This window comes from Chryseobacterium sp. c4a (assembly GCF_009900745.1).
Lineage (GTDB): Bacteria > Bacteroidota > Bacteroidia > Flavobacteriales > Weeksellaceae > Chryseobacterium.
Genome location: NZ_WXVU01000027.1, coordinates 1 through 48,349, shown reverse-complemented (window position 1 = coordinate 48,349; position 48,349 = coordinate 1). Strand labels below are relative to the sequence as shown.

Genomic DNA, 48,349 nt, shown 5'->3' with positions numbered 1-48,349 from the left:
AAACCTGCCCAAAATGCATATATTGAACGCTTAAACCGTACATTCAGAGAAGACGTTTTGGATGCATACCTATTCGGGTCTATAATGGAGGTAAATGCAATGGCTTATGAGTGGCAAATCGATTACAACAGTAATCATCCGCACACATCTTTAAATGGACTTAGTCCTTGGCTATATGCTAAAGAATCTTTAGTCAATTAGAAGGGATTTTATATTTATTAACTGTTTGAAAAAAGGTAAGTCTTCAACCCCAGTATATCTATCTATTACACCTAGCAAAAAAATTATAATTAATCTAAATAAAATAATATTATTTTATCATTTATAAAAAAACAGCCAATACCTGTAATTTTTGATTAATTATGACTCCATTAATAAATAAAGCACAAACAATGTATTTACTGATACTTACGATAAAAAAAACATAAATTCATTAGACATAATAAATATCACCATATAGAGATTTAGATAAAATATTATTAAAACTTGTTAATGAAAATATTTTTAAATACTATTTTTATATATTTTTGTAAAAACATTTAAAAAAATAAATATGAAAAAATACATTTCTATTTTTCTGTTTGCTGCTGCGACTCTAAGCGCACAAGTTGGTATTAACACCTCAACTCCCAACAGTACCCTAGCCGTTAATGGTTCTTTAAGAGCCGGTTATAAAGAAGTCACAGCCACTAGCTATGCTGTTCTTGCTAATGATCACTATATCACTTATAATGGAACAGGTAATACAACATTTACCCTACCGGTTATCGGAACCGGAACAACAAGTTATACGGGAAGGATTTATAAAATCAAGAATATTTCCTCTTCTAACATTACTCTCCAGGCTTCAAGCGGAAATACCCTTCGAATAGATAATACTCCGGTTGCCTCTTTTGTTATTCCTTTAGGAGCTTATGCTGAAGTAGTAAACAATAGTAACACTACAGGCGGAACATGGGATTTGTCTTTCACCGTTCTTCCTAAACCTAGTAATGTGGAGATTTATGGAGCACAACTTACGATCCCACCTCACAGTGGAGCAAGTGCACCGATTGCAGACTGGACAAACCATGCCAACGCCTCTTTTGATACGGGAACAGGTACCGATGCCTGGTGGATCATTAGTAAATCATCTTTTAGCAGTGCATTTGGTAGAACGAATGATACTACAGGTTATACCAACAGTAGTAGAATGACTCTTGTCTATGAATATCAAGGGACAGCATTCAACGTAAGTAATATGTACCCTATTCTTACTGCAGGAAATAATTCAAGTTACCCTGATGTATTTACATCTTCCTTTGTAAGTCTTGCGAATGTGGGTGGAAAAACGAGGCTTACAGTATCTGTTGCCCGTGTAGATTTTATGGGAACTAACGCTGGTAATAGCAGCAACTGGGCCGGTACATTCCTTTTGAACGTCCTTCTTGCTAGAAAATATTAAATAAACGGTAAAGACAATCTTGTAAAATCAATAGATTATCTTCCGCAATCTCTACTCCTTCAATGTGACTATTGAAGGAGTTTCTTTTTTGGATCATTATTTTTTCGTGAATCGACTTATGCTATGCCTCAGATTGTAAAGTATTTTTATACCTTTATTTATCATTTAATCACCATTCAAAAATGTCTATGAAAAAAAATACATTGACCAAAGATAACCTCTGGATGAAAGAACCTGAGGATCATGATTTCCCTGCTGCATTAGACTATCTGGAGCTTCTTTTTACGCCTGATGAAGCACAAAAGATTGTTGAAAATTTAAAAGGGGCAAAAACAATTACCAAAAAATCTAAGGATATTCTTCGTGCCAGCAAACTTGCTCTTCTTCCGGAAACCAATATTCACGTTAAGGAAAACTTGAAAAAGGTAGAAAAGAATAAAAAGCTCTCTCCTATTCTTCTGGTAAGAGGGCAGCATGAGCTTATCATTGCTGATGGTTACCACCGTTTGTGTTGCAGCTACTACCTCACTGAGGATCTAGAAGTTCCTTGCAGGCTGGTATAAATGTCAAGAGTAATTATTCTTTTAGCAGTTTAACAATAGCCTCATCAAATGTTGGATAGAAAAATTTAAATCCTTCTTTAATTAGTTTTCCCGGATATACATTACGGCTTTTCAATAAAAGTTCGGTTTCTGTTTTCATAAAGATAGAAGCAAGTTCTAATTGCCAAACAGAAGCATTCAATCCAACTGGAGATTTGAGTTGCTTTCTTAATGTTCCCATCATGGCTCCATTGGATAATGGAACCGGAGCCGTTATATTGATAGCACCTTCTATATCATCATGTTGAATAATCCATTCTATGGCTCTGCAGAAATCCTCAATATGAATCCAGCTTACCATTTGATTTCCTCTTCCCTGCTTTCCGCCCAATCCTAACTTTGTAATCATTTTCAGCTTGGGAAAAGCTCCACCGTTATTCCCCAGTACAATAGAAGTACGAAGTGCCACTTTTCTTATTCCTTTATCTCTTGTTTTAAAAAACTCTTCTTCCCAACTTTTACATATATTCATTGAAAAATCATCACCAATCACTCCGTTTTCTTCTGTATTCAAATGTTTTTCAGAATGCACATAAATAGTTGCAGAGCTTGCGTTCAACCATATTTTCGGCCGAATAGTACAACCATCAACAGCTTCCTGCAATGCTTTTGTACTGTCAATTCTTGAAGTATAAATTTCTGCTTTGTTCTTTTCGTTATAACGACAATCAACTGATTTTCCTGTAAGATTGATGAGAACATCTGCCTGCTCAAGAATATTTTTCCATTCACCTATGGTTTTAGCATCCCAATAGATTTCATTGTTACGTTTAGGACTACGAGTCAGAATATAAACCTGATCTCCTTTTTCTGTAAAGAATTTTTCTAAGTTTTGGCCGAGAAATCCGGTTCCGGCAGCGATGATTATTTTCATTTTTTTGGTTTTTGGGGTGAGGATGAGATACGAGGTGCGGGATGTGGGTTACGGCGTTTAGAGGGATATGAAGTACAGCTTATTAACTATTCTTTATTTTAAATAATTTTCTGCTTAAAAATATGCTCAAGCCTCCTGCTACAAGATTTTCAATTCCTAAAATAAGAATCAAATACTCAAATTCATTTGTATTGATCTTTTTTTGAAAGTAAAAAATAGGATTATAAAGACCTAATTTAAAAATAGACTGTAAACTACGTTTACCTTATTCTGATGATCAAAAGTTATCTTCTATTCAAATAGAGACAAAAATTGATATGGCATTGATTTTCAAAAAATGTATTTCTTTGTTTTCACTTCTATTTCCGAACCTTCGGCTAGCATGACTGAGATAGGTTTCTGATGATCAAGACCCTCAAAATCTTTACCGTAGATTTTCTGAAAATTGATTTCCAATTGATAATCTTTTACCTGGTAGTAGTCCCATTTTGGATGGCAGACTTCATATTCTGAGGTTTTATTTTCTTTTTTGGTAAAGCCATAATAATGTTCTGTAATGAATTCAAATTCAGAATCAGCTTCCATAGGTTGTGACTTACTCCCTGCTGTAATATGAATGGAATGCCAGCTTTTATCTTTCCATGAATATTGGATCAACAATTCATCTTCTTTATGATGAATCAGATTTTTCATCGGTAAAGTATGATAGTTTTCTTTATAAACAGAGTTTGCAACAAAACTTAAAGCAGGCTTAGGAACAATTTCCTTGATAAAAACCACTCCTCGCTTCCATTCTCCATTTTCATTTTTCTTTACATAAAATCTAAGATTCACTTCTTCAAAATCACGATGAAAAGGAATAGGTAACCCTAATAATCTTGTATTTAAAAACATAAAACCAACTAAGCTTACATAACATTTGCCTTTATAGAAATCCAGCTCTGTACCTTCCGGTAGATATTTTAACAGTATTTCAGGATTGATTTCGTAATTGATGATGGCTAATTTTCGCCATTCTGCTTTTAAAAAATTCATGATGTGTTTTTTTATGGATTATAATTGATTGATATGGATGTACATTGTTGGATTGTTGTGGTATTGGAATTGATATAATTTTATCCTAGGTTAAATCACCACTTCGTTGTTGGAGTTGAGATTTTGATTGTGATGATGGGTTTGTTGATTCTGCGGTTGTTTTAATTAATTTGTTTCTTTCCAAAAGGAATTTTGTGAGATAATTTTTAAGGTATAGTGTATTGAATATTTTTCCTATTATGCCTAATGGAGATTCAAAATCAAAAATATCGATCATCAGTGTTTTACCTTCTATCGTTTTAAAAATATGCTGATGATGCAATGATTTGAAGGCTCCTTTCTGCATTTCGTCTGTAAATTGACCGGGCTTTTTCATACTGATAATTTTTGTGGTAAGGTTTTGATATACACCCAAATGTTTTGCTCTCCAGGTTACGGTTTCATTTTCTTCAATCAAACCGGATGTACGTCCGGCAATTGCTTTTTCATGAGTTTGTGAGGTTGACTGCTGATGCAGATCTATATTTCTTGCTAAATCAAAAACGATTTGAATATCGGCGTTGATCAAGGTTTCTAAATAAATTCTGGACATTTCAATATTTTTTTAATGTAATCCAATAAATGTTTTTACTGATTCTCTTCATTATTTTTACATGGTTGCCACAATAATGATAATTAGAGCTGTTAATCTGAACAGTATCCATGAAATACTGGGAAAATAATTCAGATTTAATAGACTGCATCTTCTCAAATGCTCAAGAAACATAATAAGAACAACAATTCCGAAATAGATGAGATAGAAAATCGGAGCTAAGCTGATCCATAAAAGAGGTATTAAAAGCAAAGTTCCTATTAGTGAAACGGTCATCATATTTCCGAGATAATCCCAAATTTTATCTTTAAGATAGCTTTTTAAAAAGAGAGTCTGCCAAACGATCTGACCAAGACAAACAGCGAATTCCCTCAGAAAATTTTGTTCTAAATTAAAATCCAGCTTCAAGGAAAATTGACTTAAGATATATGCTGAAAAAATAACAACAAAACTGATGTATGCCACTCTGTATTTCAGATTAAAATCCGGAACACATGATTGTTCTGTATAGTCTTTTGAGGAAGGAATAATCTGTTTTCTATTGTAAGAAACAAAGGAATACAGTTTTTGAAAAAACCAATACAGAGGTTTTGTCCGAGCAATTTTTGCCAACAATGGAAAAGAGTTTCCAATGATAAGGAGGAGACTGTCTAATCCGTAAACGACTTCATTTTTGTTGTGATCTACCAAAGCAATTTCATTTTTTGCACGTTTGAAGTCTATCAGTATTTTATTTTTCACTGAAAGTTCTGTAAAAGCTTCTCTTCCATCTTCATCCAGCATTCCGTATTTAGTAAAACCTTTGGAATAGAGATTACACATCGGACATTCATTGTCGTAGATTAATGTGTGGTTTTTGAGCGTTTTCATAATTGTGATTTTAAAGGTTTAAAAAGTCTCCTCTAGTCCTCTTTTTCTGTATTTTAAAAGTAAAATACATCCAGATTCTAAAGATTAATGTTTTCATTACTTGCCATTTTTTCTTTGTTCAATGCGTGTTTACGTCCTTTCAGGAATAGCAACAGATTCAAAAGCATCATTATTCCTAAATAAATTGAAAACCCTCCAATCTTTTTACTCAACGCTACCACCAGCCTTTCTACCGTTTCAATTTGAAAAAACTCAATGATACACAGAGCAAAACCAATGTTCAGAAGATAAAAACCAATCTTAAAAAGGGAATTTGTTGCCATTGCAATGTCTTTTTTCTGGTGGAAAATATCAATCATAAATGCTTTTGAATTTTTGAACAGAAACTGAGATACCAAGACTGTAAGGGTAATTACAATAGGTAAATAGATCATGTAAGCAGAAAAATTATACGTGGTGGTTAAAACTGTAAGTGCCATAATAGTATTATTTAAAGGTTAGCTTTTTTCTCAAAAAATAAAGGGTAAAAATGTTCATATAATGCAACCCACATAATATCAGCGTGATATAACCAATACGCACTGTTGTTATCTTTATCATTTCTTCTATACTGTCTATCTTCCCCCAAGTAGTAAGGCTTATTGCGATATATCCCAGATTCAATAGATAGTAACACCCAAGAAGAATCCTATTGATCGTAAGGCAGAGATTTTCGTCGTGCAACAAATATTTCAAATATGCTTTTCCCGCCTGGTAGCATCTTCTTCCCACGTCAATGGTAATGTAAGAGCAGATGCTGAGAAAGAACAGGTATGAAACAATATTAAACATTTTAAAAATATTATATTTTCAGTAATTTATGAAAGTTTAATTGAAATAAAAAAGGATTCTCATCCCTTTTCATTCTATTTCAGCAGGTTGGTAATTTTTCCTACCAGCCAGTGATCATCACTTTTTATCGCCAGATCCATAATGTTGTTGATCTTCCCGGTGACAGAACTAAAATCATCCATTAATTTGATAAATTCTTTGGCTTCTTCCGAATCGTTATCTTCAATATTCCTTAGTTCTTCAAGAAAGGAAATGACAGGTTCAATCTCTCTTTTTCTGCGTTCTTTGGTAATTTGTTTGAAAAGGTACCACACATCTTTTTCTGCAACAAAGTATTCTTTACGATCTCCTTTTATAAATTCTTTTCTTACAATACCCCAGTCAATTAAAGCACGGAGATTCATATTGGCATTTCCTCTTGAAATTTCCAGTTGTTCCATCACCTCATCTGTTGACAATGGTTTGCCACTCGCTAAAAGTAATGCATGTACCTGCGCCATGGTACGGTTTATTCCCCAATTGGTCGCAAAGGTTCCCCAGGTTTGAATGTATTTTTCTTTAGCTTCTGAAAGTTGCATTTTGTTTATACTTTAAATTTCTGATACAAATGTAATTATAATTTTTGAATTTTCAATAATTTTTGAAAATAAAATTACAAATTCTCACAATATCATACAAGCAATTGATTTATAATATTTTACTAATTAGAAAACACATCCTAATACAAGAAATAAAAAGCCGTTTCAAATGTATGAAACGGCTTTAAGAGGTTAATGGACAAGAATATCAGCCACAAAGATCCTATGGATTAGCTGCTTTATAACTCTCAACAAGTCTTATAAATTCAGCTCTATACCCTTCTGCATCTGTATTCTTTCCATCTTTTGCCAAATTCTCTATATTTTTCAGATCTTTACTTTTTATGAGTTTAGAATCTCTTAAAACGAGCCCAAACCATGCTACAGAGGAGGCAAATTTAAAATCCGGGCTCACTTTTGATTCTGATAAGGCTTCTTTTTTAATCACTTCAGTTATTTCCTTGCTGGTCTCTTCACCTGGCTTCTTATAGCGGAATTTAATCGTTGCCAACTCATTCCCAAAGTTTTTTGTACTAAAAGAGGATGAATACTTCAGATTGGTATCTTTAGGGAGAAACTCAGATTTTACATCTGCTGGAATAATCTCATATAAAGCAGTAACCGTATGCCCACTTCCTAATTCTCCAGCATCTATTTTATCATCGATAAAATCTTCATTTCTTAACTTTCTGTTTTCGTATCCGATTAAACGGTAAGATTGTACAAATTCCGGATTAAATTCAATCTGAATCTTTACATCTTTGGCTATGGTATACATACTTCCTGCAAATTCTCGCCCCAGAAATTTATTAGCTTCCTGCATATTATCAATATAAGCATAGTTTCCATTGCCTTTATCTGCCAGGGTTTCCATTTTATTATCTTTAAAATTTCCCATTCCATATCCCAAACAGGTAAGGAAAATTCCGGTTTTTCTTTTTTCTTCTATTAACTTTTCAAGACCTCCTGTAGAAGAAACTCCTACATTAAAATCTCCATCTGTTGCCAGCACTACCCTATTATTTCCTCCTTTTATAAAGTTTTCCCGTGCTACTTTATAGGCTAGCTCAATTCCTTCTCCGCCTGCTGTACTTCCCCCTGCCTGCAAATCATCTAAAGCTTTAATAATTTTGGCTTTCTCACCTGCAGAAGTGGATGGTAAAACAACGCCTGCACTCCCTGCATATACAACGATTCCTACCTTATCTTTAGGACGAAGCTGGCTTAATAAAATTTTAAGAGAAGATATTAATAATGGCAGTTTATTTTCTGCATTCATAGATCCTGAAACATCAATCAGGAAAACAATATTGGAAGCTGGCGCATTATCCATCGGAATATTTTTCCCCTGCAATCCGATCTTAAGTAATTTGTGTTTCGGATTCCATGATGCGTCTCCATATTCAGTATTAATAGAAAAGGGTTGATTATTTTTAGGTTGTGGATAATCATATTTAAAATAATTAAGCATTTCTTCCACTCTCACGGCATCTTTATCTACTTTACTTCCATAATTAATCATTCTTCTGATATTGGAATAGGAAGCATTGTCTACATCAATAGAAAATGTGGATAAGGGTTGTTTTTTGGTTAATTCAAACGGATTTTCAACCAATGCAGTATATTCTTCACTATCATAATCAATAGTTTTTTGAATCTTTTTAGTAGTCTTTTTGCTTTCCTTATTTACTCCAATCCGAGTATTATAGATCTTTCCGGGAGCAATGTATGATCTCTCATCATATGAAACTTCCATTGCGACCACCGATTTCGGTTTTGGACAGCCATTATACTCTGGTAACCCCGGAACTGTAGGGCAGGCATCGTCTTTATCCAGTACTCCATCACCATCTGTATCTGGCCATGGACAGCCATTATTATCTATAGGCCCGGCTACTGTAGGACAGGCATCATCTTTATCAATCACACCATCTCCGTCTGTATCAGGCCATGGGCAGCCATTATTCTCTATAGGCCCGGCCACCTCGGGGCACTGATCTTCTTTATTGGGGGTTCCGTCCTGATCTTTATCTTTTCTGATACTGTATGTTTTGGTTTCTTTTGATGATTCTGAAGCTTGTTGAGTTTTACAGCTTACCAATAAAGCAAGCCCTAACATCGTGATAATAGTTTTTTTCATGCGTTATAAATTTCGGAGGGAAATTATTAAAATTTATTCAAATGGATTTGAAAGTTTAAAGGGTGAGAAATTGGAGGCTGGAAGAAGGAAGTTGATTATTGGTTGATCGCCCCTGAGTCTCATAACTCCAGCCTCTGGCTTCCATCTTTCTCCTCTTTTCTATGGTTGAATTTCAGTTTTTATACCTTGGTTCCAATATTTAGCTTTGGGCATATAATAAAGATAAACACTGCTTGATTTTCCTGTATAAGACCCTGCAAACTCTACTTTCAGATCAAGATTGATGGTTTTTGTTTCTTCGGCACCAAAATGCTCCCAATACAACACCAGATAATTATCAAAGATCTCATAGTAAGAAATTTGTTTTTTATCTATTAAATCTTTCAATAAAGCGTTTTGTAGCGTTAATCCTGCTGGAATACCAATTTTAGCAACAGTCATTGGTAATTGATTGTTTATTTTGTTTTTAATAGTGACTGTCATTCGGTTGGTTTCGCCTACTTTAGCATTTTCAGACTTTAATGCTGTATTCATTATCAAAGGAATATCAGCACTTGCCGGAGCTTGTAAAGTATAATATTGGTATTCTAATTTATAAAGAAGCCCTTTTTCTGACGGATAACTTATATTGATTTTATTACTCCCTGTTTTATAAGCTGATGCAATGCTTATACCGGATAATACTGAAGCATTATTTACTTTAATCGCTGGTCTATCCGTTTTATATAATTTTTCATTTTTTATAAAGAACTGAGATAGCGCCTGTAAAGACAGACCTGTTGCCTGGGTAGAGCCAAAGCCGTAATTACCGTTGCAATCCATAAGTTGATCTGCCACTTGTGCAATAGTCTGCTGATTGAGGCTTTCATCTTTCTGAAGAGCCATCATATACAATGAAAGCATTTCTGCTTTTGCAGAATTTCCTCCTGATCCGGTAAAAGTAGTCTCGGTCTTAAATTTCTGATCATCAAACTGTTTATTTAAAGCCAACATCAGATTATCATAGTCTTTATGTTTTCCAAGATTAGCAGAAGCGTTAGCCAATAAAGCCAACTGATAAGAATCTTTTTTCAACAGAGCTCTTTTCAGCATTATCTGGTAAGAATCTTCAATTTCATTTGTAAAGCCCAGTTGCGACAACGCATAAAGAACATACATATTTCTGGCCCAATAATATTCGGAATAAACTTCTGTTTTAGATTCGTAATACTTTCGCACTTCGAAGAGTCCGTTCCCACTTTTCTTTGAGAAAATAAATGAAGATAATCCTTGAATTAACTTCGGATCAACAACTATATGTTTCTTCAAGTCTGTAAATTCAAGTAAGGCAAATGCCGACAGAGATACATCTGATTCAGTGCTGTTGAAGTACCCTACTCCACCATCTTTGTTTTTATAGCTCATCATTTTCTGGAAGCCTTTTTTCAGGTTTCTAACCACAAGACTTTCCGTAGAACTGTCAATCTTTTTGCTTAGCTTCAGGTAATCCAGAATAAAAATATTAGGATAAATGGTTGAGGATAATTGTTCGAAACATCCATGAGGTTCTTTCTTTAGCTTTTCAATATCTTCAAACATTTTCATGGCAGCATTTTCAAAGACATAGTACGAAGAATACAAGCTTCCATTGATATACTCCGGAATAGTAACCTGAATTTCTCTTGTCTTATTATCTATTACTGAAAACTGGTGCAGAAACCCTTTCTCTTCAACCTTAAACGGAAGGATCATCGTTTCTCTGAAGTCTCCTGATCTTATGATGAACTGAATATTTGAGTCTACCACTTCATCGGTTTGTATTTTAACAAATAGTCTTCCTGCTTCAAGAGGATTTAAAGTAATCAGACTGTCTGATGATATCAGTTTTACATGGTTGGGAACAACAACATCCATTGTCATTTTTCTGATCTCCTTTGAATTGTTTTTAATGACTACAGGAATAAGCATTTCATCTGTTCGGGTCAGATACTGCGGAATCTTAGCATCCATGAAAATCAGGCTTTGCGCTGCATAAGTGGTTTCATCTCGTCCTATAAGTCCGGATGCTGATATTCCTTCTGTCATCACTCTGAATGTGGAATTGGCATCAGAATTATAAAATTCAACTTTTGCCTTTCCGTTTTTATCTGTTTCTACGACAGGATTCCAATAAAGGGCATCTCTATAGTCGAATCTATAGGAAGTATTGGTTGTTTTATATTCCGGATAAGCGAATTTCTTACTTTCTAAATAATTGGTAAGAGCACTCCATGGAATCGTCATTGCAGCAAAATAAGAGGTGGGAGTAATATCTACCTTATTCTGTGATCTGTTATTAGAAAAAGAATTAATAATCACAACACCATTGGCGGCTCTGCTTCCGTAAATAGTCGTTGCTGCAGCATCTTTCAGTACAGTAACGCTATTAATATCATTGGGATTAATGGTGGTATTAAAGTTTTCTACGGGAACTCCGTCTACCACAAATAATGGACTTTTATTAGGTATTGATGCAGCTCCTCGGATCACCACATTTCCTTTCTGACGTTCTCCTGCAGGAGTAATAACCAGCCCAGCGACTTTTCCCTGTAATACTGATTCATAATTGGAATCCTTAATTTCAGAATTTCCCGTAATGCTTACTGAGGAAGTAAGGTTCTTATTCTGCGCAGATCCATATCCTACAAAAACAACTTCTTCAATCTGCTGGCCGGAAGAAGTGATTGTATCCTTAGCTTTTACAGAAGGGCTTACAGGTCGTTTTATTATTTCTTTGGGGGTTTCTTTAATTTCAGCTTCTTTTATAATCTCTTCTGCATCAATATTAGCTAGTTTTTGCTTGACAAGTGGATTAATCTCAAGTTTATATGACAGAATTCTGATGTTTACTTTATAACGAGGTTTCAATGACTTAGCGATTAGCTTATAAGAATTCCTGAATCCCATCCCCGAAAAATAAAACTGACCGTTTTCTGTAGTTGTTTGTTTAAGAATCTGACCTTTGTTAGTCTCTACAAGAAAGACATTGGCTTTTACGGGCTTTTTATTTTCATCTTCAACGACTCCATACACTGTCCCTTTTTTTTCCGGAAGATATTTGTATTTACCTGTTTTAACAATCTCAGGAATAGGTTCAAAATATCTATATCCGTTCGTCAACATGACAAGATCCAGACTTTTATCTGCTTTTTCTTCTTTTTTATCGAAATAAAACTGAGGTTTTTCAATCTTTCCTTTCAATTCAGAATCCATCAATAGCCACGAAATAATATGATTTTGTTTATCATCTGCATACGTCCAAAGTTTATCATCTACAACGCTTATGGCCATATTTGCAGGAATAGGTTTATTGTTTTTGTCTGTGGTTTCAACATCAAGGATCACCTTTTCCCTTGGCTGGTAATACTCTTTTACAGGCTTTACCTTTATATTCATCTGCTGATCTTTATTGGTAAAAACAATACGTTCTGCCAAAGGAATATTATTTTCAAACACCGTAAATCGGCAAATCCCTACAGAGAAATCTTTTTCCAGTAATTCAAATAAGTTGATCCCTTTTTTCAAAGACATTTCTTTGCTGTACATTTCTTTTTCACGGAAAAATCCTTTTAAAACAATATTCCTGTTCTGTGTAGAAACTGTTTTAAATAAAAGCATCCCGTTTTCTTTTTTGATATTCAAAATCAAACCTTCGGTTTTAGCTACAGGAAGTTGATAAACCTGGTTTATATTTTCAGGTTTTACCACTTTTGCATAATACGTTTCTCCCATTTTGGGTGTAAATAAAAAGCTGCCCATCCCGAAATTATATGTGAAAATCTCGGACATTTTTTCATGCTTCTGATTATAAATTCCTAAAACTGCGTCTACAGGTTTTTCGAATTCATCCAGTATTTTAAAAGCTATATTCTGTTCTATATCATTAATAAAAGTTCCTCCTTCAGGTAAAAATTTCACATCCAGATTGTTCAATACAATAGGGATATTTCTTGAGATAGATTCTGTAAATCCGTCAAAATTAACTTTGATATTCAAAAGAGCATCAGAGGATTTCAATACCTGCGGAAGCTTGAATTGCAAAAGCTTTTTTCCTTCTTTATCTGTAATAAGTTTACCTTCTGTAATCGTTTCTCCATTATGGGTTACCACATAGTCTGCTTCATAAAAAGGGATTGGTAAATTACTCAAGCTTCTCATTGAAAAATCTGCGGTTACCAGATCTCCGGGGCCATATCCTTTTTTAGGAAAATCAAGCTTCATCAGAACTCTGGGAGACACTACTTTTTGTAAGGTAATTTCTTTTTCAAAAGCATTTTTCCCATCTTCATTTTGCATCCAATTGGTATAGGCTCTTATCTTATAAATCCCACCCTTCATCTCATGACCAAAGGAGAAATATCCTTCAGCATATCCATTATTTATCTCATGTTTTGATTTTTTCAAAACACTTCCGGCGGGATCAATAATTTCAAAATTAACTGCTTTACTATCTTCTGCAGGAAGATTGTTTTTCCCTTGAACTACGTATATTTTAAAGTACATATCTTCACCGGGTTTATAGAAAACATGGTTGGTTTGGATATATGTTTTTTCTTTTTCAAAATCCTGAAATGACTGCTGAGCTTTTAAGCATAAGGATGAAAGCAATAGGCTCAATAATATGATATATGATGTAAATTTGAAATTCATGGGTTAAAATTTGAATGAAACAATGCAACCAAATGCTTTAAAAGACGGAAGATTAAAGAAGTCCAGGCCTCTTCCATTGTCTGTATCATAAAAACTCTGATTAGGATCTACTCCTTTATTCGCCTGCCAAAGCATAATATTGTCTACATATAAAGTAATACTCATAGATCGTTGGCTATTATTCAAAGGAAAATTCTTGGATAAAGAGATATTATTAATCCTTATGTGATCTGCTTTTTGAACATAGTTTTCTGCAACACCGAGATATCCATATCTTGACCATCTGTTTTCGTGAACATTTTGATTGGGATTGTAAAAATCTACTGGAGTCTGATTGCTATTACCATTAGCCAATACTCCCTGAAAAATATAATTCTTACTATTTCGTTCTTCTCCTGACTCATAGGAACGTCCGTAATAATCCAAAACAGCCTGAGTTCCGTTCCAGATCTGGCCCCCTTTTTTCCATTCCCAATTGATATCCAAAGACCATTTTCCATAAGTCAAATTATGGTTGAATTTCATGACAAAATCCGGAGTTGGATCAGCAATAACCTTCGTCCCATTAGCTTTTTTAGGAAAACCAAAATCATCAATGATCAGCTGTCCATCAGCATTTCTTTCAAAATAACTTCCCATTACAGCTCCTAGAACCTGCCCTTCCGTCAGCGTTTTATAAACATCCTGAAATCCAGCAACTGCCCAGTTATTATATCCTGGTATCACGCGATCCACAATATCTTTGTATTTGAAAAATGAAATTTTATTGGTGATAAAAAAATCATGTGCCAGATACAACCTATCATAGGCAAAATTAAATTCATATCCGCTATATGTATGATCTGCCATATTTCTTACTTTCAATTGATTGTTATCAAATACAGGGAAAACATCGCCCATACTTCTTCTGTTAAAATATTCCCCTTCAAGACTAATGTTGTATCCATAATTTATCTTTCCGCCTATTTTCCACTCTTTTGTATTGATATTAGACAAGCCTTTAAAGCTTTCAACCTCCCGCACGGGAAAATATCTGTAATAGTTTTCAGCCTTCAGTAATGTGGTAGCATAAGAGGCATATGATCTTGTTATCTCAGGTTCTGAACTCAACTGACTATACCCTCCTGTGACTTTAAAATCAAACATATTCCAGTCAAAAATATCCTTAAAGAGAAGATAACCTGTGGCTTTGGGAAGCCAATAGGCATTTTTATCTGATGTATTGGAGATATAAAAGGCGTTTCCCAGATTAAAATCCGCCTCAAAATCATTAGATTTTATACCCATATTATAATTGAAAACATAATCCTGAGAAGTTCTTTGATAGATCTGCTTTTGATTAATCAAGCTATTGTAAACATCAGATTTTATATCATTTAGAATAAAATTAAGGCTGAAAATATTTTTAAAATTATAGTTACCCAATTCATACTTCCCTTGTATATTGGAATGGTACAGCCTATTATTTTGTTCCCTTTCATTGATGATCCCGTTGCTAAATCCATAAACAGATGGGTGATATTGATCCTGGTTCCAAAGAAAATTACTTTCATAGGACTGAATAATATTGAGTTTAAAATCGCCAAAGGTTTTATCAATATTGACCCCGAATTGCCTCTGACGGTTTTGATAACGGTACTTTTTATCCTGTACAAAAAGAAATGTAGGATTATCAGCATATTGACTATAGCTTCGTTGTCTTCCATTATCCAAAAAGGTCTGCTGTGCATTCGCAAATGAAATAGGAGTCAATAAGGAATTTTGATATGCTCTATTGAAAAGCCCTATCCTGTTGGTATTGGTTGCTTTATTATCTTCGTAATTAAATGAAAACTTCAGCATATACCCACCCAGATCCATATTCAACTTTGTTTTAATGGAATTGTTTAGATTAAATTGGTCAATAAAATACAGTTGATTTTTCTGTTGTCTCAGATCCAACGATAGGCGAAGAAAATCTTTATACCCTTGTTTTATGGCAGTATTGATATTAAGCTGATTGTTATATCCAACCATGGTTTTAAACAAATCATTATGATAAACTTTTGCCTGTTTGAGACCATCCGCTAACGGAACCAATCTGCCGTTGTGATCATACTGATAGGAAAGTCCATCAAAAGCTAGTGTAGAAATATCTGGCCCAAAGCTAAACATCTCATTGGTTTCAGGGCCATTCCAAATAAGACTTCCGTTATCAGATCTTCCCTGTACATATTTGTTTTGAAGAGCAGGAAGTGCATTATGACTTTTCACTTCCATAGAAGAAGTGAAGCCTCCGTTCAATAATAACGTCCATCTCCTTTGTTCTTTCAGGAGATAAGTACTGTCTTTTTTCTGTTTCAGCTTCCTTACCGTACTAAAAGATCTATCAGATTCTGTGTTTAGAAATGTTGGTGCATTATCAATATTAAATATATCCTTATCTTTTCTTGATACCAGACTGTCATAAGCTTTACTGTAAACCTTTTGTACATATCTTTTCTCTACCTGATTCTCTAAAAGGTTTTTAAGTTCCTTCAGCTGATAAGATTCAACAATCCTGGTACTTTTCCCTTGATTCCATACTAAGGTATCATAAGGTTTAGCTGCAATGATTGCAGTTCCTTCGGTATCTGTCAACTCATAGACACCGCTGCTTTTATTGTAGACTTTTAAAAAATTCTGTGGCTTATTTTTATGATCGAAAAATTTCCCTGAATAATATAAGTTCGAGTTTTGTGCCTGTAATACCGTAATAGTAAACGGCAACAGCAGTAAATAGTTTTTTCTCATCTTCATGGTAATAGGTACTAAAATAAAGAAAAAGAAACTTCCGAGGAAATTTCTTATTTCTTTTTCAAATTAATTTTTAATGACCTTAAAAGTCTCCCAGTTATTATTCATCTGAATGCGAACCAAATAAATACCTTGGGGATATGAAGTCATGTCAATTGTGTTCTTACCTTCTTCTAAATTTTCTTTCCGCATGATAATTTTTCCTGCCAGGTCATAGATATATAATTCTTCAATCTTATGAACTGTTCTTATTTTGATCATTCCTTTTGTTGGATTAGGGAAGATCACTGTTTTTATATTCACCTGTTGATCAATCTCCTTCTCCATTTTCTTATTGATATTCTCATTTGAGATACCTTTTGTACATTCCGGGAGAGTAGCTCTTTGAAGAATCAGTCTTAGCAAAAGCCCGTTAAGCTTCTCTACTTCATAAGAGTCTATGGTTGGTTTAATATGGTTATTTCCTATTCCACTATCATTGGTAAGGAAAGTATATGTTCCGTTCGTAAGCAATGCAAACGTTCTCATTAAATATTCTGTTTCCTTATTGGTATCACTGGCTGCCAAAGGAATAATTGTAATCCCTTTTTGGGCTGCCTTCTTTATTTTATCATACAGTTTCTGAATATTCTCTTGGGACTGATGTGGCGGTGCATCCAGAATCAGAAACATAATCTTAGTTGAATTCCCCGGGCTCCATGTTAATTCATCAATGGAAACCTGTAATGCTTCTACTACTGCTTCAGGGGTATCACCTCCTCCCGCTGCTTTTTGCTGTTTAATGAATTGAATTAGGTTCTCAGCTTTATCAGAAAAATCAAATTTCCTGGTGATATATTCATCTCCTTTGTCTCTGTAAAATACAGATCCGTATCTAATTTCAGAATTTTCCAGATTGGTTTCTACTTTTCTCAGAACATCCAATAATTCAGATTGCAGGTAAGAAATTTCATCCCCCATTGATCCTGTGGCATCCACTACAAAGGCAAGATCCAATTTTTGTTTTTCCAGACAAGGTCTATCCAACACAAACAAATTCTGACCATTTTTAAACTCACGAACTTCATTACTGATTATTTGCCCTGAAGCATCTGAGATAAAATATTTTGTAGAGTTTGAAGACTCCCCATCCATTGGACTGATCCATAATTCAGCATTTCCTAAATTGTCTGAAACAGCTTCCCAGATCACATTTTTCTTATCATCCAATAACTTTATTCTTTCTCCGATTACAGGCTTTTTATCTCTATTGGTCAGCTGAACAGACACTCTCTTGTCTGGATAGAATTTCCATGTTTTTTTGTATTGTTCCAGGCTTGGAACAGCTATATCTTTCCAGTAACTCCATTTAGAAAAATCATTCACTTCTCCTGCTGTGAGCTGTCCTGCTTTAGGAAGATCCTTCTCTTTTTCTACAGGCTTTTTCTCTAATTCTTTTAGACTTTTTAAATATAATTCTTCCAGCCTTGCCTTTTCAGCTCGTCGTAAACGTTTGGTTTTTACAACAATTACGCCATTCGACGCTCTGCTTCCATATAATGCTGATGATGCTTCTGGTTTCAAAACATTCATCTCTTTAATACGTTCCGGATTAATCTCCTTTAAAGCTTCTGTTGTGGTAGGAATTCCATTCACCACTACTAAAGGCTGCTTGGTATTTGTATTGATGCTGCTCATTCCTCTTATCCGTATATCAGTATCTTTTCCAGATTTAGAGACTGATAGTCCTGGTACGGTTCCGCTTAACATATCTGAAACCGTACTGACACTTGAAGCGGTAGTAGTAGTCATTTTTTTAATGCCATACCCTGTGATGGCAACCTCCTCAATACTCTTAATACCGTCAGAAGTCTCCAGATGGCGTTCAATCGCTGGTGGTGCATCTACAGACAGAATGTTGGGGACTTTTGGTGGCTCTGGAATAAGAGTAGTATAGACAATCGGTTTTTCGGCAAGAGTACTTTTTTTATTTTTCTCTTTCTGAATATTCTTTTTCGTTATCTCATCTATTTTCGCAATATGAGTATCAACAGGAGTTTTCTCTACTGAAGGTTTAGTTTCTACTATTGAAGATTTTACAGGTTCTCCTATTTCTTTTTTATTCAGAAAATACAATGCCCCCAACCCTATCATCAGACTGGCTGCAATTCCGTAGGGAAACCAAAGAGGAATATTTCTCTTTTTATCTTTTTTATGATCTAATTTTTCTTCAACTTTTGTCCACACTTTTTCAAAACCAGGAAAAACTGTTGGTTCTTCTGAAAGCTTGGAAGCTTCACTGAATTGTTGATCTATATGATTATTTTCCATTGTTGTAAAAGTTTAAATGTTTTGATTCACCAAAAGTTCCTGAAGTTTTTTCCGCGCAAAATTGAGTTGGGATTTCGAAGTTCCTTCACTAATAGAAAGCATAGAAGCTATTTCCTTATGCGGATATCCTTCAATGGCAAAAAGATTAAAAATAGCTCTACAGCCTTCAGGAAGAAAGTTCAGCAGGTTCAGAATATCTTTTTCAAAAGAAATATGTTCTGATGAACCTTCTGAAGATTCTATCATATTTTCTTCCAGAGAAATAAACAGAGCTTTATCATTTCTTAATTTCTGGAGGCATTCGTTCACTGCAATTTTTTTCGCCCAGGCTTCAAAAGTTTCGGGATTCTGAAGCTGGCTAATCTTCGTGAAAATTTTGTAGAATGTATCGGCCAATACTTCTTCTATATCTTCATCGTTTTTCAAATAGCGCTTGCAGACTGAGTACAGTCTACCCGCCATTTTCTCGTAGACTTTCCGCTGTGCATTACGGTCGCTACGCTGGCATTCTAATAATAATTCTCGTTCCATAGTCAGGAGTTATATTAGTATAGATGCAGGAACTTTGGATGGGGTTGGAAACATAATCAACTTTTTTGAGGTAAAGATGAATTTGTGCAACAATAATTTACCTCTACAATATTTTTTTAATTTCAAATTTAACTTTTCCCCTTGTAACAAATCTCTATTATTAACGACTATTAATACAAATAATCTTTTTATAGTAATGAAAAATGCGAAAATGGCATCATTACTTTTTGTTTTGTCTGCAGGAAGTATGATGTTTGCCCAAGATGACTTAATCAATAAGTTAAAAAATAACCACTCACAAAATGCTAATTTTCAGTTTACAACGTTAAAAGACGTTGGGGCTACTTCTGTAAAGAACCAGGGTTCATCAGGAACTTGCTGGAGCTACTCAGGAAACTCTTTCCTTGAATCTGAAATGCAGAGAATGGGCAAAAAACCTGTAGATCTTGCTGAAATCTTTACAGCGAGAAACTCTTATCATGATAAAGCGAAGTTATATGTTTTAAATAACGGAGCAATCAGCTGGGGTGATGGTGGAGAACTTCACGATGTAATCAATATGTACAAAAAGTACGGTGCAGTTCCTCAAGACGTGTATTCAGGGTTAAAGCCTGGACAAACGACCAACAACTTCAAGGAAATGCAAGGGAAATTAAAACCTGTTCTTGACAGCCTTGTTCAAGCTTCTTCTAAAGGAAAACTTACAGATAACTGGATGGATTCTGTAGATGCTATTCTTGACGAATACTTAGGAAAAGTACCTGCTAACTTCACGTATGAAGGGAAAAACTACACACCTAAAACTTTTGCTAAAGAAGTAGTAGGAATCAACGCAGAGGATTATGTAGAATTATCTTCTTACAAAGACTATCCTTACTACCAGAAATTTGTAGTTCCAATTCCTGATAACTGGAGCCATGATTCTGACTGGAACGTTCCAATGAAAGACCTTACAGCAATCATTGACAATGCCGTAACAAAAGGATATTCTGTAGGTTGGGCTACGGATGTCTCTGAGCCTTATTTCTCTTATAAAAATGGGGTAGCTTATGTTCCGGATATCGATTTAGACCAAATCAATGCAGAGAATAAGCAAACTTTGTTTACAGAGCCTAAAAAAGATAAAACCATCACTGAAGATATGCGTCAGAAAGCACTTAACAACCTTTCTACAACGGATGACCACGGTATGCATATCGTAGGATTGGCAAAAGATCAGACTGGTAAAGAATATTATATGGTAAAAAACTCTTGGGGAGTAACCAATGATTTCGCCGGATACCTTTACGTAACAAGACCTTATGTTGAATATAAGTCTACAGCTATTTTGGTTCACAAAAATGCGATTCCAAAGAATATCTTAAAGCAGTTGAAACCAACTAAGAACATTGGTTTATAAGAAATCACTTCTGTCATTTTAATGTGACAGTTTTAGATATTTAAATCTGTTAAAAAACGCGCTCCCAACATTCCGGGAGCGCGTTTATTTTAGGTATCTGAAGATTATCTTTCAGTTATATGACGATAATAGTCTGTCAAAGAGTATATCTTAGGTTTCGAACCTTCTTTATAATCAATAACCAGCCATTTATTTTCAGTTTTCTTTTTATCAAACAGATAGTTTTCTTTTGGAAAGTCAATAGTTTTATACCCCGTATAAATGGTTGCAGGAGCAGCTTCAAATATTTCTGCCGAATAATAATTAGCATCATCAGCAATGGTGTAGAAATTATCTTCTCCCTGCTTCTTTTTTATTTCCTCTATCTCTTCATCATCAGGACCCAACAGCAATGTGGTAGATTTTGTGATCACAGTATCAGCCTTTATCTTTTGAGGGGCAGCCTGAAGCTCTTCTTTTTGGTGTTCCGGAACATTATTATCCGTAATATGGGATTCTGTTTGCTTATTTTCTTTTTTACAAGCGAAAAAGGATAATGATATTACAAGCAATAGATATTTAACCGACATCTTATTTTGGTTCTTTATTTTGTTGATGAATAGTTTCACAAATAAACAAAAAAAGCCACCTGCATTCAATACTTTAATTCAATCCTATCATTTTCATTAAAATATTGCAAGATTAATAAAAAATATTACATTTGCAATACTAATAAAATCACCAAAACATGAAAAATCTAAAGAAATTAGTAAAATCAGATCTAAAGAAAATCAATGGCGGGAATGCTCCGGAATGCCCAACAGGAACCCAGGCATGCTATTATCCTGGTAAGGATGGATCTCAACGATGGAGATGTATTCCTGAAACGATGGAATGTCCTTAATCTATTGAAAACATTAATTGATATCAACATACAAATTATTACCTATGAAAAATTTAAAAAAAATTGTAAAATCAGAACTAAAGAAAATCAATGGAGGAGCTGCTCCTGTGTGTGAATATGGAGAGATGGCATGTCGTATTCCAGCTCAAGATGGTTACCCTGCCTACTGGATGTGTGTACCGGTAGGATATGGATGCAGATTCTAAAATTAACTTTTAAATCTCCTAAAAACAGCTTATTTTAAATGTAAAGAAAACTGTAGCTTTCTTTTATTTAGTAAGATCCGGATGATTGAAAAAATATAATATTTGCAACCTATAACCATTAGTAAAGCATGAAAAATTTAAAGAAATTAGCAAAACCAGCATTAAAGAAAATCAATGGCGGAAATGCTCCTGTCTGTGAACTCGGAACAAGACCTTGCCGTTATAAGGCAGAAAATGGACAACCAGCCTACTGGAATTGTGTAGCCAACGAATACGCCTGCTAATAAAAACAAAAACCCGCCTTCAGAAAATCTGAAAGCGGGTTTCTTTAATAAATAGGTGAAAATTAAATATAAAATAAAGTGAATTATGATGATTAATATAAATAATGAATCGCCTTTTTTACTTCGCAAGTGGATAAATTATGCTGTAAAAAATTAACTACGAAGCTTATTAGCTATTCACACTCATATTAAAATAATACGTCCATACTTTCTGCTGAAAAATCCAAAAGAGAAGCAGTATTTCCTTCTTTAACCTTTTGTACCCACTGATAGTCTTGCAATATAGCACGTCCTACCGCTACAAGATCAAATTCTTCTTTGTCTAATCTTTTAATCAATTCCGTAAGATCGGTTTTTTCTGTTCCCTGGCCTGCAAATGCATTCAGGAAATCTCCGTTCAACCCTACAGAACCTACAGTAATCGTTGGCTGTCCTGTAATTTTCTTAGCCCATCCTGCAAAGTTCAAATCTGAACCTTCAAATTCAGGCTCCCAAAAACGGCGCTGCGAACAATGGAAAATATCTACTCCAGCTTCTTTTAATGGCAACAACCAGTCTTCCATTTCAGTTGGTGTAAAGGCTAATTTAGTTTTATAGTCCTGTTGCTTCCACTGAGAAAGACGAATAATAATAGTAAAGTCCTCTCCTACTGCTGCTCTGATTGCTTTGACAACATCAACAGCGAATCGGCTTCTTTCCTTTAGGGTTTTCCCGCCATATTCATCTGTTCTTGTATTCGTTACTTCCCAAAAAAACTGATCAATAAGATACCCATGCGCTCCATGAATTTCAAGACAATCAAAGCCAAGATCTTTTGCTGACTTTGCAGAAGCAGCAAACTGTGCAATTGTATCCTGAATATCTTCAATCGTCATTGTGGATGCTTTTTCCATAGGTAATAATGGATATTCCTCAGACATTCTTGTATCTCCCACGTGCCAAATCTGTGGCCCCATTTTACCTCCATTCTGGTGCACGGTATCAATTACATTTTTCCAACCGTTTAAAGCCTCATTTCCGTAAAAATCTGGAATATTAGGAAGGTTTTTAGATGCCGGTCTGTTGATAACAGTTCCTTCTGAAAGAATCAATCCTACTTCTGAAGCAGCTCTTCTTCCATAATAGTCAGCTATTTTTTGGGTAGGAACTCCATTGTCAGATTGTGCTCTGGTCATGGGTGCCATTACAATTCTATTTTTGAGCTGTAAATTTTTATATTGAAACGGTTTAAATAATGATGATGTGTTCATATTTAAAATCTTGTTTTATAATTGTTACACAAAGTAACTAATAATAGTTTGTTTTTGTATCTTTTATTAAAAAAATAGTGGTAACTTCGCAGTAACTTACATTAGTAACATTGAAGTAACGCTTGGAATTTTAATTTCACAATACTTTAAAAATCAATTATTCTGATATGAAAAAGAATGAATTAATGCAATACAGCTGCCCACTGGGTAAGGCAATGGCTGCTTTAGGAAGTAAATGGAAACCCATTATTGTGTTGGTCATTAAAGACCGAAAACTACGTTTTGGAGAGCTTGCCGTGCGCATTAATGTGATCTCCAGAAAGGTATTGACCGACCAGCTTCGTGAAATGGAAACTGATGGTTTGGTGATTCGTGAAGAGTTTAAGGAACTTCCTCCAAGAGTAGAATATTCTCTTACTGAAAAGGGGTTGGCCCTGTTACCTATTTTGTATCTTCTGGAAGAATGGGAAGCGAAATATCAGGTGAAAGGAACCTATTCGGAAGAGTGTATCGAAATGATAAAGGAAAAGAAAAAGACGGTGAATGTCTGATCGTCTTTAATTTTAAATTATACTTTCAAAAAGGTAAGTATATCACCAAAATGTAAGCATATAGGTTCTGAAATATTTCTACCTCAAATTTGCAGAAATATTTTCAATATGAATTACAAAGAAATTGCAAAGGAAACCATTGGGCATCTGTATAAAGCTCATTCCAGCATTCGGAAATCAGGTATTGATGAGAAACTGATTGCATTAGCAGAACTGCGGGTATCACAAATCAATGGCTGTGCTTATTGTTGCAGCTATCACGCTAAAGAGTTACTTAATTTTGGCGTTGAACAGGATATCATTAACAGAATCCCAGGCTGGAAACATACGAAAGTTTTTGATACAAAACAGAAGCTTGTTTTAAGCTGGGTGGAAGCCGTAATTTATAACAATAATGATTCTCAGGAAATCAAGGAAAAATTGCTGCAACATTTTACAGAAAGAGAGTTTGTAGAACTGACTGCAAGTATAGCTTTGATGAGCACTTTGAATAAATTGAGGATTACTTTGGCAGAAGAAGATTAATAAAAAGGGTTCCCTGTCTCAGGTAACCCTTTATTTCATTTTATATAAAAGTTTATTCTAATTCTATGGGATTTAAATATTTCCTATTAAGATCCAGTTCTTTTTGCCTTTGATTAATCTTTTCCTGACCATCTAAAATGGTAGTTCCGGAACTGGCCAACACAGCTGCTATATTTTCATTATTGGCTTTTAATGCCTTTTGAAATTTTGGCTGAGTTGTTTCAACAGCTTCCATATATCTAGTCTTCTTTATATTGATTGATTTCCCTTCTAATTCAGAAGTTGGTACAGATTTTACAAGTTCAAAGTCATACTCATTTTTATCATCTGCGATTTTGATGATTAATCCCGGTAATCCACTAAATTTATAAGGCCCATAAGGCAGTGGTATTTCGGCTGCATACCATGCAATCCAGTTTCTCCCCTTATAAGCAACTGTTGCCTTTTTACAGCTTATTGTATTGATTACTTTTGTTTCATCTATAAGCTTCCAGTTTTCTATTATATTCTCTTTATAAGTAAGAACAGCCATTCCCACCGGTTGAAAGTATTGCACCTTTTCATTGGACTGTATAATTGTGTAGGGAAATTTTGTTTTGGGTACCGAGGTTCCGTTTTTAAGGCTAATGGTGATACTCCCATCAGTATTCTTTGCAGATACAAGAGAATTGGCCATCACGGTATCTTTTTTAAGCGATTGGGAACTCGCAAAAAAAGCACGATTTTCACCTATGTGTAAAGAGAAAAATTCTTCGTGTATATAATCTGGGGTTTGGGTATTGAGTTTAGCTTTTAATAAATAGGTAAAATTCCCGTGCAAAGCCTCTTTTTTATCGGATTGAGAATAGCATAAAACACTGAAAAATAAGAGTGATAATTGAAATAGTTTTTTATTGTAATTCATGGAGAGCGTTTTCGCCATAAAAATGCATATATTTTTATAATTACAAAAGAAAAATGGAAAAATTACTCATAAAAAATCGCACCCGATACTTTGGCTATTATCATCAAAAAACCGCTTTCAGATGATGAAAGCGGTTTTTAAATTTATCTAGAATCCCAATTAGAATATCGCAGGATATTTCTGAGGATTGGTTTCATTAAATAGAGCATAGATCTTTTCTACCATATCGTCTGCAGACGGCTTACTGAAATAGTCACCATCACTAGCATAGGCTGGTCTGTGATCGTTAGCAGAAATCGTTAATGGATCTGAATCCAGGTATCTGAAAGCTTTTTGCTTTTCTAAGATTTGTTGTAAGATGAATCCTGTTGTTCCACCTTCTACATCTTCGTCGATTACTACTAATCTGTTTGTTTTCTTAACGCTTTCAGCAATTTCGTGAGATAAATCGAAAGGAATTAATGACTGGATATCGATCACTTCTGCAGAGATTCCAAGTTTTTCCAACTCATTAGCTGCTTCTGTTACAATTCTCCAAGTAGAACCGTAAGTTACCAAAGTAACATCTTTTCCTTCTTTTGTTACTTCAATTTTACCTACAGGAACTGTGAATTCACCTAAGTTATCAGGTTGTTTCTCTTTTAATCTGTATCCGTTCAGACATTCAACGATGATCGCAGGTTCGTCAGCCTGAAGCATTGTATTATAGAATCCAGCAGCTTTCGTAAGGTTTCTTGGTACCAATACTAAAATACCTTTTGAAAGGTTAAGAATTCCCGCCATTGGAGAACCTGAGTGCCAGATTCCTTCTAATCTGTGACCTCTCGTTCTGATGATTACAGGAGCTTTTTGACCACCTTTGGTTCTGTATTGTACTGTTGCCAGATCATCACTCATTCCCTGTAAACAATAAAGAACGTAATCTAAATACTGGATTTCAGCGATTGGTCTCAATCCTCTCATCGCCATACCGATTCCCTGTCCAAGAATCGTAGCTTCACGGATTCCTGTATCAGCAATACGTAACGCTCCATATTTCTCCTGCATTCCTTCCAATCCCTGGTTTACGTCTCCGATATTTCCGGTATCTTCACCAAAGATTAATGTTTCAGGATATTTTTCAAAGATTTTATCAAAGTTATTTCTGATGACTACTCTTCCGTCTACCTCTTCAGAGCTGTCTGAGTAAACAGGCTTGATTTCTTTAATGTTTTCAGCCTTCCATTCAGACTGAGAATATAAGTGAGATGAATAGTTGTCTTTTTCGATTTCAAATACTTCATTGTATTTCTGCATCAATTGGCTTCTTTCTGCCGAATGGGTTCCTCTTGTCGCCAATAAAGCTTTTCTTGCTAAATGAAATACATCTTTTTTAGCTTTTGAAACTAACTTATTGAAATGAGTAAGCGCCGCCTCTACATCAGTATTCTGCCCTTTAAGGTTTTCTACTAAAGGAATAATAGATTGAGTAAGCTCTTTAATAGCGTTCTGGTAGTTTTCCCAAGCTGTTTTTTGTCCAGCCTTAGCTCTTTTCTTAGCTTCTTCATCAATAGCATCCAATTCTTCAGCAGTAGCAATTACCTCTTCTTTTCCATCAATTTCGATAGAATAGTTAAGAATCCACTCTTTGAATTTCACTAATCCGTCAAACTCAGCTTCCCAAGCCAGACGTGCTTCATTTTTATATCTTTCATGAGATCCTGATGTAGAGTGCCCTTGAGGCTGGGTAACATCTACCACATGTACTACTACAGGAACACTTTCTGTTCTTGCGAAATGCTCTGCCTTAGCATAAGCATCTAATAATGCTGCATAATCCCAAGCTTTTACCTGGATAATTTCACAACCTTGGTTCTCTCCTTCTTTTCTTTGGAAACCGCTTAGCATTTCACTGATATCAGCTTTTGCTCTCTGATTTTTAGTAGGAACTGAAATTCCGTATCCGTCATCCCAGATCGATACGATCATAGGAACCTGAAGTGCACAAGCTGCATTCAATGTTTCCCAGAAGTGACCTTCTGCTGTAGAAGCATCACCAATAGTTCCGAAAGCGATCTCATTTCCTTCTCTTGAAAACTTCTCCGAACCGTCAAATTTTACATTTTTGTAAATCGTAGAAGCCTGTGCTAATCCCAATAATCTTGGCATTTGTCCTGCTGTAGGTGAAATATCGGAAGAAATATTTTTCTGTGCCGTTAAATCTTTCCAGCTTCCGTCTTCATTTAAACTTCTTGTAGCAAAGTGTCCGTTCATCTGTCTTCCTGCTGAAGCCGGCTCTCTTTCTACACTTGTATCAGCATACATCTGTGCAAAGAAACTTTCTGCCGTTAAAGCATTAATGGCCAATGCAAAAGTCTGGTCTCTGTAATACCCTGAACGGAAGTCTCCATTTCTGAAAACCTTCGCCATGGCAAGCTGAGGAAGTTCTTTTCCATCCCCAAAAATTCCAAATTTAGCTTTTCCGGTAAGTACTTCTCTCCTTCCGAGATAAGACATTTCACGAGAAACTCTTCCTAACCTGTAATCATCAAGTATTTGATTTTTAAAGTCCTGGAAGGATATTTGCTGTGTTTCAATATAAGTTGTTTGCATAGCTAAGTAAAAAAGTTTTTGTTCTTCAAGTATTCCGCTAATATACACTTTTTAAATTAATTTTAATTTTTAATAATCTTTTTTAAAAATTTGATAATAATAAAAATTGTGCTTTATTTTGAAAAAAATTGTAAAAGATGGACAAAAAGTCGCCACACATTTTGAATGCGTCTAGCAATCTTTTAGGATTTTCTTTGATTATTATCACCTCATTGAAAATCGCTAAGATCAGCCACAATACATATTTAGACGAATTTGCAGGACTTGCCTGTATCCTTTTTGCGTGTAGCTGTTTCTTTTCGTTTCTTGCGATCAGAACAGGAGATAAAAGAAGGGAATATACCTATGAGAGCATTGCGGATTATTTATTTTTAATTGCTTTATTTTGTATAGTTCTAGCCGTTATTATTCTAACCCTGAAAATTATTTAATTTAAAATTTTCGCTCAATTACGTAATCTAGCATACTATGTAAAGATTTTCTTGCTTCAGATTCGGGGAATTCATTCAGAATATCTTTTGCCTTCTGTTGGAAATCTTTCATTACGGTGATCGCATAGTCTAATCCACCGGAATTTTTAACGAACTCTATCAGTTCTTTTACTCGTTTTGGATTGTTATTATAACGCTTAATCGTATCGAAATAGTATTTTCTGTCCTTTTCATTAGCTGTCTTCAGGGTATGAATTAAAGGCAAGGTCATTTTCTGCTCTTTAATATCAATTCCTACGGGCTTACCAATGACATTGGAGCTTAAATAATCAAAAAGGTCATCTTTAATCTGAAAAGCCATTCCTGTGAAAGTACCGAAGTCCTGCATTTTTTTAGCAAGAGCTTCGTCAGCATTGTTAGACAGTACTCCAATCTCACAGCAGGCAGCAATTAAAGTGGCTGTTTTCTGACGGATAATCTCATAATAAACATCTTCTGTAATATCCAATTTTCTGGCCTTCTCCAACTGCAGAAGCTCTCCTTCAGACATTTCACGAATCGTTCTTGAAATAACCCCTAATAAATCGTAATCTTTATGATCTGTAGATAATAATACTGATTTTGACAACAGATAGTCTCCTACCAAAACAGCAATCTTATTTTTCCACAATGCATTAATGGAAAAGAAATTACGACGTTTAAAACTTTCATCCACCACATCATCGTGTACCAGAGTAGCTGTATGAATAAGCTCGATCATTGAGGCTCCACGATAGGTCTTCTCCGTTACACTCCCTACCAGCTTGGCACAAAGAAATACAAACATAGGGCGCATCTGCTTCCCTTTGGTAGTAACAATAAAACGGGTTACTTTATCCAATAAGGCTACTTTACTTTGCATTGATTCGTAAAACTTTTGTTCAAAAAGTTTCATTTCATCATTGATCGGTTGCTTGATTTCTTCTACGATATTTGCCACAATCTGCGAATGCTGGGTGAATAAAATTATTAATTCTCACAAAGATAATTTTTTTCGCTCAATTTTAAGCGAAAAATTAATCCCTGAATTGGTCTTTAGGAATAAAATAAAGTGAAGGCTTTGTCTTTCCTAATGGAGATTTGAATTTTTCCGCTGAAATAGACATTCCTGTTTCATCCACTGCAATTCCTTCAACCTGCCCTATTGACAAAGCACTTCCTAAATAATAATGCTTAGGGGTTTCTTTAAAAAATATTCCAGGTTCAGTTTCTGTAAAAACATCCATAAACACCTCTGTCTTCTTGCTATAACCTACCAAATAAAGCTTCTTATCAAAGTAAGCAGCGTCGGTCACCATAAAATTAGTTTTATAGGACTCAGCTTTTACAGCATCCTGTTTTTCAGTCTTTTCAGGATCTACAACGTAATGAACGGTTGATTTAGACACCCATTCTTTGGTAAAAAGATGAAGTTTTCCATGAGCATATACCATTGCTTCTCCATCAAAATCTGTCTTGTAATAGTTCGATATATAATCAGTTTGTTCAGGATAGTGAAACTTAATCTCTCTTACGTTGTTATTTTGCAGACTGTCTCCCTGAAATGGTACTTTATAAATCGTAAGATGTCTTCGGCTTCCATCGTTATTGCCGAAATCCCCAATATAGAAATTACTGCCATCATTCGTTAGCGCCTCCCAATCGGTATTTTTAGCATTTACTTTTAATGTTTTAACTACTTCTCCTGAGGTTTTATTGATTTCAAATAATTCAGGGGCATTCCCGCTATCATTGAAAGTATACAATTTTCCATTAAAGAAATTCAATCCGGAAGTCTCCTGAATCTTGTCGTCCAGATGGCTGACTCTGTATTTTTTTATTTTCAGGAAATCTGTCTGTTGAGAAAATGCGGTTTGAAAGGCAAGAAAAGCCAATAGCAGAAGTGTTCTTTTCATAGGACAAAAATAGGGCTTTTAGTTTAAATGGAGAGATTACTGAGCTGGTGTGGGTTAGGTGAGTTACGAGATGCGAGGTGCGAGGTGCGTGATTCGAGTTTGGAAGTATGAGTATTAAATACGGAGAGGAAGAAAGAAAGGAATTGTAACGCGTTTTGTTTTATATCTTACGGCATAATATAATTCGGTACATTGTCAAAAAAAGAAAGACAAGCAAAAAGCTCGTCTTTCTTTATAGATTTTTATTGATAATTAAGCAGTTTTCTGCTGTTTCTGATTCTTTGCCTGTTCTTTTTGTGCTTGTTTTGCAAAGTATTCTTTCTGATACTGTCTTACGGTCTTTCCGGTTCCGTCATGTCTCCATCCCGGTGAATTGAAAATATAGTTGATTCTATCAGTGAATTTAAGTCCCGGCTGTTTCAGGTCTTTCCAGATTTTTCTCCATTCATAGAAGAGTACTGTATCAGGTCTGTTGTCTGGCATTTTAGGGTAAATTCCATATTTTACCGGAATATTCGGATCTTCTTTCTGGAAGGTACCAAATATTTTATCCCAGATAATCAGACACATTCCCATGTTTTTATCCAGATATTTGATGTTACAGGCATGGTGTACTCTGTGGTGAGAAGGAGTTACCAGAATATGTTCCAGAAATCCCATACTTTTTACCGTTTGGGTGTGTACCCATGTTCCATATACCTGTCCGATAGCATAAGCTACCATAATATGCCAAGGATTGAATCCTAAAAATGCTAGCGGTGAAAAGTATAAATATCTGTAAAGCGGTTGTAATACCGGGCTTCTAAAACCTGTGGTAAGGTTGAAGAATTCTGAACTATGGTGCGTAATGTGAACAGCCCAGAAAGCTCTGGAACGGTGATCCACATAATGCAGCACATAATAGGCAAAATCCGTAATTATAAAGCAAGCTATTAAATACCAGATGCTAAGATCCCATGAAAAAAGTCTGTGGTGGTAAAAGAAAAACATCACCCCCATTGCAAACGCCTTCATGATCAGATCAAGCCCAAAGTTCATCAAAGCAAGATAAACATTAGTAGCAAGGTCTTTACCACTGTATAGCTTAGCCTCCGAAACGTGGCTATAAATCATTTCAGCTAAAATTACTGTAGCATGCAAGGGAACAGCCCAGGCATATACGTGTTCTAGCCCGTCCTCGCTCATAAGAAAATCCATCATCACAAAATAATTTTGTGCAAAGGTAGGGTTTTAAGCGATTCTTTAAGGGAAAATTAAGCTTTTTTTAAGGAAATTTTAATCAGCAGTTTTGTTGGCTAGCTGTCCGCAAGCTGCATCAATATCTCCTCCACGGCTTCTTCTGACCATTACTGTAATGCCTGCATTTTCAAGCTGACGGATATAATTCTCCTCTGCCTGTTTGTTACATTGGTCATATTTTCCATCACCGATCGGATTGTATTGAATAAGGTTTACTTTAGAAGGAACCTGCTTGCAATATTTGATTAGAGCTTTGATGTCTTCGTCTCCATCGTTAATTCCTTTCCATACACAGTATTCAAAAGTAATAACTGATCCGGTTTTCTGATACCAGTATTGAAGTGCCTCCATAATATCCGTTAACGGGAATTTATCTGAGAAAGGCATAATTTCATTACGCTTTGCTTCAATGGCTGAGTGAAGAGACAATGCTAATTTCACACGCAATTCATCATCAGCAAGCATTTTGATCATCTTTGGAATTCCTGAAGTAGAAACAGTAATTCTTCTTGGCGACATTCCTAATCCTTCCGGCTGGGTGATCTTTCTGATGGCTTCTACTACATTTTTGTAGTTCATCATTGGTTCTCCCATTCCCATGAATACGATATTGGAAAGTGGTCTGTCAAAATACATTCTGCTTTGGCTATCAATTAAAGCAACCTGGTCTACAATTTCTGCCACTTCGAGATTTCTCATTCTCTTTAGTTTTGCAGTAGCACAGAATTCGCAATTCAATGAGCAGCCTACCTGTGAAGATACACAAGCTGTTGTTCTTGTTTCTGTTGGGATAAGTACAGATTCTACCAATAATCCGTCGTGAAGTTTCACGCCGTTTTTGATGGTTCCGTCTGAACTTTTCTGAAGAAGATCTACAGAAACAGGATTGATGGTATATTCTTCGGAAATTTTTTCACGAAGAGATTTCGAAAGATTCGTCATTTCATCAATCGAATGGAGGTTTTTGCTCCATAGCCAGTCATAGACCTGTTTCGCACGAAACGGCTTTTCTCCTAAAGATACGAAGTATTCTTTAAGCTGGTCCAGTGATAATATACGGATATCTTTCATAATATTAAAGAGCCAAGTTAAAAGTAAAAAGTTTTAAAGTTTAGTATTATTAACTATTGTAGCCAAAATGTTTTTCAATTCGTTACTCTCATTCAATAAATCTTTAAATTCTTCAGAATCATAACCATCTAGTTTTTCTAAAACCCGAAGCCAAAAATTACTTTCTCTGGCTTCTCTTAAAGCAATTTTTACTTTATTTTTAAAATCCGCTTTAGAAGATCCGGCTTGTGATTCTTCATAATTAGCACCTATTGAAGTTGCCGATTTTCCAAGTTGAAATCTTATTAATTTACTCTCAGGATCGTTTGGAAGTGTTCTTAAAAATGCAAGACAATTAACTCCAAACGTAAAAGTTCTTGTAAGTAAATCATTTGGTCTCATCTCGACTTGTATTACTTTTAACTTGGCTCTTTTTACTTTTTTAAAGGATTAACATTGCGTCACCGTAAGAATAGAATTTATACTTTTCTTTTACGGCTTCTTCATAAGCATGCATTACGAAATCTCTTCCGGCAAATGCAGCAATCATCATGATCAATGTAGACTTCGGTGTGTGGAAGTTGGTGATCATTGAGTTAGCAACTCCAAAATCGTGAGGCGGATAAATGAATTTGTTTGTCCATCCGTTGAACGCAGAGATTTTTTTGTTTGAAGAAACAGAAGTTTCCAATGCTCTCATTGTTGTAGTTCCAACTGCACAAACTCTTCTGTGAGATTCTACTGCTTTATTGATAATTAAAGCATTTTTCTCATCAATGATGATCTCTTCAGATTCCATTTTGTGCTTAGAAAGATCTTCTACCTCAATTGGGTTGAAAGTTCCTAATCCTACGTGAAGGGTAACTTCAGCAAAATTGATCCCTTTGATCTCTAATCTCTTCATCAAATGCTTCGAGAAGTGAAGACCTGCTGTAGGTGCAGCAACCGCTCCTTCTACTTTAGCGTAGATCGTCTGATATCTTTCTGCATCTTCCGGCTCTACTGCTCTTTTGATATATTTTGGAAGTGGAGTTTCTCCTAATTCTTTAAGTTTCGCTCTGAATTCTTCGTAAGAACCATCGAATAAGAATCTTAATGTTCTTCCTCTAGAAGTTGTGTTGTCGATAACCTCAGCTACCAAAGACTCATCTTCAGTGAAGAATAATTTGTTACCAATTCTGATTTTTCTTGCCGGATCTACTAAAACATCCCAAACTCTTGTTTCTTTATCAAGCTCTCTTAACAAGAAAACTTCGATTTTAGCACCTGTTTTTTCTTTGTTTCCATAAAGACGTGCAGGGAAAACTTTAGTATTGTTGAAGATGAATAAATCCTCCTCATCAAAATAATCCACTACATCTTTGAATAATTTGTGCTCGATAGTTTGTGTTTTTCTATCAAGTACCATTAATCTAGCTTCGTCTCTGTGCTCTGATGGGTGTTCTGCTAATAATTCCGCAGGAAGATCAAAATTAAAATCTGATGTTTTCATTTTTTAAATTACGGTTTAAAAATTATTGAAATTACAAGGTGTAATTTTCGGAGTGCAAATATACGACATTGAACACCCCTTTGTCAAGTATTATTTTTCAATCAAATATAAAACCGTGATTTTACGGGAAATTTTAAAGGCTAAAAAGAGTATTTTTGAAGAATTGAAATAGAGTATGGAATCTGCAGATAAAATATATTCCACTGATAATATGCACACTAAAGGACATTAAATTGATTTTTCCAGCTGAAATAGAAGGATGAATGAAGATGGGGTTATATGATTTGATTTTCATTTAAAAACTGAAGATTATTACACTAATGATGATGAAAACAGCTAAAAAGAAGGCGAAGATTTATCCGATTGGGACTCCAAAATAGTATGAAAAAACTATCGTGTCATTTTGAAAACTATGAATTTGTGGATCTAAATCCTAAAAGTAACAAAAGGGAGTATAATACGACAAACTAAAACACTGATATTATAAAAACAACATATTAAAAAATTATAATCATGAGCAAATATTCAATTGAAGCATTTATCAACGAAACAAAAGAAAATCCGCAGCAAAGAGATTATTTCGAGCTGGAAACCAAGCATCTTTTAGAGATTAACCTTAATAATCAGGCGGTATGGACAAAAAAAGGAAGCATGGTAAGCTATGTAGGAAATATCAACTTTGAAAGACAAGGAATGCTGGCAGGTGGTTTTGGAAATCTTCTGAAAAAAGCCATCAGTGGAGAAGGCAGCAAACTGATGAAAGCTGAAGGTACGGGAAAACTCTATGTTGCAGACTCTGGTAAGAAAGTCCGAATCCTTTATCTGAATAATGAATCGGTTTGTGTAAATGGAAATGATGTTTTAGCTCATGAACAAAGTGTAAATAGTGACATTACAATGCTGAAAAGTATTGCAGGAATGATGTCCGGCGGTCTTTTCCAGGTAAAACTTTCCGGAACCGGGCATATTGCGATTACCACTCATGGTGATCCTTTAACCTTATTGGTAACTCCTGACACTCCTGTTTTTACTGATCCTAATGCTACCGTTGCCTGGTCTGGAAATCTCAGCCCTGAACTGAAAACTAACGTATCTTTCAAAAGCCTTATCGGAAGAGGAAGCGGTGAAGAATTTCAGATGAAATTTTCAGGGCATGGCTGGGTATTGATCCAACCTTATGAAGAGGTATATTATATGGAAAAATAAGATTTCACCTTGGGCAATTTTTGTACTTTAGTAAAAACTAAAAGACAGATGAATAACCTGATAAAGTTACTTTTTATACTGGTTCTTTTTCCCAATGCAATGATTGCCCAATCATCAAAGAAAAACTACGAATATAATATAGATCTACTTCACATATCTAATGATGAAGTCTCGGTTTCTTTTACTCCACCTAAAAATAATCTCAAACAGGGAAAGTTTGTTATTCCAAAGCTGGTTCCCGGATATTATCAGGCGATGAACTTCGGACAATACGTTTCTCATTTTACAGCTAACAAAAGCAACGATACGAAATCTTCTCACCTATAGCAGTGGCCGGGAAAATAAGGATATCAACTCACCGGAGCTCATTCATCAGGCTTATGACAATACGATTTGGAATCTTGATGATTTTATCACCACTTTTCTTTCTGAAAAATTAATCAATAAACCCGGAACAAAATTCAGCTATAACAATGGGGATTTTATACTTCTAGGTAAAATTATTGAGAAAATATACAACAAATCTTTTGAGGAAGTTCTCAAAGAACAAATATTAATCCCTCTTAAAATGAAGAATACAGGCTTTCTTCATCACAATGACATTATCAAAAATATAGACGAGGGATATACAGCCGATTCATCGGATCCGTTTGCCCTTTATATGCCTCCCAATACCTATATTGATAATTTTTATTCTGCCGGAGCGATGTATTCTACTCCCAAAGATCTTCTTATTTTTGACCAGGCTCTGTTTAATCAGGAACTTTTTAATAAAGCTACATTAGAGACAATGCTTACTTCGGATAAAAACCTTGAAGATACAGCATTAGGTTTTTGGGTATATTCTAAAAAGTTCGGTAAGGTGAATACAATATTTGCAGAACGTCAGGGAGAAGGTTATGGTCATAGTGCCAATTGGGTACATTTAGTGGATAGAGGGCTCACTTTAATCATTTTATCCAATACAAAAAACATTCAATATCTGAATAAGATGAGGGAAAGGGTAATCAAGGCTTATTATGGGCAGTGATTCTTTTTTTAGCTATATTTTATCGTTTATTAACCACCTCGTCGAAAATTCTTTGAATTTTTGGAGGGGGAATGACCATCCATTGAAATAATGGTCATTATAGAAATGATAAGTAATGCTCTACGTCATTCATCTCCACGTGTCAAAAGAGTAACACTCTCAAACCCGAACCCCGAACCTCGCATTTCCCAACTCTCAAACCTTAGAACTCCACAGCTCCCACTCCATCGTTGTTTGCAAAAGTTTTAATATATTTAGAAAAAAAATAAATGGACAATAGCACTTCCCGCAGAAACTTTATCAAAACCGCAGCTCTGGCAAGTTTTGGAGCATTGGTTTTACCTAATTCCTTATTTGCCTATTCAAATGATTTTAAAACAGATAAGAAAGTCCGTGTTGGCTTTATTGGTGTAGGACTTCGTGGTCAGGAACATGTAAAACTATTGGCTAAACGTAATGATGTAGAGATTGTTGCTTTTGCTGATCCGGATAAAAGAATGTTGGCTGCTTCTCAAAAAATATTAAAAGACAACAATAAATCGGCAGCTCAGGAGTTTTCAAACGGTGAATATGACTATCGAAATCTTTTAAAATTAAAAACGATAGATGCTGTTGTTATTGCTACTCCGTGGGAATGGCATCTTCCTCAGGGTGTAGAAGCCATGCGTGCTAAAAAGATTGTTGGAATGGAAGTTTCCGGAGCCATCAAGCTTGAGGATTGTTGGGAGTTCGTGAAAGTATATGAAGAAACGAAGGTTCCTATTTTCATGATGGAAAATGTATGCTATCGAAGAGATATCATGGCAATTCTAAACATGGTTCGTAAAGGAATGTTTGGGGAATTGGTTCACGGAAGAGGCGGTTATCAGCATGATCTTAGAGGAGTACTTTTCAATGACGGAGTTACCCCTTACAATTCCGGGGCTGAATTTGGAGAGAAAGGGTTCAGTGAAGCCAAGTGGAGAACGGAACATTATGTAAAACGCAATGGAGAACTTTATCCAACTCACGGACTAGGCCCTGTTGCAATGATGATGGATATCAACCGTGGAAACCGTTTAACAAGACTTTCTTCGTTCTCATCCAAATCTGTAGGATTGCATAAATATATTGTAGAACATGCAAAAGGTGGTGAAAACCATCCTAATGCAAAGGTAAAATTCAATCAGGGGGATATTGTAACCACGCAAATTGCCTGTGAAAATGGCGAAACGATTCTCTTAACTCATGATACCAGCTTACAAAGACCTTATGATCTTGGATTCCGTGTACAGGGAACAGAAGGATTATGGCAGGATTTCGGTTGGGGAGATTTTAACCAGGGACATATTTATTTTGAAAAAACAATGAACCACACCCACCGTTGGGATAATACGGAAAAATGGATGAAGGAATATGATCACCCGATGTGGAAGAAGTTTGAAAGCACAGCTGCGGGAGCAGGACACGGCGGAATGGACTTCTTTGTCATGAATACCTTTATTGAGTGTATCAAACGAAATATAGAATTCCCAATGGACGTTTACGATTTGGCCTTGTGGTATTCTATTACTCCATTGAGTGAAGAGTCTATTGCTAAAGGAGGTCAGGTGGTTGAAATTCCTGATTTTACTAATGGTAAATGGAAAACCCGTAAACCTGTATTCGGAATGACTGATGAATTCTAAAAAAACATTACTCATCCTTGCAGGTGGATTAGGCAGCAGATATAAAGGTCTTAAGCAAGTGGATGGAATACTCGATAATGGTTCGCCCATTCTGGAGTATTCCATTTATGATGCTCTTCAATCCGGTTTTTCTAAAGTAGTTATTATTGTTAATACATTAATTCCTCAAAGCTATATTGAACGCCTCAACACCATTTCTGAGGCAAAAGGTTTTGAACTGCATTGGATATATCAGGAAATGGACAGTATTCCTATTCACAATTTTGATTATTCTGAACGTCAAAAACCTTGGGGAACCGGGCATGCCGTTCTCTGTGCAAAAGATGTAATCCAGGAACCTTTTATCATGATCAATGCAGATGATTTCTATGGAAAAGAAGTGTACGAGCTGGCCGCAGAAGGATTCGTACCCTATATTTCGGAAACACAGTTTGGAATGGCAGCCTATCCGGTAAACACGACACTAAGTGGCAACGGAACAGTAGCCCGAGGAATCTGTACTTTAGATGCTGATCAAAATCTGATCAGTGTAGAAGAGCAAACTTCCATTCAAAGAGTACATGATTCTATTATATATACTGAAAACGGAGAAAATATAGAGATTGCTCCGGACACCTTAGTATCAATGAATTTTTTCATCTTTCATCCGGAAATATTTAATTCGTTGGAAACCTACTTTAACGATTTCATACAATTAAAACCTGCCCCTACTCAGGAATTTTATATTCCTTCTGCTATTCAGAGAATGATTGATGAAAAAAAAGCAAAAGTAATGGTAAAAGCCTCTCCATCTCAATGGATGGGAGTAACGTATGCTGATGATAAAAAGATTATTAAAGATTTTCTTGCATCAGAAATTCAAAAAAACAGATACCCGACAGATTTATGGAAATAAATGATATTGTAAAACAGTTTATCCATACAGATCATTATAATCTATCTCCTATCCATGATGGGCTGATTAATACAACTTATCTTTTAGAAGATCTGGATCAACAGAAAAAGTTTATTCTTCAAAAGATCAATCATCATGTCTTCAGACAGCCAGAGGTAATTGTCAACAATCATTTAATGGTTAATGAACTTCTGAAATCAAATAATTATCAATTTCAAATCATAGAGCCTATTCCTTCTCTTACCCATCAACTTCTGGTAAAAGATAAAAATGGAGAACCTTGGCGTATGTTAAGCTTTGTAGAAAACAGCATTACCTTTCTTACCGCACCCTCTTTACAGACGGCTTTTGAGGCAGCTAAAACCTTCAGTTATTTCCTTAGTGTTGTAAATACTGAAAAGCTACCCGCAATTGAAGATACTCTTCCTAATTTCCTCAATTTCGAAAAAAGAATTGCAGATTATAAAAAGGCACTGGAAAACGCAGCTCCTCATCTAAAGGAAAATGCAAAAACTGAAATAGAAATCACCAACCAGCTTATTTCCTTACCTGATCAGTGGATCGAAATGGAGAAAGCCAATCAGATTCCCAAAAGAATCATCCATGCCGATGTAAAAATCAGTAATATACTCTTTGATAAAAATCATAGTCCGTTAGCGGTAATTGATCTGGATACGATGATGATTTCTACGATTTTGTATGACTTCGGAACAATGATTCAGTCTTACACCAATACCACCCATGAAGATGACGGAAGTGCTGAAAACAATTTCAACCCTGAAATGTACAAGGTTGTAAAAGAAGGATTTCTTTTCTATCTAAAGGAAAAACTGACTCAGGAAGAATCTGATCACCTTGATTATGCAGCACAAGTCGCTATTTATATTCAAGAGGTTCGTTTTCTAACCGATTACCTGAATGGAAGTACTTATTATTCTATTAAATATCCTGAACATAACCTGGATAGGACAAGAAATCAGCTGGAATTACTGAAAGGACTGAGACAGTATTTAGGATGTTAATTTTATTCTTTCATTTCTAAAAAAATAAAATATAGTATTTAGATTCCTACGGAATGACAAATAACAGTGTTTAGGCTATCCATACTCTTTGTCATTCTGTAGAATCTCTATTTCTATCAGGTAAATATTGTTTTATTAAAAAAGTAAGAAGCCCCATTCAGCTCTAAAACACTCAAACTCTCCCACTCAAAAACTCCAACACTTTTTTCCATTCCTCAAACTTTCTTTCAAAGGAGATCGTATGAAGCGGGCTTGTGGAGGGCATTTGAAAAACCGGAAGTTTATAGTTTTTTCCTAAAAGTTTTTGCAGATTCTTATAAGACTTTCCACCATTGCAAAAGATCGCTTTTATATTTGGATGTTCCTCAACCAGTTTTTCAATCTGATTAGCTTCTTCATTTTTAATTTCAGAATCCAGGCTTCCTTTTCTTTCACAAGAATCAATGACATCCCAAAGGGCAACATGATGTTTCTTTAAAGTTTCAGTTCTTTTTGTGTAATCTTCGGTAAATTCTTCTTGCAGCAATTCCAGGATTATTTTCCAGAATTTGTTTTGTGGATGAGCATAGTATTGCTGCATTTCCAAAGATTTTACTCCGGGGATAGATCCTAGGATAAGAATTTCAGATTGTTCATCGATGAGTGGTGGGAATGATGAAATACGGTTTTGCATATTCAAATATATACATTTTGACTATTTTTCTGATGAAGAAAACTGAAGTTATCGTTTCTTTAGGTTTTGGCTAAAGCCATTGGAATTTATTTTATAAGTAGAACGGGCTAAAGCCCGTTCCTATTGATGTTTTTTAATTCTCGCAGATTATACAGATTATACAGATTTTAAAAATAGGGTTTCTAGGTTTTGGCTAAAGCCGCTCTGTTTCCTATTATAAAAAAAGCGGGCTAAAGCCCGCTTCTATTGATATATTTCTATTGATATTGATTACAATGTTTCTTTTAACCAGTCAAAGAATTCTCTCTGCCATACCAATCCGTTTTGTGGATGAAGTACCCAGTGATTTTCGTTCGGGAAATAAACCAATTTAGATTTTAATCCTCTTAATTTTGCTGCCTGGAAAGCTTCCTGCCCTTGCTCGTATGGTACACGGAAATCAATTCCTCCCTGAACGATCATAATTGGCTTGTTCCATTTTTCTACAAAGTTGCTTGGATTAAACTCTGTATAAGCTTTTGGCTGTGGTTTTTCCCATGGAGAACCGATATCCCAGTTTGCAAACCAAAGCTCTTCAGTAGTCAGATACCATGATTTCATATCGAATAATCCATCATGTGCAATGAATGTTTTGAATCTGTTTTCGTGGATTCCCGCTAACATAAATACACTGTATCCACCATAACTTGCTCCAACAGCTGCTACTCTGTCTCCATCTACATAAGGTAATGTTTTAGCATAGTCTGTAGCTGCAAGGTAATCTCTCATTGGCTGACCACCCCAATCTCTTGAAATATCTTCGTTCCATTTTGTTCCCCAACCTGGCATCCCTCTTCTGTTTGGAGCAACTACGATATAATCGTTTGCTGTCATTAAAGCAAAATTCCATCTTACACTGAAATACTGTGTTAATGCAGACTGTGGCCCACCTTGGCAGTATACCAATGTAGGATATTTTTTATTAGGATCAAAATTCGGTGGATAATGGAACCATACACCCATTTCTTTGCCATCCGAAGTTTTTACCATTTTAAGTTCAGATTTCCCTTGTGCTAACTTAGCATAAGCATCCTTATTAGCATCAGTAACCTGCTTCATTTCTCCGTTTTTAAGGTTTACGGAAAATAGTTCTGTAGCGTGGTTTACATCTGTTCTGCCTACAATTACTGAAGTTTTGTTATCTGTAAAGATTTCATTCACATCAAAATCTCCTTTGGTGATCTGCTGTACTTTTGCAGATTTTGAATCTAGAGAGAAAAGCTGTTTTGTTCCTCTGTAAGCAGCGGTAAAATAGATTGTTTTTGAATCTGCTCCCCAAAGTACATCTCCTGAAACGCTGTCATCCCAACCTGCTGTAAGGTTCGTCGTTTTTCCTGATTTCCAATCTAAGATTTTTACATCATTTTTATCTGCTTCATAACCATCTCTGGCCATACTTTGCCAGATCAGAGATTTTCCATCCGGGCTGAATTTTGGATTGATATCATATCCTTTGTTTGATTCAGTAAGGTTCTTTGTAACTCCTGTCGCTAAATCATAAGCAAAGATATCAGTATTCGTACTGGTTGCATATTCTTTACCGCTTTTTGGCTTTGTAACATATAAAAGCTGAGCAGAATCCGGGCTCCAAACAAAGTCTTCAGCACCACCGAAAGGTCTTTGAGGCGAATCCCAAGTTTTCCCTTCCAAAAGGTCTTTAGCAGCCTCTACTTTATCTGAAGTATTAACTACAAATACATGGTTGTATTTCCCTTCATTAAAATAATCCCAGTGTCTGTGGTTAAGGTCTGTATATACTTGAGCGGTAGTTTTAGGAGTATCACTGTATTTGTCTTTCCCCATTAATTTTTCTACCAAAACCTGCTTACTGAAAGCAATTCTTTTTCCATCGGGAGAAATAACGATATTGTCTGCTTCTCCAATAGTATAGAATTCTGACCAGGTTTTTCCAGCATCTTTTGAAAGATAAATCTTATCTCCTTCCTGAGCATAGATCCCATTTTTATCCCATTGGATCAAAGCTTTTTTACCAAAATCGATTTTAGAAGCTTCATGATTAAGAACATTCAGAAAGTAGTTCTCATTTTTTGTCTTTTCAGTTTTCAGATCTACTTGTCCTACTTTATAAATAAGGGATGCTTGATCCGGTGAAACTGCCTGTACTCCCACTTTTTTCAAAGTCCAAAGAATTTCAGGCGTCATTAATTGTTGTGCATTCATTAAAAGCGGAGCTGCCAGAGCCAGCAGGCTGTACTTAAGTTTCATATGTTGATATTCATTTTTTAGCGGATCTAAGGAACATACTGATTTCTTAAACCCTTTTATTAAATTCAAAGATTGCCAAAGTTACTGTTTAAAATAAAAATTACCGAAAAAATTAACATTTAAGTTTTCTAAAATTAACGTAAGTGATTTATTTATTAGTAAGTTTTTATTAATTTTAGAAAAAAACAAGCTAATACCCATTGTATGAAAAAAATTCTACTCTTCTCTTCCTTCCTTTTATCGACGTTCTTTTTTTCACAGCTCACGATAAATCCTATGGGAACTCATTATTATAATGCTTATCAGGCAACGATTTCCGGAAGTGGAACCATTTATTATACGACTGATGGAAGTACTCCTACATTGAACTCAAGCTCAGCGGTTAACAATGTACAGATTCCTATTGATCAGAATAAAGAAATCAAAGCCTTTCTTGTCAATGCGCAGGGAGCTACCTCAGCAATAATCAGCAAAAAATACTATACCGGAAGTATTCCTTCCGCTGTTATTTATTTTAAAACACCTTCCAAATGGTTAAGTGGCAGCTGTGTTATGATTGATATGGTGAACCCTAATACAATTGACGGACTTATAATTGATACTTTATGGCCAGGCATCACCATGCAGCCTACAACATGCGACTTATGGTATAAAATAACCAGAAATTTTGAAAATGCCAATGTCCGTTTTAACAACTGTACTCCTTTTGAAAACATTCCTCAAACGATCAGTACCGATTTGATTCCGATGGGAAGCACTTTATATTATGATTTTACAGACGGAATACTTACTAGCCCGCCATCATGTTTATCATTGTCAAGCCATGAAACAGTACAGAAAAATAAAGAGGTATTCATCAAGGTGTATCCAAATCCTGTTTCTGATATTTTAAAAGTAAATACTGATCAACATTTTCAGGAATATGAGATTATAGACAGCAGTGGAAAAATAGTTTCAAAGAATCAGTTTGTAAACGAAATTCCGATTCATCATCTTGTTACAGGAAATTATTTTATAAAATTAAAAAGCCAACAGGGAAATTTAGTTCTATTACAATTTATAAAAAAATAAAAAGTCCGCTCAACTGAGCGGACTTTTTGAAATAGGTTATTATTGAATTAATCCCCATCTGAGAACATTGAGTTCGCCAGTGAAGTAACAATTGATAATAGAATACTAAAGATAAAAGCCCACCAGAAACCGTTTACATGCATACTATCAATAAAATAGTCTGCAATGAGGATAATTCCGGCATTAATGGCTAAGGCAAAGAATCCTAAAGTTATAATCGTTAATGGAAGTCCAAACAGACTTAAAATAGGTTTTACAAATATGTTTAAAACCCCAAGTACAATCGCAAAGATAATGGCTGATGAAAAACCTTCAAATTGTACTCCTGGTAAAACTTTAGTTAAAAGATAAGCCACTATTGCAGTGACAAACAAACGGATAATTAAGTTCATTTCGTTATTTTTTTAATATTTATAGGGGGTATTGAGCAAAAGCCATTCCATTTCAGTGAAAAAAAACTCTTTAAATCCTTTATTCATGGAAGATTTTACTAAATATAACCTCAAAACGTGTTATTTTATTTTCATCATGGTCACCAATGAAGTGGCGACATGACTTTCCGATTCAGAGCCTTCATTCTGAACATAAATTTCTACTCTGATGACACTGATTTTAGAACCTCCTTTAATAACATAAGCTTTTGAAACCAAAGCATCTCCCATTGCCGGACGAAGATAGTTGACCTTTAATTCAACTGTTACCACGTAGCAATCTTCCGGATAATGACTCACTGCTGCATATCCTGCAGAAACGTCCACAAGAGAAGCAATCATTGCTCCATTGAACATGCCTGCTTTTCTGGTCATCATTTCCATTTTGGGAATTTTTATAGAAACAAAGTCTGTATCTACATCTAATAATTCTGCTTTATAAAATTTCAGAGTTTCTGAACGGCTAAAACTGTCCGTAATGAGTTTCTTTTTCTCCGGGGTCATTGGTTTTAAAATTTAAATGTAAATTTAAAGAATTAATAGCCACGCTAGGTAAATGAAATGGAAAAACATCTAGCGCGTTTGACTGGCAGTCAAAAGGCCACGGGTTCGAATCCAGTATTCTCCACTAATGATTTAAAAAGACAGAACTATCCCGTCTTCAAAAGAGGGGAATTGTTGTGCTTCCAATTGAGATATTGGAGAAGATTGTATGATGTAAAGTTTTAAATTTTAAAAGAATATGCTTTTAATGATAGAACTATTAAACAAGCTGTACCTGGAAATCATCGGTTAAAGAAAGCACTCCTTCTGCCAACTCTTCAGGATGAGCATTGAACCCTTTCAGTTTTGAGGTTTTCCCTTTTAAAACAAGATCCAAAAGCTGTTTATCTGAAAGTTTCTTTCCGAAAATTTCAAAAGTAATTTTAAAGCCACAATTTTTGAAATCAGAACATCCTACAGCCGTTTTACCTTTGATTAGGTTATGTTCCTTACATTTCGGACACTTGGTTTCTTCCCATGACTGAAGTTCTTTTTTCTGTGCAGGTTCTCTTTTTTTCTTCTCCTTTACTACTTCTTTTTCTTCTTCCTGCAGGGTAATAACTTTCCCTTTTCCGTACACCACTTTATCGGTAAGTTCTGTAACCATCTGAATCAATTCTTCTTTGAAAAGATTGGCTTCATACTCTCCTTTTTCAATTTTACGAAGTTTGGATTCCCATTCACCAGTTAATTCAGGGCTTTTTAGAAGTTCGTCTTCAATGGTATCGATAAGCTGAATGCCCGTTTGAGTTGCAATCAGGTTTTTTCTTTTCTTTTCGATGTATTTTCTTTTGAACAGTGTTTCGATGATGTTTGCACGGGTGGATGGTCTTCCGATCCCGTTGTTCTTCAGCATTTCACGCAGTTCTTCATCTTCAACCTGTTTTCCCGCAGTTTCCATTGCTCTCAGCAAGGTTGCTTCCGTATAGGGTTTTGGCGGAGTTGTTTTTCCCTGGTGGATCATTGGATCGTGTGGCCCGGTTTCACCTACAGTAAACTCAGGAATGGTTTGTTCTTCCTCTTTTTCTTTCTCTTTATCCTTGTCTGTAGATTCTTCCTTGGGTTCTTTAGCATACACCGCTCTCCATCCCGGTTCCAGGATTTGTCTTCCACTTGTTTTGAAAGGAATGGTTCCTACCTTACCTTCTACCAAAGTATTGGAGATTTTACATTCAGGATAAAAAACGGCAATAAAACGCTTAGCAATCAGATCATAGATCAGTTTTTCTTCTCTGCTCAGATTTTGAGAAGGAGGAACTTCCGTAGGAATAATCGCATGGTGATCGGTTACTTTGGTATCATCAAATACCGCTTTTGATTTTGGAATTGGAGCTTCCAACAAAGGAGCAATCAACTCCTGATAAGGATACATTTTCTTAAGAATCCCTTCTATTTTCGGATATAAACTGTCTGATAAGTAAGTGGTATCCACACGCGGATAGGTGACATGTTTCTTTTCATAAAGACTCTGAACATAGTTCAATGTATTTTCCGCTGAATATCCGTATTTTTTATTGGCTTCTACCTGCAATCCTGTCAAGTCAAAAAGTCTTGGATTCTTTTCTTTTCCTTCTTTAATTTCGAAAGAAACGATTTCAAATGGATTTACTTTAAGATATTCCAGCCCTTTTTCTGCACGTTCTAATGTTTTTAAACGATCGATCGCTGCATTGAAAACCACCTCACGATATTTGGTTTTTAATTCCCAATATTCCTCGGTGGTAAAGGCATCAATTTCTTTCTGACGCTGAACCAACATCGCTAATGTAGGAGTCTGTACCCTTCCAATAGAAAGTACTGCTTTATTTCCACCAAATTTCTTGGTAAAAAGTCTTGTCGCATTGATTCCTAACAGCCAGTCACCAATTGCTCTGGCATTACCCGCCAGGTATAAATTTTTATAGTCTTCTGCAGGCTTTAAACTTGCAAAACCTTCTTTGATTGCATCTTCCGTCAATGAAGAAATCCATAAACGCTGAACGGGTTTGTTGCATTTTGCTTTCTGCAATACCCAACGCTGGATCAATTCTCCCTCTTGCCCGGCATCCCCACAGTTAATGACCTCATCACATTCCTCTACTAATCTTTCAATGACTTTAAACTGATTTTCAACGCCTTTATTAGGAATCAGTTTAATTCCAAAACTGCTGGGAATAATGGGTAATGAAAATAAATTCCAGGATTTGAACTGCGGACCGTAGTCGTGAGGTTCTTTAAGGGTACAAAGGTGTCCGAACGTCCATGTCACGCAATAGCCGTTCCCTTCCATATAGCCTTGTTTAGATGTGGTAGCACCTAATACTTTGGCAATATCTCTGGCAACACTTGGTTTTTCGGCAATACATAATTTCATGAAGTCGGGTTTAATGAAGGATTGCAAAAATCGGGATTTTTTTTGACTTAAAAAATTGTGACAACAAAATACTATTTATTAACTCTTTCTCAAATTGTTATTAAAATAAAATATCCTTTTTACTAAACATTAAAATCCTTATTCTCTATTCTTATTTTTACATTCTTTCTATCAAAATCAGGAGGTGTTGGTTTTAATACTGTTTTCCCTCCATCAATATCATCTTTTTGAAGGTGATATTCTTTATATTGAAAATTTCTTAGTTTCTGAATATCTAAATTTCCAACCAATATAGTTGAATTATTTCCTCCTTTAACTTGAATGAGATCTTTACAAAATGATTTTGATGGCTGTATGATTCTAGAATCACCAAAATCTGACGAATTTACTTGAATAAAATAGGAATGTATATCTCTTACCCAAGCACCTGCAATATCCGCAAAATAACTTGTATCTTTATTATATTCTGATGCAATTATAAAATCAACTTTTGACTTAAATAAAGATCTATGATTAATATCTGCTAATTCAAAACAGTTATAAACTGAAAAGTATGTTTTTCTCCAATGAAAAAGGTCATATGACATTGTATAATTATCTAAATTTTCATTTGGAATTAATAAACGATAGCCTTTTATTTGATGCTTTTCAAAATGTGAATAATGATTTTTTAACCGTAATTTTATTATAGAAGTTGTATAATAATTAATTTTAAATGGTAAAATAGTAACCATAAAATTAAATACAACACCTTTCGAATTTACCCAATGTTCTAATCCTGCAACAATTCCCATAAATCGCTTATGACTTCTTTCTGCCAATAGCCTTATCCAAGAATATGGAATTGAAACTTCCGGGAAAACCAATAAATCAGCCTCATTTTTATCAGCTTCATTTATTAATCCAAAAATATTCTTTCTTCTATTTTTTTTAACATTTGCATGTCCGGTTATACTTGAAGACTTACCTTTTTTGAAGACTTACCTTTTTTCAAACAGTTAATAAATATAAAATCCCTTCTAATTGACTAAAGATTCTTTAGCATATAGCCAAGGACTAAGTCCATTTAAAGATGTGTGCGGATGATTACTGTTGTAATCGATTTGCCACTCATAAGCCATTGCATTTACCTCCATTATAGACCCGAATAGGTATGCATCCAAAACGTCTTCTCTGAATGTACGGTTTAAGCGTTCAATATAT

At 35.2% G+C, this 48,349-nt stretch carries 45 protein-coding genes; 17 read left to right on the top strand and 28 right to left on the bottom strand.

Translation table 11 applies throughout. The annotated features are described in order from the left end of the window. The 3 genes from GTR01_RS23805 to GTR01_RS23795 all read left to right on the top strand — a co-directional run. Nucleotides 1–201: integrase core domain-containing protein (locus GTR01_RS23805; protein WP_160136626.1), on the top strand; the 201-nt coding region annotated here is incomplete at its 5' end. Nucleotides 202–553: 352 nt separating this feature from the next. Next, entirely contained in the window at nucleotides 554–1,444 is an 891-nt protein-coding gene (locus GTR01_RS23800) for a hypothetical protein (RefSeq protein ID WP_160140203.1), read from the top strand. A gap of 188 nt (nucleotides 1,445–1,632) precedes the next feature. After that, nucleotides 1,633–2,007, top strand: coding sequence for a hypothetical protein (locus GTR01_RS23795; RefSeq protein WP_160140202.1), 375 nt, complete (start codon nucleotides 1,633–1,635; stop codon nucleotides 2,005–2,007). A 13-nt stretch (nucleotides 2,008–2,020) separates the two neighbouring features. Here GTR01_RS23795 and GTR01_RS23790 read toward each other — a convergent pair whose 3' ends face one another. The 11 genes from GTR01_RS23790 to GTR01_RS23740 form a co-directional block, all read right to left on the bottom strand. After that, nucleotides 2,021–2,920 (bottom strand): TIGR01777 family oxidoreductase, encoded by a 900-nt coding sequence (locus tag GTR01_RS23790; protein WP_160140201.1) that lies wholly within the window; start codon nucleotides 2,918–2,920, stop codon nucleotides 2,021–2,023. Between the two features lie 330 nt (nucleotides 2,921–3,250). Continuing rightward, nucleotides 3,251–3,955 carry a YqjF family protein gene (locus tag GTR01_RS23785; protein WP_160140200.1) on the bottom strand — a complete coding sequence of 235 codons (705 nt, stop codon included), beginning with the start codon at nucleotides 3,953–3,955 and terminating at the stop codon, nucleotides 3,251–3,253. 85 nt (nucleotides 3,956–4,040) lie between these two features. Continuing rightward, on the bottom strand, nucleotides 4,041–4,547 hold the full coding sequence (locus tag GTR01_RS23780) for an SRPBCC family protein (RefSeq protein WP_160140199.1): 507 nt from the start codon (nucleotides 4,545–4,547) through the stop codon (nucleotides 4,041–4,043). 57 nt (nucleotides 4,548–4,604) lie between these two features. Then, nucleotides 4,605–5,417, bottom strand: coding sequence for a DCC1-like thiol-disulfide oxidoreductase family protein (locus GTR01_RS23775; protein ID WP_160140198.1), 813 nt, complete (start codon nucleotides 5,415–5,417; stop codon nucleotides 4,605–4,607). A gap of 77 nt (nucleotides 5,418–5,494) precedes the next feature. Next, nucleotides 5,495–5,896 (bottom strand): hypothetical protein, encoded by a 402-nt coding sequence (locus GTR01_RS23770; RefSeq protein ID WP_160140197.1) that lies wholly within the window; start codon nucleotides 5,894–5,896, stop codon nucleotides 5,495–5,497. A gap of 426 nt (nucleotides 5,897–6,322) precedes the next feature. Further along, on the bottom strand, nucleotides 6,323–6,826 hold the full coding sequence (locus GTR01_RS23765) for a GbsR/MarR family transcriptional regulator (RefSeq protein ID WP_123910884.1): 504 nt from the start codon (nucleotides 6,824–6,826) through the stop codon (nucleotides 6,323–6,325). A gap of 223 nt (nucleotides 6,827–7,049) precedes the next feature. Further along, entirely contained in the window at nucleotides 7,050–8,966 is a 1,917-nt protein-coding gene (locus GTR01_RS23760; RefSeq protein WP_160140196.1) for a YfbK domain-containing protein, read from the bottom strand. 159 nt (nucleotides 8,967–9,125) lie between these two features. After that, the gene (locus tag GTR01_RS23755; RefSeq protein WP_160140195.1) at nucleotides 9,126–13,634 is read right to left on the bottom strand and encodes a TonB-dependent receptor plug domain-containing protein; all 4,509 of its coding nucleotides are present in this window, start codon (nucleotides 13,632–13,634) and stop codon (nucleotides 9,126–9,128) included. A 3-nt stretch (nucleotides 13,635–13,637) separates the two neighbouring features. Next, a complete protein-coding gene (locus GTR01_RS23750) occupies nucleotides 13,638–16,412 on the bottom strand; it encodes a hypothetical protein (protein WP_160140194.1) in 2,775 nt (924 codons plus the stop codon). A 63-nt stretch (nucleotides 16,413–16,475) separates the two neighbouring features. Next, nucleotides 16,476–18,719: a TonB-dependent receptor plug domain-containing protein gene (locus GTR01_RS23745; RefSeq protein ID WP_160140193.1), complete on the bottom strand. Its 2,244-nt coding sequence runs from the start codon at nucleotides 18,717–18,719 to the stop codon at nucleotides 16,476–16,478. 12 nt (nucleotides 18,720–18,731) lie between these two features. Next, nucleotides 18,732–19,250, bottom strand: a complete 519-nt coding sequence (locus GTR01_RS23740; protein ID WP_160140192.1) for an RNA polymerase sigma factor — start codon at nucleotides 19,248–19,250, stop codon at nucleotides 18,732–18,734. Nucleotides 19,251–19,446: 196 nt separating this feature from the next. Between GTR01_RS23740 and GTR01_RS23735 the strand changes: the two genes are divergently transcribed. Then, complete coding sequence (locus GTR01_RS23735) at nucleotides 19,447–20,649, top strand: aminopeptidase C (protein ID WP_160140191.1); 1,203 nt, start codon at nucleotides 19,447–19,449, stop codon at nucleotides 20,647–20,649. Between the two features lie 104 nt (nucleotides 20,650–20,753). Here GTR01_RS23735 and GTR01_RS23730 read toward each other — a convergent pair whose 3' ends face one another. Then, the gene (locus tag GTR01_RS23730; protein WP_160140190.1) at nucleotides 20,754–21,218 is read right to left on the bottom strand and encodes a hypothetical protein; all 465 of its coding nucleotides are present in this window, start codon (nucleotides 21,216–21,218) and stop codon (nucleotides 20,754–20,756) included. 158 nt (nucleotides 21,219–21,376) lie between these two features. On the opposite strand from GTR01_RS23730, the gene GTR01_RS23725 reads away from it, so the two are divergent. The 3 genes from GTR01_RS23725 (at nucleotide 21,377) to GTR01_RS23715 (ending at nucleotide 22,022) form a co-directional block, all read left to right on the top strand. Further along, nucleotides 21,377–21,532, top strand: coding sequence for a bacteriocin-like protein (locus GTR01_RS23725; protein WP_160140189.1), 156 nt, complete (start codon nucleotides 21,377–21,379; stop codon nucleotides 21,530–21,532). A 44-nt stretch (nucleotides 21,533–21,576) separates the two neighbouring features. Next, on the top strand, nucleotides 21,577–21,738 hold the full coding sequence (locus tag GTR01_RS24540) for a bacteriocin-like protein (protein WP_185155162.1): 162 nt from the start codon (nucleotides 21,577–21,579) through the stop codon (nucleotides 21,736–21,738). Nucleotides 21,739–21,866: 128 nt separating this feature from the next. After that, nucleotides 21,867–22,022: a bacteriocin-like protein gene (locus tag GTR01_RS23715; RefSeq protein WP_160140188.1), complete on the top strand. Its 156-nt coding sequence runs from the start codon at nucleotides 21,867–21,869 to the stop codon at nucleotides 22,020–22,022. Between the two features lie 188 nt (nucleotides 22,023–22,210). Here GTR01_RS23715 and GTR01_RS23710 read toward each other — a convergent pair whose 3' ends face one another. After that, nucleotides 22,211–23,272, bottom strand: a complete 1,062-nt coding sequence (locus GTR01_RS23710) for an NADH:flavin oxidoreductase (protein ID WP_160140187.1) — start codon at nucleotides 23,270–23,272, stop codon at nucleotides 22,211–22,213. A gap of 167 nt (nucleotides 23,273–23,439) precedes the next feature. Between GTR01_RS23710 and GTR01_RS23705 the strand changes: the two genes are divergently transcribed. Beyond that, entirely contained in the window at nucleotides 23,440–23,823 is a 384-nt protein-coding gene (locus GTR01_RS23705; RefSeq protein WP_160140186.1) for a winged helix-turn-helix transcriptional regulator, read from the top strand. Nucleotides 23,824–23,931: 108 nt separating this feature from the next. Further along, complete coding sequence (locus tag GTR01_RS23700; RefSeq protein ID WP_160140185.1) at nucleotides 23,932–24,348, top strand: carboxymuconolactone decarboxylase family protein; 417 nt, start codon at nucleotides 23,932–23,934, stop codon at nucleotides 24,346–24,348. A 52-nt stretch (nucleotides 24,349–24,400) separates the two neighbouring features. On the opposite strand, the gene GTR01_RS23695 is transcribed toward GTR01_RS23700, so the two are convergent. Together GTR01_RS23695 and GTR01_RS23690 are read right to left on the bottom strand one after the other, a co-directional pair. Further along, complete coding sequence (locus GTR01_RS23695) at nucleotides 24,401–25,252, bottom strand: GLPGLI family protein (RefSeq protein WP_160140184.1); 852 nt, start codon at nucleotides 25,250–25,252, stop codon at nucleotides 24,401–24,403. Nucleotides 25,253–25,411: 159 nt separating this feature from the next. Beyond that, entirely contained in the window at nucleotides 25,412–27,844 is a 2,433-nt protein-coding gene (locus GTR01_RS23690) for a thiamine pyrophosphate-dependent enzyme (protein WP_160140183.1), read from the bottom strand. 137 nt (nucleotides 27,845–27,981) lie between these two features. On the opposite strand from GTR01_RS23690, the gene GTR01_RS23685 reads away from it, so the two are divergent. Continuing rightward, on the top strand, nucleotides 27,982–28,275 hold the full coding sequence (locus tag GTR01_RS23685; RefSeq protein WP_160140182.1) for a hypothetical protein: 294 nt from the start codon (nucleotides 27,982–27,984) through the stop codon (nucleotides 28,273–28,275). Between the two features lies 1 nt (nucleotide 28,276). Here GTR01_RS23685 and GTR01_RS23680 read toward each other — a convergent pair whose 3' ends face one another. The 6 genes from GTR01_RS23680 to queA all read right to left on the bottom strand — a co-directional run bounded on the left by GTR01_RS23680 (nucleotide 28,277) and on the right by queA (nucleotide 33,990). Next, nucleotides 28,277–29,254 carry a polyprenyl synthetase family protein gene (locus tag GTR01_RS23680; protein WP_160140181.1) on the bottom strand — a complete coding sequence of 326 codons (978 nt, stop codon included), beginning with the start codon at nucleotides 29,252–29,254 and terminating at the stop codon, nucleotides 28,277–28,279. Nucleotides 29,255–29,330: 76 nt separating this feature from the next. Further along, complete coding sequence (locus GTR01_RS23675; RefSeq protein ID WP_160140180.1) at nucleotides 29,331–30,209, bottom strand: hypothetical protein; 879 nt, start codon at nucleotides 30,207–30,209, stop codon at nucleotides 29,331–29,333. 252 nt (nucleotides 30,210–30,461) lie between these two features. Then, entirely contained in the window at nucleotides 30,462–31,406 is a 945-nt protein-coding gene (locus GTR01_RS23670; RefSeq protein ID WP_410492612.1) for a sterol desaturase family protein, read from the bottom strand. A 78-nt stretch (nucleotides 31,407–31,484) separates the two neighbouring features. Continuing rightward, nucleotides 31,485–32,519: a 23S rRNA (adenine(2503)-C(2))-methyltransferase RlmN gene (rlmN, locus tag GTR01_RS23665; RefSeq protein ID WP_160140178.1), complete on the bottom strand. Its 1,035-nt coding sequence runs from the start codon at nucleotides 32,517–32,519 to the stop codon at nucleotides 31,485–31,487. Nucleotides 32,520–32,552: 33 nt separating this feature from the next. Next, nucleotides 32,553–32,900: a four helix bundle protein gene (locus GTR01_RS23660; protein WP_160140177.1), complete on the bottom strand. Its 348-nt coding sequence runs from the start codon at nucleotides 32,898–32,900 to the stop codon at nucleotides 32,553–32,555. A 40-nt stretch (nucleotides 32,901–32,940) separates the two neighbouring features. Continuing rightward, nucleotides 32,941–33,990, bottom strand: coding sequence for a tRNA preQ1(34) S-adenosylmethionine ribosyltransferase-isomerase QueA (gene queA / locus GTR01_RS23655; protein WP_160140176.1), 1,050 nt, complete (start codon nucleotides 33,988–33,990; stop codon nucleotides 32,941–32,943). A gap of 513 nt (nucleotides 33,991–34,503) precedes the next feature. Here queA and GTR01_RS23650 point away from each other — a divergent pair. The 6 genes from GTR01_RS23650 to GTR01_RS23625 all read left to right on the top strand — a co-directional run bounded on the left by GTR01_RS23650 (nucleotide 34,504) and on the right by GTR01_RS23625 (nucleotide 39,810). After that, nucleotides 34,504–35,196: an AIM24 family protein gene (locus tag GTR01_RS23650; protein WP_160140175.1), complete on the top strand. Its 693-nt coding sequence runs from the start codon at nucleotides 34,504–34,506 to the stop codon at nucleotides 35,194–35,196. 48 nt (nucleotides 35,197–35,244) lie between these two features. Further along, the gene (locus tag GTR01_RS23645; RefSeq protein ID WP_160140174.1) at nucleotides 35,245–35,523 is read left to right on the top strand and encodes a hypothetical protein; all 279 of its coding nucleotides are present in this window, start codon (nucleotides 35,245–35,247) and stop codon (nucleotides 35,521–35,523) included. After that, nucleotides 35,477–36,226, top strand: coding sequence for a serine hydrolase domain-containing protein (locus GTR01_RS23640; protein WP_228452334.1), 750 nt, complete (start codon nucleotides 35,477–35,479; stop codon nucleotides 36,224–36,226). Before GTR01_RS23645 ends, GTR01_RS23640 begins: the two co-directional genes overlap by 47 nt. A 269-nt stretch (nucleotides 36,227–36,495) precedes the next feature. Continuing rightward, nucleotides 36,496–37,893: a Gfo/Idh/MocA family protein gene (locus GTR01_RS23635; protein ID WP_160140173.1), complete on the top strand. Its 1,398-nt coding sequence runs from the start codon at nucleotides 36,496–36,498 to the stop codon at nucleotides 37,891–37,893. After that, on the top strand, nucleotides 37,883–38,788 hold the full coding sequence (locus GTR01_RS23630) for a sugar phosphate nucleotidyltransferase (RefSeq protein WP_160140172.1): 906 nt from the start codon (nucleotides 37,883–37,885) through the stop codon (nucleotides 38,786–38,788). Before GTR01_RS23635 ends, GTR01_RS23630 begins: the two co-directional genes overlap by 11 nt. Further along, entirely contained in the window at nucleotides 38,779–39,810 is a 1,032-nt protein-coding gene (locus GTR01_RS23625; RefSeq protein ID WP_160140171.1) for a phosphotransferase enzyme family protein, read from the top strand. The genes GTR01_RS23630 and GTR01_RS23625 overlap by 10 nt, the downstream gene beginning before the upstream one ends. A gap of 172 nt (nucleotides 39,811–39,982) precedes the next feature. Here the strand turns inward: GTR01_RS23625 and GTR01_RS23620 are convergent, their stop codons facing one another. Beyond that, nucleotides 39,983–40,483: a DNA-deoxyinosine glycosylase gene (locus GTR01_RS23620; protein WP_160140170.1), complete on the bottom strand. Its 501-nt coding sequence runs from the start codon at nucleotides 40,481–40,483 to the stop codon at nucleotides 39,983–39,985. Between the two features lie 270 nt (nucleotides 40,484–40,753). Next, nucleotides 40,754–42,748, bottom strand: a complete 1,995-nt coding sequence (locus GTR01_RS23615) for a S9 family peptidase (RefSeq protein ID WP_160140169.1) — start codon at nucleotides 42,746–42,748, stop codon at nucleotides 40,754–40,756. A 204-nt stretch (nucleotides 42,749–42,952) separates the two neighbouring features. Between GTR01_RS23615 and GTR01_RS23610 the strand changes: the two genes are divergently transcribed. Beyond that, on the top strand, nucleotides 42,953–43,819 hold the full coding sequence (locus GTR01_RS23610; protein ID WP_160140168.1) for an FN3 associated domain-containing protein: 867 nt from the start codon (nucleotides 42,953–42,955) through the stop codon (nucleotides 43,817–43,819). Nucleotides 43,820–43,866: 47 nt separating this feature from the next. On the opposite strand, the gene GTR01_RS23605 is transcribed toward GTR01_RS23610, so the two are convergent. From GTR01_RS23605 to GTR01_RS23585, 5 genes are all read right to left on the bottom strand, one after another. Continuing rightward, the gene (locus tag GTR01_RS23605; protein WP_160140167.1) at nucleotides 43,867–44,211 is read right to left on the bottom strand and encodes a phage holin family protein; all 345 of its coding nucleotides are present in this window, start codon (nucleotides 44,209–44,211) and stop codon (nucleotides 43,867–43,869) included. A gap of 120 nt (nucleotides 44,212–44,331) precedes the next feature. Continuing rightward, nucleotides 44,332–44,754, bottom strand: a complete 423-nt coding sequence (locus tag GTR01_RS23600) for a PaaI family thioesterase (RefSeq protein WP_160140166.1) — start codon at nucleotides 44,752–44,754, stop codon at nucleotides 44,332–44,334. Between the two features lie 259 nt (nucleotides 44,755–45,013). After that, nucleotides 45,014–47,146: a type IA DNA topoisomerase gene (locus GTR01_RS23595; RefSeq protein ID WP_160140165.1), complete on the bottom strand. Its 2,133-nt coding sequence runs from the start codon at nucleotides 47,144–47,146 to the stop codon at nucleotides 45,014–45,016. Between the two features lie 122 nt (nucleotides 47,147–47,268). Then, the gene (locus GTR01_RS23590) at nucleotides 47,269–47,940 is read right to left on the bottom strand and encodes a hypothetical protein (protein ID WP_160140164.1); all 672 of its coding nucleotides are present in this window, start codon (nucleotides 47,938–47,940) and stop codon (nucleotides 47,269–47,271) included. Nucleotides 47,941–48,165: 225 nt separating this feature from the next. After that, a partial coding sequence (locus GTR01_RS23585; RefSeq protein ID WP_160135854.1) for an integrase core domain-containing protein occupies nucleotides 48,166–48,349 on the bottom strand: 184 nt, incomplete at its 5' end.

What these genes read in the sequence shown, in the direction of transcription:
- GTR01_RS23800 (WP_160140203.1), top strand. Translation starts at nt 554, where the DNA reads ATGAAAAAATACATTTCTATTTTTCTGTTTGCTGCTGCGACTCTAAGC.
- GTR01_RS23795 (WP_160140202.1), top strand. Translation starts at nt 1,633, where the DNA reads ATGAAAAAAAATACATTGACCAAAGATAACCTCTGGATGAAAGAACCT.
- GTR01_RS23790 (WP_160140201.1), bottom strand. Translation starts at nt 2,920, where the DNA reads ATGAAAATAATCATCGCTGCCGGAACCGGATTTCTCGGCCAAAACTTA.
- GTR01_RS23785 (WP_160140200.1), bottom strand. Translation starts at nt 3,955, where the DNA reads ATGAATTTTTTAAAAGCAGAATGGCGAAAATTAGCCATCATCAATTAC.
- GTR01_RS23780 (WP_160140199.1), bottom strand. Translation starts at nt 4,547, where the DNA reads ATGTCCAGAATTTATTTAGAAACCTTGATCAACGCCGATATTCAAATC.
- GTR01_RS23775 (WP_160140198.1), bottom strand. Translation starts at nt 5,417, where the DNA reads ATGAAAACGCTCAAAAACCACACATTAATCTACGACAATGAATGTCCG.
- GTR01_RS23770 (WP_160140197.1), bottom strand. Translation starts at nt 5,896, where the DNA reads ATGGCACTTACAGTTTTAACCACCACGTATAATTTTTCTGCTTACATG.
- GTR01_RS23765 (WP_123910884.1), bottom strand. Translation starts at nt 6,826, where the DNA reads ATGCAACTTTCAGAAGCTAAAGAAAAATACATTCAAACCTGGGGAACC.
- GTR01_RS23760 (WP_160140196.1), bottom strand. Translation starts at nt 8,966, where the DNA reads ATGAAAAAAACTATTATCACGATGTTAGGGCTTGCTTTATTGGTAAGC.
- GTR01_RS23755 (WP_160140195.1), bottom strand. Translation starts at nt 13,634, where the DNA reads ATGAATTTCAAATTTACATCATATATCATATTATTGAGCCTATTGCTT.
- GTR01_RS23750 (WP_160140194.1), bottom strand. Translation starts at nt 16,412, where the DNA reads ATGAAGATGAGAAAAAACTATTTACTGCTGTTGCCGTTTACTATTACG.
- GTR01_RS23745 (WP_160140193.1), bottom strand. Translation starts at nt 18,719, where the DNA reads ATGGAAAATAATCATATAGATCAACAATTCAGTGAAGCTTCCAAGCTT.
- GTR01_RS23740 (WP_160140192.1), bottom strand. Translation starts at nt 19,250, where the DNA reads ATGGAACGAGAATTATTATTAGAATGCCAGCGTAGCGACCGTAATGCA.
- GTR01_RS23735 (WP_160140191.1), top strand. Translation starts at nt 19,447, where the DNA reads ATGAAAAATGCGAAAATGGCATCATTACTTTTTGTTTTGTCTGCAGGA.
- GTR01_RS23730 (WP_160140190.1), bottom strand. Translation starts at nt 21,218, where the DNA reads ATGTCGGTTAAATATCTATTGCTTGTAATATCATTATCCTTTTTCGCT.
- GTR01_RS23725 (WP_160140189.1), top strand. Translation starts at nt 21,377, where the DNA reads ATGAAAAATCTAAAGAAATTAGTAAAATCAGATCTAAAGAAAATCAAT.
- GTR01_RS24540 (WP_185155162.1), top strand. Translation starts at nt 21,577, where the DNA reads ATGAAAAATTTAAAAAAAATTGTAAAATCAGAACTAAAGAAAATCAAT.
- GTR01_RS23715 (WP_160140188.1), top strand. Translation starts at nt 21,867, where the DNA reads ATGAAAAATTTAAAGAAATTAGCAAAACCAGCATTAAAGAAAATCAAT.
- GTR01_RS23710 (WP_160140187.1), bottom strand. Translation starts at nt 23,272, where the DNA reads ATGAACACATCATCATTATTTAAACCGTTTCAATATAAAAATTTACAG.
- GTR01_RS23705 (WP_160140186.1), top strand. Translation starts at nt 23,440, where the DNA reads ATGAAAAAGAATGAATTAATGCAATACAGCTGCCCACTGGGTAAGGCA.
- GTR01_RS23700 (WP_160140185.1), top strand. Translation starts at nt 23,932, where the DNA reads ATGAATTACAAAGAAATTGCAAAGGAAACCATTGGGCATCTGTATAAA.
- GTR01_RS23695 (WP_160140184.1), bottom strand. Translation starts at nt 25,252, where the DNA reads ATGAATTACAATAAAAAACTATTTCAATTATCACTCTTATTTTTCAGT.
- GTR01_RS23690 (WP_160140183.1), bottom strand. Translation starts at nt 27,844, where the DNA reads ATGCAAACAACTTATATTGAAACACAGCAAATATCCTTCCAGGACTTT.
- GTR01_RS23685 (WP_160140182.1), top strand. Translation starts at nt 27,982, where the DNA reads ATGGACAAAAAGTCGCCACACATTTTGAATGCGTCTAGCAATCTTTTA.
- GTR01_RS23675 (WP_160140180.1), bottom strand. Translation starts at nt 30,209, where the DNA reads ATGAAAAGAACACTTCTGCTATTGGCTTTTCTTGCCTTTCAAACCGCA.
- GTR01_RS23670 (WP_410492612.1), bottom strand. Translation starts at nt 31,406, where the DNA reads ATGGATTTTCTTATGAGCGAGGACGGGCTAGAACACGTATATGCCTGG.
- rlmN (WP_160140178.1), bottom strand. Translation starts at nt 32,519, where the DNA reads ATGAAAGATATCCGTATATTATCACTGGACCAGCTTAAAGAATACTTC.
- GTR01_RS23660 (WP_160140177.1), bottom strand. Translation starts at nt 32,900, where the DNA reads ATGAGACCAAATGATTTACTTACAAGAACTTTTACGTTTGGAGTTAAT.
- queA (WP_160140176.1), bottom strand. Translation starts at nt 33,990, where the DNA reads ATGAAAACATCAGATTTTAATTTTGATCTTCCTGCGGAATTATTAGCA.
- GTR01_RS23650 (WP_160140175.1), top strand. Translation starts at nt 34,504, where the DNA reads ATGAGCAAATATTCAATTGAAGCATTTATCAACGAAACAAAAGAAAAT.
- GTR01_RS23645 (WP_160140174.1), top strand. Translation starts at nt 35,245, where the DNA reads ATGAATAACCTGATAAAGTTACTTTTTATACTGGTTCTTTTTCCCAAT.
- GTR01_RS23635 (WP_160140173.1), top strand. Translation starts at nt 36,496, where the DNA reads ATGGACAATAGCACTTCCCGCAGAAACTTTATCAAAACCGCAGCTCTG.
- GTR01_RS23630 (WP_160140172.1), top strand. Translation starts at nt 37,883, where the DNA reads ATGAATTCTAAAAAAACATTACTCATCCTTGCAGGTGGATTAGGCAGC.
- GTR01_RS23625 (WP_160140171.1), top strand. Translation starts at nt 38,779, where the DNA reads ATGGAAATAAATGATATTGTAAAACAGTTTATCCATACAGATCATTAT.
- GTR01_RS23620 (WP_160140170.1), bottom strand. Translation starts at nt 40,483, where the DNA reads ATGCAAAACCGTATTTCATCATTCCCACCACTCATCGATGAACAATCT.
- GTR01_RS23615 (WP_160140169.1), bottom strand. Translation starts at nt 42,748, where the DNA reads ATGAAACTTAAGTACAGCCTGCTGGCTCTGGCAGCTCCGCTTTTAATG.
- GTR01_RS23610 (WP_160140168.1), top strand. Translation starts at nt 42,953, where the DNA reads ATGAAAAAAATTCTACTCTTCTCTTCCTTCCTTTTATCGACGTTCTTT.
- GTR01_RS23605 (WP_160140167.1), bottom strand. Translation starts at nt 44,211, where the DNA reads ATGAACTTAATTATCCGTTTGTTTGTCACTGCAATAGTGGCTTATCTT.
- GTR01_RS23600 (WP_160140166.1), bottom strand. Translation starts at nt 44,754, where the DNA reads ATGACCCCGGAGAAAAAGAAACTCATTACGGACAGTTTTAGCCGTTCA.
- GTR01_RS23595 (WP_160140165.1), bottom strand. Translation starts at nt 47,146, where the DNA reads ATGAAATTATGTATTGCCGAAAAACCAAGTGTTGCCAGAGATATTGCC.
- GTR01_RS23590 (WP_160140164.1), bottom strand. Translation starts at nt 47,940, where the DNA reads ATGGGAATTGTTGCAGGATTAGAACATTGGGTAAATTCGAAAGGTGTT.